The organism is Actinoplanes sp. NPDC048988 (genome assembly GCF_043197815.1).
In the GTDB taxonomy this organism is placed as follows: Bacteria; Actinomycetota; Actinomycetes; order Mycobacteriales; family Micromonosporaceae; genus Actinoplanes.
In genome coordinates this window covers 220,868-264,265 of sequence record NZ_JBICTW010000009.1, presented here as the reverse complement: position 1 = coordinate 264,265, position 43,398 = coordinate 220,868, and the positions used below count along the sequence as shown (strand labels likewise).

Annotated in this window: 41 protein-coding genes and 2 pseudogenes (1 of these 43 running past the window's edge); 14 read left to right on the top strand and 29 right to left on the bottom strand. The window is 71.7% G+C overall.

All coding sequences use genetic code 11. The features are described 5' to 3' along the window. Positions 1-158: 158 nt before the first annotated feature. From ACGFJ7_RS27525 to pknB, 4 genes are all read right to left on the bottom strand, one after another. Positions 159-1,595, bottom strand: a complete 1,437-nt coding sequence (locus ACGFJ7_RS27525) for an MFS transporter (protein WP_392644502.1) — start codon at positions 1,593-1,595, stop codon at positions 159-161. Between the two features lie 47 nt (positions 1,596-1,642). Next, positions 1,643-2,110, bottom strand: a complete 468-nt coding sequence (locus ACGFJ7_RS27520; RefSeq protein ID WP_360252836.1) for a MarR family winged helix-turn-helix transcriptional regulator — start codon at positions 2,108-2,110, stop codon at positions 1,643-1,645. Between the two features lie 148 nt (positions 2,111-2,258). After that, positions 2,259-3,125, bottom strand: a complete 867-nt coding sequence (locus tag ACGFJ7_RS27515; protein WP_360252833.1) for a deoxyribonuclease IV — start codon at positions 3,123-3,125, stop codon at positions 2,259-2,261. Continuing rightward, positions 3,116-5,056: a Stk1 family PASTA domain-containing Ser/Thr kinase gene (gene pknB, locus ACGFJ7_RS27510; RefSeq protein ID WP_360252830.1), complete on the bottom strand. Its 1,941-nt coding sequence runs from the start codon at positions 5,054-5,056 to the stop codon at positions 3,116-3,118. The genes ACGFJ7_RS27515 and pknB overlap by 10 nt, the downstream gene beginning before the upstream one ends. Positions 5,057-5,563: 507 nt before the next feature. Here pknB and ACGFJ7_RS27505 point away from each other — a divergent pair. The 3 genes and pseudogenes from ACGFJ7_RS27505 to ACGFJ7_RS27495 form a co-directional block, all read left to right on the top strand. Continuing rightward, positions 5,564-5,707 carry a hypothetical protein gene (locus ACGFJ7_RS27505; RefSeq protein WP_360252827.1) on the top strand — a complete coding sequence of 48 codons (144 nt, stop codon included), beginning with the start codon at positions 5,564-5,566 and terminating at the stop codon, positions 5,705-5,707. 272 nt (positions 5,708-5,979) lie between these two features. Beyond that, entirely contained in the window at positions 5,980-6,333 is a 354-nt protein-coding gene (locus ACGFJ7_RS27500) for an Rv2175c family DNA-binding protein (protein WP_360252824.1), read from the top strand. A 259-nt stretch (positions 6,334-6,592) separates the two neighbouring features. After that, positions 6,593-6,782 (top strand): annotated as a pseudogene (locus tag ACGFJ7_RS27495) (IS110 family transposase); the annotation flags it as partial. On the opposite strand, the gene ACGFJ7_RS27490 reads toward ACGFJ7_RS27495, so the two are convergent. Beyond that, positions 6,765-7,829: a polyprenyl synthetase family protein gene (locus ACGFJ7_RS27490; protein ID WP_360252821.1), complete on the bottom strand. Its 1,065-nt coding sequence runs from the start codon at positions 7,827-7,829 to the stop codon at positions 6,765-6,767. The pseudogene ACGFJ7_RS27495 and the gene ACGFJ7_RS27490 overlap by 18 nt on opposite strands. Positions 7,830-7,879: 50 nt before the next feature. Between ACGFJ7_RS27490 and metF the strand changes: the two genes are divergently transcribed. Both metF and ACGFJ7_RS27480 read left to right on the top strand, forming a co-directional pair. After that, a complete protein-coding gene (gene metF / locus ACGFJ7_RS27485; protein ID WP_360252818.1) occupies positions 7,880-8,797 on the top strand; it encodes a methylenetetrahydrofolate reductase [NAD(P)H] in 918 nt (305 codons plus the stop codon). Positions 8,798-8,799: 2 nt separating this feature from the next. After that, positions 8,800-9,444 carry a CDP-alcohol phosphatidyltransferase family protein gene (locus ACGFJ7_RS27480; RefSeq protein ID WP_392644499.1) on the top strand — a complete coding sequence of 215 codons (645 nt, stop codon included), beginning with the start codon at positions 8,800-8,802 and terminating at the stop codon, positions 9,442-9,444. A 70-nt stretch (positions 9,445-9,514) separates the two neighbouring features. Here ACGFJ7_RS27480 and ACGFJ7_RS27475 read toward each other — a convergent pair whose 3' ends face one another. From ACGFJ7_RS27475 to ACGFJ7_RS27460, 4 genes are all read right to left on the bottom strand, one after another. After that, a complete protein-coding gene (locus ACGFJ7_RS27475) occupies positions 9,515-11,041 on the bottom strand; it encodes a diguanylate cyclase (protein WP_392644497.1) in 1,527 nt (508 codons plus the stop codon). A 219-nt stretch (positions 11,042-11,260) separates the two neighbouring features. After that, positions 11,261-12,286, bottom strand: coding sequence for a threonine aldolase family protein (locus ACGFJ7_RS27470; RefSeq protein ID WP_392644495.1), 1,026 nt, complete (start codon positions 12,284-12,286; stop codon positions 11,261-11,263). After that, on the bottom strand, positions 12,279-13,685 hold the full coding sequence (locus tag ACGFJ7_RS27465) for a class II 3-deoxy-7-phosphoheptulonate synthase (RefSeq protein WP_360252806.1): 1,407 nt from the start codon (positions 13,683-13,685) through the stop codon (positions 12,279-12,281). Before ACGFJ7_RS27465 ends, ACGFJ7_RS27470 begins: the two co-directional genes overlap by 8 nt. Before the next feature lie 83 nt (positions 13,686-13,768). Beyond that, positions 13,769-15,247 (bottom strand): glycosyl hydrolase family 18 protein, encoded by a 1,479-nt coding sequence (locus ACGFJ7_RS27460; protein ID WP_392644493.1) that lies wholly within the window; start codon positions 15,245-15,247, stop codon positions 13,769-13,771. A 219-nt stretch (positions 15,248-15,466) separates the two neighbouring features. Here ACGFJ7_RS27460 and ACGFJ7_RS27455 point away from each other — a divergent pair, with 219 nt between their 5' ends. Continuing rightward, positions 15,467-16,144 (top strand): DUF429 domain-containing protein, encoded by a 678-nt coding sequence (locus tag ACGFJ7_RS27455; RefSeq protein ID WP_360252800.1) that lies wholly within the window; start codon positions 15,467-15,469, stop codon positions 16,142-16,144. Here ACGFJ7_RS27455 and proC read toward each other — a convergent pair. The 5 genes from proC to ACGFJ7_RS27430 form a co-directional block, all read right to left on the bottom strand. Continuing rightward, on the bottom strand, positions 16,141-16,956 hold the full coding sequence (gene proC, locus ACGFJ7_RS27450; RefSeq protein WP_360252797.1) for a pyrroline-5-carboxylate reductase: 816 nt from the start codon (positions 16,954-16,956) through the stop codon (positions 16,141-16,143). The genes ACGFJ7_RS27455 and proC overlap by 4 nt on opposite strands. A 61-nt stretch (positions 16,957-17,017) precedes the next feature. Further along, positions 17,018-18,046, bottom strand: coding sequence for a 6-phosphofructokinase (locus tag ACGFJ7_RS27445; RefSeq protein ID WP_360252794.1), 1,029 nt, complete (start codon positions 18,044-18,046; stop codon positions 17,018-17,020). 146 nt (positions 18,047-18,192) lie between these two features. Further along, entirely contained in the window at positions 18,193-18,690 is a 498-nt protein-coding gene (locus ACGFJ7_RS27440; protein ID WP_360252791.1) for a pyridoxamine 5'-phosphate oxidase family protein, read from the bottom strand. 29 nt (positions 18,691-18,719) lie between these two features. Continuing rightward, positions 18,720-19,208: a polyadenylate-specific 3'-exoribonuclease AS gene (locus ACGFJ7_RS27435; protein ID WP_360252788.1), complete on the bottom strand. Its 489-nt coding sequence runs from the start codon at positions 19,206-19,208 to the stop codon at positions 18,720-18,722. Positions 19,209-19,230: 22 nt separating this feature from the next. After that, entirely contained in the window at positions 19,231-20,085 is an 855-nt protein-coding gene (locus tag ACGFJ7_RS27430) for a phosphotransferase enzyme family protein (RefSeq protein WP_392644490.1), read from the bottom strand. Between the two features lie 298 nt (positions 20,086-20,383). Between ACGFJ7_RS27430 and ACGFJ7_RS27425 the strand changes: the two genes are divergently transcribed. Continuing rightward, positions 20,384-21,061 carry a Crp/Fnr family transcriptional regulator gene (locus tag ACGFJ7_RS27425; RefSeq protein WP_392644565.1) on the top strand — a complete coding sequence of 226 codons (678 nt, stop codon included), beginning with the start codon at positions 20,384-20,386 and terminating at the stop codon, positions 21,059-21,061. On the opposite strand, the gene ACGFJ7_RS27420 is transcribed toward ACGFJ7_RS27425, so the two are convergent. Continuing rightward, on the bottom strand, positions 21,015-21,740 hold the full coding sequence (locus ACGFJ7_RS27420; protein ID WP_392644488.1) for a lysophospholipid acyltransferase family protein: 726 nt from the start codon (positions 21,738-21,740) through the stop codon (positions 21,015-21,017). The two genes, ACGFJ7_RS27425 and ACGFJ7_RS27420, sit on opposite strands and share 47 nt — an antisense overlap. 139 nt (positions 21,741-21,879) lie before the next feature. Between ACGFJ7_RS27420 and ACGFJ7_RS27415 the strand changes: the two genes are divergently transcribed. After that, on the top strand, positions 21,880-22,680 hold the full coding sequence (locus ACGFJ7_RS27415; RefSeq protein WP_360252773.1) for a DUF308 domain-containing protein: 801 nt from the start codon (positions 21,880-21,882) through the stop codon (positions 22,678-22,680). Between the two features lie 47 nt (positions 22,681-22,727). Then, positions 22,728-24,197: a trehalose-6-phosphate synthase gene (locus tag ACGFJ7_RS27410; RefSeq protein ID WP_360252770.1), complete on the top strand. Its 1,470-nt coding sequence runs from the start codon at positions 22,728-22,730 to the stop codon at positions 24,195-24,197. Here ACGFJ7_RS27410 and ACGFJ7_RS27405 read toward each other — a convergent pair. Beyond that, a pseudogene (locus tag ACGFJ7_RS27405) lies at positions 24,086-24,544 on the bottom strand (alpha/beta hydrolase); the annotation flags it as partial. The gene ACGFJ7_RS27410 and the pseudogene ACGFJ7_RS27405 overlap by 112 nt on opposite strands. On the opposite strand from ACGFJ7_RS27405, the gene ACGFJ7_RS27400 reads away from it, so the two are divergent. Then, positions 24,425-25,147 carry a hypothetical protein gene (locus tag ACGFJ7_RS27400; protein ID WP_392644571.1) on the top strand — a complete coding sequence of 241 codons (723 nt, stop codon included), beginning with the start codon at positions 24,425-24,427 and terminating at the stop codon, positions 25,145-25,147. The pseudogene ACGFJ7_RS27405 and the gene ACGFJ7_RS27400 overlap by 120 nt on opposite strands. A gap of 320 nt (positions 25,148-25,467) precedes the next feature. Here the strand turns inward: ACGFJ7_RS27400 and ACGFJ7_RS27395 are convergent, their stop codons facing one another. From ACGFJ7_RS27395 to ACGFJ7_RS27385, 3 genes are read right to left on the bottom strand one after another with little or no spacing between them, the layout of a single operon-like run. Further along, positions 25,468-26,811, bottom strand: coding sequence for a flavin-containing monooxygenase (locus ACGFJ7_RS27395; RefSeq protein ID WP_392644486.1), 1,344 nt, complete (start codon positions 26,809-26,811; stop codon positions 25,468-25,470). A 27-nt stretch (positions 26,812-26,838) separates the two neighbouring features. Further along, positions 26,839-27,516 (bottom strand): endonuclease/exonuclease/phosphatase family protein, encoded by a 678-nt coding sequence (locus ACGFJ7_RS27390; RefSeq protein ID WP_392644484.1) that lies wholly within the window; start codon positions 27,514-27,516, stop codon positions 26,839-26,841. A 4-nt stretch (positions 27,517-27,520) separates the two neighbouring features. Next, the gene (locus ACGFJ7_RS27385; protein ID WP_360252761.1) at positions 27,521-28,471 is read right to left on the bottom strand and encodes an ROK family glucokinase; all 951 of its coding nucleotides are present in this window, start codon (positions 28,469-28,471) and stop codon (positions 27,521-27,523) included. Between the two features lie 728 nt (positions 28,472-29,199). On the opposite strand from ACGFJ7_RS27385, the gene ACGFJ7_RS27380 reads away from it, so the two are divergent. Next, positions 29,200-29,595: a hypothetical protein gene (locus ACGFJ7_RS27380; RefSeq protein WP_360252758.1), complete on the top strand. Its 396-nt coding sequence runs from the start codon at positions 29,200-29,202 to the stop codon at positions 29,593-29,595. A 735-nt stretch (positions 29,596-30,330) separates the two neighbouring features. On the opposite strand, the gene ACGFJ7_RS27375 is transcribed toward ACGFJ7_RS27380, so the two are convergent. After that, positions 30,331-30,783, bottom strand: coding sequence for an SRPBCC family protein (locus ACGFJ7_RS27375; protein ID WP_360252755.1), 453 nt, complete (start codon positions 30,781-30,783; stop codon positions 30,331-30,333). Positions 30,784-30,872: 89 nt separating this feature from the next. Between ACGFJ7_RS27375 and ACGFJ7_RS27370 the strand changes: the two genes are divergently transcribed. After that, on the top strand, positions 30,873-32,561 hold the full coding sequence (locus tag ACGFJ7_RS27370; protein WP_392644482.1) for a GAF domain-containing sensor histidine kinase: 1,689 nt from the start codon (positions 30,873-30,875) through the stop codon (positions 32,559-32,561). 7 nt (positions 32,562-32,568) lie between these two features. Beyond that, positions 32,569-33,237: a response regulator gene (locus ACGFJ7_RS27365; protein WP_020512124.1), complete on the top strand. Its 669-nt coding sequence runs from the start codon at positions 32,569-32,571 to the stop codon at positions 33,235-33,237. 148 nt (positions 33,238-33,385) lie between these two features. Here the strand turns inward: ACGFJ7_RS27365 and ACGFJ7_RS27360 are convergent, their stop codons facing one another. Both ACGFJ7_RS27360 and ACGFJ7_RS27355 read right to left on the bottom strand, forming a co-directional pair. Next, positions 33,386-33,799, bottom strand: coding sequence for a DUF4395 domain-containing protein (locus ACGFJ7_RS27360; protein ID WP_360252751.1), 414 nt, complete (start codon positions 33,797-33,799; stop codon positions 33,386-33,388). A gap of 64 nt (positions 33,800-33,863) precedes the next feature. Next, positions 33,864-34,373, bottom strand: coding sequence for a MarR family transcriptional regulator (locus ACGFJ7_RS27355; RefSeq protein WP_360252748.1), 510 nt, complete (start codon positions 34,371-34,373; stop codon positions 33,864-33,866). 113 nt (positions 34,374-34,486) lie between these two features. Here ACGFJ7_RS27355 and ACGFJ7_RS27350 point away from each other — a divergent pair, with 113 nt between their 5' ends. After that, the gene (locus tag ACGFJ7_RS27350) at positions 34,487-35,725 is read left to right on the top strand and encodes an MFS transporter (protein ID WP_360252745.1); all 1,239 of its coding nucleotides are present in this window, start codon (positions 34,487-34,489) and stop codon (positions 35,723-35,725) included. On the opposite strand, the gene ACGFJ7_RS27345 is transcribed toward ACGFJ7_RS27350, so the two are convergent. From ACGFJ7_RS27345 to ACGFJ7_RS27315, 7 genes are all read right to left on the bottom strand, one after another. Beyond that, the gene (locus ACGFJ7_RS27345) at positions 35,722-36,540 is read right to left on the bottom strand and encodes a sugar nucleotide-binding protein (RefSeq protein WP_392644479.1); all 819 of its coding nucleotides are present in this window, start codon (positions 36,538-36,540) and stop codon (positions 35,722-35,724) included. The two genes, ACGFJ7_RS27350 and ACGFJ7_RS27345, sit on opposite strands and share 4 nt — an antisense overlap. 7 nt (positions 36,541-36,547) lie before the next feature. Further along, positions 36,548-37,555, bottom strand: a complete 1,008-nt coding sequence (locus tag ACGFJ7_RS27340; protein WP_392644477.1) for a thioredoxin family protein — start codon at positions 37,553-37,555, stop codon at positions 36,548-36,550. A 35-nt stretch (positions 37,556-37,590) separates the two neighbouring features. Beyond that, positions 37,591-39,507, bottom strand: coding sequence for an ABC transporter ATP-binding protein (locus ACGFJ7_RS27335; RefSeq protein WP_392644475.1), 1,917 nt, complete (start codon positions 39,505-39,507; stop codon positions 37,591-37,593). 87 nt (positions 39,508-39,594) lie between these two features. Further along, positions 39,595-40,725 carry a glycosyltransferase family 4 protein gene (locus ACGFJ7_RS27330; RefSeq protein WP_392644473.1) on the bottom strand — a complete coding sequence of 377 codons (1,131 nt, stop codon included), beginning with the start codon at positions 40,723-40,725 and terminating at the stop codon, positions 39,595-39,597. Next, entirely contained in the window at positions 40,725-41,975 is a 1,251-nt protein-coding gene (locus tag ACGFJ7_RS27325; protein WP_360252730.1) for a M48 family metallopeptidase, read from the bottom strand. Before ACGFJ7_RS27325 ends, ACGFJ7_RS27330 begins: the two co-directional genes overlap by 1 nt. Positions 41,976-42,024: 49 nt before the next feature. Next, the gene (locus tag ACGFJ7_RS27320) at positions 42,025-42,246 is read right to left on the bottom strand and encodes a hypothetical protein (RefSeq protein ID WP_360252727.1); all 222 of its coding nucleotides are present in this window, start codon (positions 42,244-42,246) and stop codon (positions 42,025-42,027) included. A gap of 95 nt (positions 42,247-42,341) precedes the next feature. After that, positions 42,342-43,398, bottom strand: the 3' portion of a protein-coding gene (locus tag ACGFJ7_RS27315) for an NYN domain-containing protein (RefSeq protein WP_392644471.1). Its footprint extends 314 nt past the window's final position; 1,057 of the gene's 1,371 nt are visible here — the last part of the coding sequence; its start codon lies beyond the right edge, outside the window — the gene reads right to left on this strand; its stop codon occupies positions 42,342-42,344.

Genomic DNA, 43,398 nt, shown 5'->3' with positions numbered 1-43,398 from the left:
CACGCTCGGAAAGCGGGCGCGGAACCCACTCGGAAAGCGGGCGCGGAACCCACTCGGAAAGCGGGCGCGGAACCCACTCGGAAAGCGGGCGCGGAACCCACTCGGAAAGCGGGCGCGGAACCCGCTCGGAAAGCGAGCACCATCGAGGGAACCGCCAGTCAGGCCGTGGCGACGGCGACGGGTTCCGTGGGTGGGGCGGACGACCGGGGTGCGTGGCGCAGCAATGTCGCCGTGAGGATCAGGGCGGTCAGCACAAAACCCGCCGCCACCAGGAACGCCAAGGTGTAGCCGGCGTGCAGTTCGGCCGTGGGGGTCGGAGCGCTCGACGTCGATGCCCGGGCCGCCGCCACTGCCGCCAGCACGGACAGGCCCAGGGCGCCGCCCGTCTGCTGGGCCGTGTTGCTGAAGCCGGACACCATGCCTGTCTCGGACGGGGCCGCCCCTGCCATCGCCAGCATGACGATCGACGGGATGGTTACGCCGATGCCCAGGCCCATCACCGTCAGCGGCGGCAGCATGTCGATCAGGTATGTCGGCTGGGCCGGGATCCGGGACAGCAGGAGCAGGCCGGCCAGCAGCGTCGCCAGGCCGGCGATCAGGACCGGTCGTGGGCCGAAGCGGCCGGTCAGCCGGGCCGCCACGAACAGCGAGACCACGCCGATCACTATTGGTGTCGGCAGGAACGCCAAGCCGGTGCCGAGTGCGTCGTAGCCCATCACCTGCTGGACGAACAGCGCGTTCACGAACTGGAAGCCCATGCCGGTCGCGAAGACCAGCACCACCACCGCGTTCGCGCGGAGCAGCCATCCTCGCCCGAGCAGGCGGAGTGGGATCAGCGGCTGGGGTGCGGCGTGTTGGCGTACCAGGAAACCCGCAATGAGAATCAGGGCCGCCGCACCAGTCGCGGTGGCCGGTGTGAGGGCTTCCGGCGAGCCGGTACGGGTGATCGCGTACACGCCGAGGGCCAGACCCGCCGTGATCAGCGCCGCGCCGGGGAGGTCTAGGCCCGCGCCCAGGCCCAGCCCCGGCTCGCGGGGCAGGACGCCGCGGCCGAAGAACCAGACCGCGATGCCGATCGGCACGTTGATCAGGAAGATCACCGGCCAGCCCAGCGCGTCGGTGAGCACGCCGCCGACCACGAAGCCGAGGGCCGCCCCGCCGGCCTGGGTGAAGCTGTAGATGCCCAGCGCCCGGGCCTGGGGGCGCGGCGACGGGTAGAGCCGCACGATCATGCCGAGCACCACGGCCGCCGCGAACGCGCCGCCCGCGCCTTGCAGGAAGCGGCCCGCGATGAGCAGCCCGGCGCTGGTGGCGAGCCCGCAGAGGAGGCTGGCCAGCACGAAGACGCCCAGCCCGGCCAGGAACACCCGCCAGGCGCCGAGCAGGTCGCCGAGCCGGCCTGCCAGCAGCAGCAGACCGGCGAAGGCGAGCAGGTACGCGTTCACCACCCAGGAGACGCCGGCCGGCGAGAAGCCGAGTTCGCGCTGAATGTCCGGCAGGGCGACAGCCACGATCGTGCTGTCCAGAACGATCATCAACGACATCGCGCACAGGACCGCCAACGCGGCCGCGCGCCGAGGCACGGAACAGCTCATGGCCCGACCGTAACAGATGATCCGCTTCCGGACTATCTAGAAGCGACCTACCTTCCGCGTGCCCGCCGGACCGGCTGCGGGCCGGGATCGCGGGGAGAATCCGCCAACCGGCCGAGCGCCTCGACGAACGCGGCCCGCGTCGAAGCCGGCAGCCCGTCGAGGGCTTCGCCGTGCACCCGGTCGACGATCCGCTGGCCCTCCTCGGCCATGAGGCGCCCCTTGTCGGTGACCGAGATGATGCGGGCGCGGCGGTCGGTGGCCGAGGGCTTCCGTTCGGCCAGGCCGCGCTTCTCGAGGTCGTCGACCGTACTGACCATGGTCGTCTTGTCGAGGTCCGCCAGCGCCGCCAGCTGGATCTGGGTGCGCTCCTCCTCGAGCGCGTGCACGAGCACGCACTGCATGCGCGGCGTCAGATCGATTTCCGACAGGGCGGCGGCCAGCCGGTTGGAGAGCGCGTGACCGGCGACGTTCAGCAGGCCGGTGATGTCGCGCTCGGTGCGTTCGGGGGCGGACATCATCGCAGCATAACTCGAATCATCCGGAACGGGATGATCCCGGGCCGGGACGGTCGGCGGGCCTGCCCCCGTGTCGGCCCGCCGGCCGACCCGGCGGCTCCGATGTGGACAAGGTACGAGGGCCCCGCCGGGGCGGACAACCGAATATCTATGCGCTCGGGCGCAGCGATTTCAGCAGGGCGATGTCGGCCGCGTGGCCCTCGTGGTCGACCGTGGGGGTCTCCACGATCACCGGGACGTTCTCGGTGGCCGGGTGGGCCATCAGCTCGGCGAAGGCGGCCGTGCCGATCCGGCCGGCGCCGATGGTCTCGTGCCGGTCGCGGGTGGAGCCGCACTCGTCCTTCGAGTCGTTCGCGTGGATGAGCTGCAGACGCTCGCGGCCGACCGTGGCCACCAGCGCGTCCAGGGTCTCGGTCATGCCGCCGGGGGTGGCCAGGTCGTGACCGGCCGCCCACGCGTGGCAGGTGTCGAAGCAGACGCCGAGCCACTCGTGGTTGTCGACCGCGGCCAGGTAGCGGCCGAGATCCTGCACCTTGGAGGCGAGGCTGCGGCCGCCGCCGGCGCTCGGCTCGACGAGCAGCCGGGGCAGGCCCTCGGCGGCGGCCCGGTCGAGCAGCGGCAGCAGAGCCTCGTGAAGCTGATGGAACGCCTTGTCGCCGTGGGCCTCGTCGACCGCGCTGCCGGCGTGGAAGACCACGGCCGTCGCGCCGATCGCCCGGCCACGCTCCAGCGCGTGCGCGAGCACGCCCACCGAACGCTCGACGGTCAGCTCGGTCGGCGAGCCGAGGTTCACGAGCAGAGAGGCGTGGATGTACGCCGGGACGCCGCGCTCGCCGCAGCCGTCGCGGAACAGTGTGTCCTGTTTCGGGTCACCGGACGGGAGAGCCCAGCCCCGCGAATTGGAGACGTACACCTGAAGGGTCTCCGACCCGGCGGCGTCGACGTACGGGAGGGCGGCCTTGGCCAGCCCTCCCGACGTCTTGGTGTGTGAACCGATACGGCGGTTTAGAAGCACTGGATCCTTACTTCACTGCCGGGCGCGACCTGCGTGTTGCCGCCCGGCTGCTGACTGCGGACGAAGGCGTCGGCGTTGAAGTCGATATGGACGTTGAGGCCCATGCCCTTCAGCGTCGCCTCGGCCTGCCGGCAGGGCTGGTTGGTGAGGTCGGGCACGGTCACCAGCGGCGGGCCCTTGCTCACGTCGAGGGTCACCACGTCGTCGCGGGCGGCGCCGGTGCCCGGCTTGGGCGTCTGCGCGATCACCGTGTCGGCCGGCTCGTCGCTGTCCTTGTACCGCTCCTGTGCCTGCAGGCCCAACCCGGCCAGCTCGTTGCGGACGTCGTTGATGTTCTTGCCGACGAGCTCGGGCACCTGGATCGGCGCCTTGCCGTCGCTGGTCACCACCGTGACCGTGTCGCCGCGCTTGAGCTCGGTGCCGGCCTTGGGGTCGGACGAGATGACAGCACCCTCGGCGATGGTGTCGCTGTACTGGTGGCCGCCCTTTTTGATCTTCAGGCCGAGCTGCTCGAGTTCGCCCTGCGCGGCGGTCAATTCCAGGCCGGCCAGGTCCGGTACGGCGAACCGCTCCTTGCCCAGCGACAGCGTCAGCGTGATGGCGCCACCCCGGACGATCCGCTCACCGGCCGCCGGGTCCTGGTTGACGACGGTGTCCTTGGGGACGTTCTCGTTGTACTGCCCGTCGGCGTAGAACAGGTCGAAACCGTTCTGGTCCGCGTACAACTCGGCCTGGGCCTTCGTCATGTTGACCATGGCCGGCGCGTCGCCGTAGCGGCCCAGGAAGACCCACCACGTGCTGCCGACGATGACCAGCAGCATGACCGCGATGGCGGCCGACAGGAAGATCTTGCGCCGGTCGGGGCCGCTGCGCTTGCTCGACCGGGGAACGCGGCCGGCCGTGTACTCCTGGCCGCGCGGCGGCGGGCCGCTCTGACCCGGCAGCCGGGCCCAGGTCGGCCGGTCGGCCACGGCCGGCACCACCGTCGTCGCGTCGGCCATGGCGGCGCGGGAGGCGGGCACCTGGCGCAGCAGCGCGGTCTCGACATTGGCCGCGCCGAGATCGTCGCGGACGGTCTGCACCTCGGCCAGCAGCGCACCGGCGTCGGTCGGCCGGGCGCCCGGATCGCGCCGGGTGGCCCGGGCGGTCAGGTCGTCGAGCACCGAGGGCAGGCCCTTGACCACGCTCGACGGCGCCGGCACGTCGTTGTCGACGTGTTGCCAGGCGACGGCGACCGGGTCGTCGCCGTCGAACGGCACCCGCCCGGTGAGCATCTCGAAGAGCACGATGCCGGCCGAGTAGACGTCGGTCCGCGCGTCGGCGTGCCCGTCGGTGACCAGCTCGGGCGCCACGTAGGCGACAGTGGCCATGAGCTGGCCGGAGTCGTCGGCCGTGCTCGCCTCGACGGCGCGGGCCAGCCCGAAGTCGGCCACCTTGACGACGGCGTCGACCAGGTTGCCGACACCACCGCTCGGCGCCTCGGCGACCAGCACGTTCTCCGGCTTCACGTCGCGGTGCACGAGGCCGGCCCGGTGAGCGGCGGCGATCGCGGCGAGCATCTGCTCGAGGATCGCCAGCGCCTCCACCGGGTTGAGCCGGCGCCGCTGCGTGAGCAGGTCGCGCAGGGTGCGGCCCTGCACGTACTCCATGACCAGATAGGGCAGGCCCTGATGGCGGCCCTGGTCGTACACGGCGACGACGTTGGGGTGGGTGAGCCGGGCGATCGTCTTGGCCTCGTCGGTGAACCGGTCCACGAAGTGGACATTGGTCGCCTGCGACGGGTGAATGATCTTCAAAGCGACGGTGCGCTCGAGTCGTTCGTCGGTGGCCGTGTAGACGGTCGCCATGCCACCACGGGCCACCCGACCGGTGATCCGGTAGCGGCCGTCAATCGTCGTGCCGATCAACGTGTCGGCGACTGTGGTGTCCATCGGCGTGAAGTGTATGTGTCTTTCGCGTGGGGGCGGTCCAGGATGTCATAGCTGAGTCCAAACGGGTACTCGCGTGGACGCCAACCGAGACATTCACCCCGACAAAACCGGATTTAGTGGTTATGCCGTCGGTGGCGGCGCCCCCGCCAACTGGGGCTCGGCTCAACCGATTCGTCCGGAGTGGCGCTCGTCTCACTAGGTGTCGGCTCCGCGCCGCTCGACTCCGACGGCGTCGGTGAGGGAGACGCCGTCGGCCCCGTCGGCGTCGGAACCGGCGGCGGCGCACAGTGGCATTCCGTCTTCGTCGGCTTGACCGGCCGCGCCGAACTAATCGGATTTGCCGTATTTGCTGCCCGGCCCGGAACCGGAATCGCGCCCGGCGCGGGCGGCGCCGCAGCGACGAGGCCGCCGCCGGCGCCCGTGCCCAGCCTCGCGCCCGCGCCGAGGCCGGTCCCAGTACCGCTGAGACCGCTCGTGGCGGGCGGCACGACCGTACCCGGCGCCGGCGTGACGCCCCGAACCCCCGCCGCGTCCGGCGAAGGCACCGCCGCCGGCCCCACCCCGGCCCGGGCGGCCGCGGTGGCCACGGTGTCCGCCGCCGCCGGCCGCTCGGAGATCAGCGACCCCAGCCCGTTCACCACCCCCAGATAGGCCCCCGCCGCCCCGACCACCGTCAACGTCCCGAACGCGGTCACCGCCAGCGCCCGCCGCGGCCTCTTCCGCGGCGCCGGCTCGGACTCCGGCGGCACCACGCCGAACGTGCTCATGCCCGTACACGTCACGTCGGGCCCGCCCGCCGGCGGCTCGGCGGGCGCCCGGCCCATGTCGTAGCGCAGCGAACGCCACGCCCCGGCCATCTCCGTACGGGTCCTGCGCAGCAGGCTCATGAGGTTGTCTCTCCGCTCTTCTGGCACGCTGTAGGAGTGAGCGATTCCGTAACCGCCGGACCGGCCGAGTGGATCAACCTGCCGGACGTGTCCGCGAAGCTCGGTGTGTCGATCAGCAAGGTGCACCAGATGATTCGCGACGGGCAGCTGCTCGCGGTGAAGCGTGACAACGTCCGAGTGGTCCCCGCGGACCTCGTTGCCAACGACACCGTGCTCAAGCACCTCCCCGGCGTCCTGACCTTGCTGCGCGACTCCGGGTATAACGACGAAGAGGCCCTGCGGTGGCTCTACGAGCCCGACGACACCCTCGTGGACGGCAACGCGGCGAAAGCCCTGGGCGGTGACCGCGCCCGTGAGGTCAAGCGCCGGGCCCAGGCCATCGGTTTCTAGGACATAGAGGTACGGACACACCGGCGCACGCCGAAGAAGGGCCGCCCCGCTTCATCGCGGGGCCGGGCTCTCTGCGGCGTGCGCTTCAGCGTGCCCGCCAAGCCCTGTGCCGTCCCGGCCTCGAACCGCCCGCAGCCCCGCCCCGTTACCTTTCTGATCGTCCCCAGCCGAGGTTGTCGCCGGGCCGGGTGGCGTCGGCGAGACCGCGGACAGGGACCCGGCCACCCGAATCTTGGGCAGGTCTCTCCGTAACGCGGCTGCCGGCACCGCCCGCACCCTGCCGCACACGCTGCGCCGGGCCGACGCCGGCGAGGTCACCCGCATCAGCAACCGGATCCGCGGTCCTGGAACTGCTCTAGCGCTGCGGTGGCCCGGCCGGGCTGCGCAAGGCCGGCCGGTCGAAACTCACCGAGATCGTCAAGCCGCGGCTGTCAGACCGTGCGGCGGGTGGCGGCGTCGGCCAAGTGGCGCAGGACCTCGCGGGCCTCGTCGTTCAGTGGGGCCGCCTCCAGGGCGGTCAGGGACGCCGCCATGAGCTCGTCGATGCGCTGTTCGGTGGCCGCCAGGGCGCCCGAGTCGCGGATCAGGTCGCGCAGGCGTTCCACGCCGGCGTCGTTCAGGCCCTGATCGCCCAGGCCCTCGTCCAGTTCCGCCTGTCCCTTCTCGTCCAGGGCCGCGAACGCCGCCGCCACCAGGTACGTCCGCTTGCCCTCGCGCAGGTCGTCGCCGGCCGGCTTGCCCGTCTGGGCCGGGTCGCCGAACACGCCCAGCACGTCGTCGCGGAACTGGAAGGCCTCACCCAGCGGCAGGCCGAACGCCGTGTACGCCGCAGACACGTCCTCCCCCGCACCCGCCAGGGACGCACCCAGCAGCAGCGGGCGCTCGACCGTGTACTTGGCCGATTTGAAGCGGGCCACCTTCCCGGCCCGCTCGACCGACGTGTCCGCCGTGGCCTGGGTGAGCACGTCCAGGTACTGGCCGACCGTGACCTCCGTACGCATCTCGTCGAAGATCGGGCGGGCCCGGGTGATCTCGGCGACGCCGGCGCCCGAGGTCTGCAACATCTCGTCCGACCACACCAGGGACAGGTCGCCCAGCAGTACGGCCGCGCTGTCGCCGAAGGCGGCCGAGCCGCCCCGCCAGCCGGCCGCCGTGTGCAGGCTCTCGAAGCGGCGGTGCACCGACGGCTCGCCGCGCCGGGTGTCCGAGCGGTCCATCAGGTCGTCGTGGATCAGCGCGCTGGCCTGCACCAGCTCGAGCGCCGACACGGCGGCCACGATCTGGTCGGAGTCGGCCCCGCCGGCGCCGCGGTAACCCCAGTAGGCGAAGGCCGGGCGCAGCCTCTTGCCGCCGCCGAGCACGAAGTCCTCGAGCGCGGCCGACACGTCGGCCAGGGCCGGGTCGATCATCGTCAGGCGGTCGCGCTGGGCGGCCAGGAAGGCGGCCAGCGCCTTGTCGACGCGGGCGCGCAGGTCGGAGACATCGGTGGCAAGCACGTCCGAACGCTAGTCGAAGACTCCCCCGCTGCTGAAGGTAGAGTCGGGGTGTGGCTCTCGGACTGCCCTCGCGCCTGCCCGGCACCCCCGCGATCGGTGATTTGATCGCCGGGCCCGAGCCCACTTTCTCGTTCGAGTTCTTCCCGCCCAAGACCGCCGAGGGCGAGCGCCTGCTGTGGCGCGCCATCCGCGAGTTGGAGCCGCTGAAACCCGACTTCGTCTCGATCACGTACGGCGCGGGCGGCACCACCCGCGACACGACTGTCGCCGTCACCGAGCGGGTGGCCACCGAGACGACGTTGCTGCCCATGGCGCATCTGACCGCGGTCGACCATTCGGTGGCCGAGCTCCGCAACGTCATCGGCCGGCTGGCCGGCGCCGGCATCCGCAACGTGCTGGCCGTCCGCGGTGACCCGCCCGGCGATCCGATGGGCGAGTGGGTGCGCCATCCGGAGGGTGTGCTCTACGCGGAGGATCTGGTCCGCCTGGTCAAGGAGTCGGGTGATTTCAGCGTCGGGGTGGCCGCTTTCCCGTACAAGCACCCCCGCTCGGCCGACGTCGACTCCGACACCGCCCACTTCGTCCGCAAGTGCCGGGCCGGCGCCGACTTCGCGATCACCCAGATGTTCTTCGACGCCGACGACTACCTGCGCCTGCGCGACCGGGTGACCGCGTCCGGCGGCGACGTCCCGATCGTCCCCGGCGTGATGCCGGTGACCCGGATGGCCACGATCGAGCGCTCGTCTCAGCTGTCCGGCGCCCCGTTCCCGCCGGCCCTGCTGGCCCGCTTCGAGCGGGTGGCGCACGACGAGGCCGCCGTCCGCGCCCTCGGGGTCGAGCTGTGCGCCGAGATGTGCGCCCGGCTGCTGGCCGAGGGCGTGCCCGGCGTCCACTTCATCACCCTCAACCGGTCCACCGCCACTCGCGAGGTGTGGCAGCTGCTGGCCCCCGCGGCCGCAGCCGTCTGAGCGTGCTCTGGGAGGAGTACGCCGCGACCTGGTCCGGCTTGCACGGCGGTTTCGACCCGCGCCGGGCTTCTTTTCTCGTACGCGGGTGGGTGCGCCTCGCGTACGGCTGCGGCTCCTGGCTGACCCGCCGCCGCGTCGGCCCGATGGCCGTGACCACCGCCGGTCTGTTCCTGTGTCTGCTGGTACCGGCGGCCACCGTGCTGGGCCGCCCCGGCCTGCTCCTGGCGGCCGCTCTGGCCCTGCTGGCCGCCCTGGCCGACAGCATGGACGGCGCCGTCGCGGTGATCAGCGGCCGCACCACGAAGCTGGGTTACGTGTACGACTCGGTCGCCGACCGCCTGGGAGAGGCCGCCTGGCTGACCGCGTTCTGGCTGGCCGGCACCCCCGGCTGGCTGGTCGTCATCGCGGGCGCCCTGAGTTGGCTCCACGAGTACGCCCGAGCCCGGGCCTCAGCCGCCGGCATGTCCGAGATCGGCGCCGTGACGGTCGCCGAACGCCCCACCCGCGTCCTGGTAGCCATCTTCGGCCTGCTCGGCGCGGCGGTCCTGCCCGTCGCGGCCACGGCCGCCACCGGCGTCTGGCTGGCCTTGGCCGTGGTGGGCGCCGTCCAATTGGCGGTGGCTGTCCGGCGTGGCCTGGCCGGCTGAGCCGGACGGCCGGAGAGGGGCGGCGGCCGACGAGAGCCACGTGCCGCTGGCCCCGATTCGTTACCGGCACTCAGCAACGCACTTGATCACGGCCGCCCTTCTTGGCCGCGTAGAGGCGGGCGTCGGCGCGGGCCAGGACCGTGCGGGCGTCGTCATCGGGGCGCAGCGAGGTCAGGCCGATGCTGGTGGTGACCCGTAGGCCGGGGGCGATCTCGGACCAGTCGTGGGCGGCCACCGCGGCCCGTACCCGCTCGCAGGTCTTCAGCGCCCCCGCCGGATCCAGCGGCAGGTACAGCACGAACTCCTCGCCGCCGTGGCGGGCGGCGTGGCCGTCGGGGCCGGTCAGCGTGTGGAGCAGGTCGCCGACGTGGCGCAGGACGCAGTCGCCGGCCTCGTGGGAGAAGGTGTCGTTGACCTTCTTGAAGTGGTCCAGGTCGAGGAGGGCCACCGCCATCGGGGTGACGCCGGCCGCCAGCACGGCGGCCAGGTGCTCGTCGGAGCGGCGCCGGTTCCACAGGCCGGTCAGGGCGTCGCGTTCGGCCAGCTCGCGGAAGCGTTCCCGGTCGCGGCGGGCCTCGTCGATGGCGAAGCGGGCCTGGGTGACCGAGGTCAGCGCCTCGCTCTGCTCGGTGCGGCGCGCCGTCCACGCCTGATGGAACTCGACCATTTCGCGGTACGCGCTCTCGAAGTTGCCCAGATCGGCATGGCACGTGGCGAGCAGCCGCAGGGCGATCGCGTCCATCTCGGGCACGTCGTCGCGCCGGGTCAGCTCGCGGCAGCGCTCGAGCAGGGCCAGCGCGCCCGGCACGTCACCCTCGGCCCGGCGGATCTCGGCGAACGTGATCAGGCAGGCCGGTACGGCGTCGACGTCGGTGGACGGCGCGTGCGCCAGGGCGTCCTCGAGGACGCGGGTGGCCCGCCCGGTCTGCCCGTCGGCCATCAGTACCCGGGCCACGGTGTCGGCGCAGGAGGTGTTCATCGGGTGGCCGGCCTGGGCGCTGTGCTCCTCCATCCGCCGGGCCAGCCGCAACGCCATCGGCTGGTCGCCCTCGCGGTAGCAGGACCAGGCCCAGTTGTTCAGGTTGGCGATGATCAGATCGGGGTGCCCGAGCCGGTCGGCCAGCCGCTGCGCGACCCGGTACTCCTCGTGCGAGACCCGCCCCAGCCGCTGGTCGTTCACCTGCGCGGCCAGGATGACCGCGTGGTCGACCCGCAGGACCAGCGGATCGTCCTCGGTGAGCAGCCGGTCGGCCTCGTACGCGTGCTTGACCGCCTCGGCGTTGTCACCGAGCCGCCACAGCCCACCCGCGATGACCGCGTGCGCCTTCGCCACCACGAGCCGGTCGGCGGCCGCGCTCAGCTCGGCCTGCGCGTCCCGGACGCCCTGATTCTGCCGCCCACCCCGGTTGTCCAGGTCGGCCACCACGAGCCGGGCCAGCGCCGCGTACTCCCGGTCCCCGGCCGCCAGCGCCTCCCGCTCCAACACGAGCGCCCGCCCAGCCAGCCCGTCGTGACTCGCGTAGACCGCCCCGACCAGCGCGGTCAACTCCGCCTCGAACGCGTTCCGCGCCGGCCGGCGCACGGTGGCCTGACCCAATGCCCACCCCTAAGGTCGCAGTCGTGTGCCCCACCTTCGGCCGCACGACCGCCGACTTTAGGGGGTCGGGCCGAGGAAACCGACGGCGTCGCCGTAGTACATGCGCGCCTCGTCGAGATCATCGGCTGTGAACGGGGCCAGGTCGGCCGGGGTGGTGATGGCCGAGAGTCTGACATGGGCCCATGAGATCAGCCGGAACCTTCGGCCCCGGCCGAACTGTCAGGAGCCGGCGAGCAGGCCGCTCAGGACCTCGATGGCCTGGTCCACGCCGGCGTCGTCGACGTCGAGGTGGGTGATGACTCGGGCGATCTTCGGCAGCATGGCGGCGATCAGCACGTTCTGCTCGGCGGCGCGGGCGGCCAGGGTGGGCGCGTCCAGTGACGACTTCGAGAGATCCAGAAGGACCAGGTTCGTTCGTACGCGGGACGGGTCGACCACGCCGAACGGGGCCAGTGCCTCGGCGACGCGCTTGGCGCGGGCGTGGTCGTCGGCCAGGCGGGCGATGTGGTTGTCGAGGGCGTAGCGGCCGGCCGCGGCCAGGATGCCGACCTGGCGCATGCCGCCGCCCATCCGCTTGCGGATGACGCGGGCCTGGGCGATGCGCTCCCGGCTGCCGACGATCAGCGAGCCGACGGGGGCGCCGAGACCCTTGGACAGGCACACCGACAGGGTGTCGAAGCAGGCGCCGTAGTCAGCGAGGGAGACGCCGTCCGCGACGTGCGCGTGCCAGATCCGCGCGCCGTCGCAGTGAAGCCCGACGCCCGATTTCTCCGACAAATCCCTCAAGGCCCGCAAGGTCGCCAGAGGTACGGTCGTGCCGCCGCCCAGATTGTGCGTCTGCTCCACCGCGATCGCCCGCGTCGGCACCGAGGGGTAACCGGCGGGGCGGATCATCGCGGCGATCTGGTCGACGTCGAGATCGGCGCCGACCGACGGCCAGGTACGGGTGGAGATGCCACCCAGGGCGGCCGCGGCCCCCACCTCGTACGTGACGACATGCGCGTCCGCCCCGGCCAGCAGTTCGCCGCCCGGCGGAACGTGGAGCTGGAGCGCGATCTGGTTCGCCATCGACCCGCTCGGCGCGAACAGCGCCGCCTCGTGGCCGAACAGCGAGGCCACGTACGCCTCAAGGCTGTTGACCGTGGGGTCGTCGCCGAAGACGTCGTCGCCGACCTCGGCGCTGAACATCGCCTCCCGCATCCCGCGGGTCGGCTTGGTGACGGTGTCGGACCGTAGATCAACCACGAAGCATCTCCGCGACGAGGAACGCGAGCTCGAGGCTCTGCTGGGTGTTGAGGCGGGGGTCGCAGGCGGTCTCGTACCGGTCCGGCAGGTCGAGGTCCTCGATGCCCTGGGCGCCGCCCAGGCACTCGGTGACGTCCTCGCCGGTCAGCTCGATGTGGATGCCGCCCGGGTGGGTCGCCAGGCCCCGGTGGACCTCGAAGTAGCCGAGCACTTCGTCGACGATCCGGTCGAAGTGGCGGGTCTTGTAGCCGTTCGACGACTCGTGCGTGTTGCCGTGCATCGGGTCGCACTGCCAGACGACCTTGGCCCCGGCCGCCGTGACCTTCTCGACGATCGGCGGCAGCGCGTCGCGGACCTTGCCGTTGCCCATCCGGCTGATCAGGGTGAGCCGGCCCGGGATGTTGTCCGGGTTGAGCTTCTCGCACAGCTCGAGCGCCGTGTCGGGCGAGGTGCCGGGCCCGAGCTTGACGCCGATCGGGTTGGCGATCCGGCTGATGAAGTCGATGTGCGCGTGGTCGAGCTGGCGGGTCCGCTCGCCGACCCACAGGAAATGACCGCTGAGGCCGTACGCCCGTCCGTCGCTCACCCGGGTCAGCGCGCGGTCGTACTCGAGCGCCAGGGCCTCGTGCGAGCAGTACAGGCTGACCGTGCGCAGGGCCTCGTTGTCGGTCATGCCGCAGGCCCGGATGAAGTCGAGGGCCCGGTCGATCTCGCGGGCGATCGCCTCGTACCGCTCCCCCGCCGGCGACGCCCGGACGAAGTCCTTGTTCCAGTCGTGCAGGCCGTGCAGGTCGGCCAGGCCACCGGCCAGGTACGCCCGGAGCATGTTCATGGCGGCGGCCGAGTTGGCGTACGCGCGGATCATCCGCTGCGGGTCGGCCCGGCGCGCGGCCTCGTTCGCGTCGAGCGAGTTGATCAGGTCGCCGCGGTAGGCGGGCAGGCCGAGCGAGTCGGTCGCCGACGAGCGGGGCTTGGTGTACTGCCCGGCGACCCGGGCCACCTTGACGACCGGCATCGAGGCGCCGTACGTGAGGACGACCGCCATCTGCAGCAGCGTGCGCGCGTTGGCCAGCAGGTGGCTCTCGGTGTTGTCGGCGAACGTCTCGGCGCAGTCGCCGCCCTGGAGCAGGAACGCGCGGCCCTCGCAGACCTCGGCCAGTTTGACCCGCAGCTGGTCGACCTCGTACGGGGCGACGATCGACGGTACGACGTCGAGCACCTCGCAGACGGAGGCGACCTCGGCCGGGTCCTCCCACGGCGGCACCTGCACGCGGGGCAGGCCGCGCCAGACGTCGAGGCCGAGGGCCTCGTCCTCGGCGGAGTCGGTCGAGGGGCGGGAGGTCTGCAGAGCGGGGTTACCGACCCCCGGGTACGAAAGCTGGTGCCACTCACGGCGCATGACGGAAAGCCTACGAGTGAGGGGCACCGGGCTTGCGCCCGGTGCCCCTCTTCTCACCTGAGGAGATGAGCCTCTGCTACTGCTCAGAGGTTGTTCTTGATGGCCGAGATCAGCTCACCGTTGCTCGTGTCGCCCGAGAACTCCCAGAAGAACGCGCCGGCGAGACCCTGGTTCTTGGCGTAGGTCATCTTTCCGGCGATGGTCGACGGGGTGTCGTAGCTCCACCAGTTGCTGCCGCACTTGGCGTACGAGGTTCCGGCCACCGTGCCGGTGGGCGGGCAGCTGTTCTTGAGGACCTTGTAGTCCTCGATGCCGGCCTCGTAGGTGCCCGGCGCGGCGCCGGTCGCCGTGCCGCCCGGCGCGGCCTGGGTGACCCCGGTCCAGCCGCGGCCGTAGAAGCCGATGCCGAGCAGGATCTTGTTGGCCGGCACGCCCTTGCTCTTGAGCTTCTGGATCGCCGCGTCCGAGTAGAAGCCGGCCTGCGGGATGCCGGTGTACGAGGTGAGCGGCGAGTGCGGCGCGGTCGGGCCCTGCGCGGCGAAGGCGCCGAAGTAGTCGTAGGTCATCGGGAAGATCAGGTTCAGCTTCGCGATGCCCGACGCGTAGTCGGCCACGTCCAGCTTGCCGCCGTTGGAGCCGTCGGCCGTGATGGCCGAGGTGATCAGGAAGTTCGAGCCGAACTTGTTCCGCAGCGCGGTGATGACGTTGTTGTACGCCGCCGGGCCGCTCGCGTCGCAGCTCAGGCCGCAGGCGTTCGGGTACTCCCAGTCGATGTCGATGCCGTCGAAGACGTCCGACCAGCGCGGGTCCTTGATCAGGTTGTAGCAGGAGTTGGCGAACGCGGTCGGGTTCGCCGCGGCCTGGGTGAAGCCACCGGACCAGGTCCAGCCGCCGAACGACCAGATGATCTTGATGTTCGGGTACTGCTTCTTGAGCTTGCGCAGCTGGTTGAACGAGCCGCGGAGCGCTCCGGCGTCCCACGTGTCGGCCACGCCGTCGACGCTGTTGGCGGCGGTGTACGCCATGTCGTAGTCGGCGTAGGAGTCACCGATCGTGCACTGGCCGCCGGTGGTGTTGCCGAACGCGTACAGGATGTGCGACAGCTTCGCGGCCGAGCCCGAGGTGACCAGGTTCTTGACGAAGTACTGGCGCTGGTAGACGCCCCACTGCGCGAAGTAGCCGACCACGTTCTTGCCACTCGTCCCGGGCGGGGTCGTGGTGGGCGGGGTGGTCGGAGGAGTCGTGGGCGGGGTGGTCGGGGGTGTCGTCGGAGGGGTGGTGGGGGGTGTCGTCGGGGGCGTGGTGCCGCCACACGCGCCGTTGTCGATCCAGACGTCCCACTGTCCGCTGTGCGTGGCCGGGGACTCGTTCTGGGTCCACCACTTGGCGGTGTAGTTGTGTCCGCTCTGCGAAGCGACGTTGTCCTTGACGTACGTGGCGGTGGAGGACCAGGCGGGGGCACAGGCCGCAGCGGCCGACGCCATGGTGGCCGGGACCGTGGCGGTCGCCGCGACCACCACGATCGCCGACACCAGGGTGGCGCGACGGAGGGATTTCTGCACTTCTGACTCCTCGTCGAACGATTAGGAAACTTTCCTGAAAGTTCAGTGAAGGAGACGGTAGTCACAGATATTCACAGTCGTCAAGATGGGGTGAAGGGATTACGCAAAGGCTTAACTTTGCGGAGCGCACCGCTACGGGGTGCACATCCACGGACACAACACGTAGTCTTCCGTCATGACCATCTTCGACGTCGTAGCCCTCGAGCCCGCGCGCCGCCGATGACCGTCCGAGTTATCGGAGTCGATGCCTACGCTCTCGGCTGGGTCGGGGTCGAGCTCCGCGACGGGGCCTTCGGGCGGGCCGTTCTGGCCTCCACGCTCTACGAGATAGTCGCCGGCAGCTCCGGCGCGTCGGTGATCGGCGTGGACATCCCGCTCGGCATGCTCCCCGACACCTGGCGGGCGGCCGACACCCTCGCCGCCGACCAGCTCGGACCCCGCCGCGGCAGCGTCTTCCGGGTGCCGCCCCGGGCCGTCTGGCAGGAGTCCGACTTCGCCGCGGCCAACCGGCTCTGCCGGGAACTGACCGGCGCCGGCCTGAGCCGGCAGTCCTGGGCCTTGCGGCCCAAGCTGCTCGAGGCCAACGCGATCTGGGAACGTCATCCCGGCCTGCTCTTCGAGGCGCACCCCGAGGTCTCGTTCCGCACGATGGCGGGCGAGCCCCTTCAGTACGCCAAGAAGACGTGGACCGGCCAGGCCCGGCGCCGGGAACTGCTCGCCCGCAACGGGATCGTGCTGCCCGACGCGATCGGCCCGGCCGGGCAGGCCCCGCCCGACGACATCCTGGACGCGGCCGCCGTCGCCTGGTCGGCCCACCGCATGGCCACCGGGACCGCGCTGAGCCACCCCTCGCCCCCCGAGGAGAACAACGGCTCCAAGATCGCGATCTGGTACTAACTCGACATCTCGGTGGCGATCGCTCGCGCGCGGTCGCGGGCGGCCTCGAGGGCGGTGAGGAACGCGGCCCGTACGCCGTGGACCTCGAGCTCGCGCAGGGCCGCGGCGGTCGTGCCGGCGGGTGAGGTGACCGCCTCGCGCAGCTTCACCGGGTGCTCGTCGGAGTCGCGGAGCATGGCCGCCGACCCGACGGCGGTCTGCACGATCAGCTCGTGCGCCACCTGGCGGGGCAGCCCGAGCAGGATGCCGGCGTCGATCATGGCTTCGACCAGCAGGTAGAAGTACGCCGGGCCGGAGCCGGAGAGCGCTGTCACCGCGTCCTGCTGGGACTCGGGGACGCGCAGCGTCCGGCCGAGCGGCCGGAAGATCTCCTCGACGACCGTGAGGTGATCGACAGTCGCGTACGGCCCCGGCGAGATCGCGGTCATCGCCTCGTCGACCCGGGCCGGCGTGTTCGTCATGACCCGCACGATCGGGATGCCACCGGGCAGCCGGTCGGCGAAGAAGCTCGTGGGCAGCCCGGCGCAGAGCGAGACCACGAGGGTCTCCGGCGGCACCTTGGGCCCGAAGTCCTCGAGCAGCCGGCCCGCGTCCTGCGGCTTCACCGCGATCAGCAGCACCTCGGCCTGGGTCACCGCGGTCAGGTTGAGCACCGGGCGGATGCCGTAGCGCTCGGCCAGCTCGGCCGCCCGCTCCGGGCGGCGGGTCGTGGCCAGCACCTTCGGCGCCGGCCAGCCGGAGCGCAGGAGTCCGGAGAGGACCAGCTCACCGAGCTTGCCCGCGCCGATCACGGCCACCGTCTGCTTCGTCATACCCGCCCCTTGAAAGAAGAAAGAGGGCGGCCTCGCGGCCGCCCTCTGACAAAGCCGTAGCTCAGCTGCCGAAGAAGACCTCGGCCTCTTCGTACCGCGACAGCGGAACGGTCTTGAGCTCGCCGGTGCCCTCGATCAGCGGCACGCGCACGATGTCGGTGCCCCGCAGCGCCATCATCTTACCGAAGTCGCCCTCGTGGACGGCGTCGATCGCCTGCAGGCCGAACCGGGTCGCGAGCACCCGGTCGAACGCCGTCGGGGTGCCACCGCGCTGGATGTGACCGAGGACGACCGTACGGGCCTCCTTGCCGGTCTTCTCCTCCAGCTGCTCGGCCAGCCACTGGCCGATGCCGCCGAGGCGGACGTGGCCGAAGGAGTCGAGCTCCTTGCTCTGCAGCGACATCTGGCCGTCGAGCGGCTGGGCGCCCTCGGAGACGACGACGATCGGCGCGTACTCGACCTCGAAGCGCTTGGTCACGTACGTCGCGACCTGCTCGACGTCGAACGGGCGCTCGGGCAGCAGGATCACGTTGGCGCCACCGGCCAGGCCGGCGTGCAGGGCGATCCAGCCGGCGTGCCGGCCCATGACCTCGACGACCAGCGTGCGGTGGTGCGACTCGGCCGTGGTGTGCAGCCGGTCGATGGCCTCCATCGCGATGTTGACGGCGGTGTCGAAGCCGAAGGTGAAGTCGGTGGCGTTGAGGTCGTTGTCGATCGTCTTGGGCACGCCGACGACGTTGACGCCGAGGTCGTTCAGCTTGGTGGCGACGCCGAGGGTGTCCTCGCCGCCGATCGCCACCAGGGCGTCCACGCCCTGCTCGGCCAGGTTCGCCTTGATCTTCTCGACGCCGCCCTCGATCTTGAAGGGGTTGGTGCGCGAGGAGCCCAGGATGGTGCCGCCGCGCGGCAGGATGCCGCGGACCTCGGCGATGCCGAGCGGCTTCGTCAGGCCCTCGAGCGGGCCCTTCCAGCCGTCGCGGAACCCGACGAACTCGTGGCCGTAAGCGGCGACGCCCTTGCGGACCACCGCCCGGATCACCGCGTTGAGACCGGGGCAGTCGCCGCCGCCGGTGAGCACGCCGATACGCATGATTGCTCGTCCTCCCTGATTTCAGGTGCGAGGTTGCACAGGCCCGTCGAGCCCCAGGGAGCGAGTGATCGGCAGCGTTGCCGGGCCCGGGGCGGGCCGCAAGCCGAACTTTAGCGGTCCGGCTCACACCGCCCCGAAGCGCCCCGCTACAGCCTGACGGTTTCGTTCTCCCCCGCGTCCGGGGTCTTTCCGGTTACGGCCGCCTTGGCGTAGCCCAGCAGCGTCACGACCTTCGAACTGTGCGCCGCGGCCCAGTACTCGGCGGTCTCCGCATGCACCTTGACCAGCGTAAGCTCCGGCGTCTCGAGTCCGTCCGGGAACCAGGCTTTGAGCGCCGGATTCCAGAGCTCGCGGGCCTTCTCCGGGTCGTCGGTGCGGACCGCCGTACCCGACACCGAGATCCAGTTGTTCTGCTTCTGGTCACTGAAAGCGACGTTGACCTGCGGGTGCAGGGCGATCTGCTCGACCAGGTCGGACGTCGAATAGGTGAAGAACCAGAGGTCGCCGTCGAACTCGACGTCCTGGAGGGCCATCGGCCGGCTCACGTGCTTGCCGTCGGCGGTCATCGTGGCCAGCATGCAGATGCGGGCGTCGGCGACCATCTGCTTGACCTTGTCGCGCTGTTCCTGCTCGGTGTTCGTCATACCTCCGGCAATTCCCCGACGGGCGCGGCTCAACCACCCATGGCGCGCCAGCGGGCCAGGTTGTGCTTCGCGTCGACCAGGGCGTCGTGCCGGCCCGACATCGAGGGCAGGTGCGGGCGGCCCTTGTCGTCCCAGAGCTGGCGCAGGTCCTTGGTGAACCGGGGGATGTCGCGCGGCAGGGCCGGCATGGCGCCCCAGAGCTGCGCGAGCGCGACATGGTCGTAGGCGGCGAACCAGGCCCACAGCTCGATCTGCTCGTTGCGGCCCTCGACCGGCTCGGTCAGGAAGGCGTACAGGTCGTCGCGGATCCGCTCCCGGGAGCGCCACGCCTTGTCGGCGGGCGAGGGAAGCTTGTCGAGGACGTTGCGGCGCACCCAGGGGATGGCCTTGCTGTCGTCGAACTCCGTGCTGATCGCGTAGAACTCGCGACCGAACTCGTCGACCACGCCGATCGAGACGAGGTCGATGGTGAGCCCGTCCTCGATGAACTCGCAGTCATAAAAGTAGCGGTATGGCATCGGGGGACATCCTCCACCACGGTCACTGCCCCATGGCGTCGAGGGCCGCTTTTGCACTCCTCAGAGTCTCCGGAAGCCCGAGCCGCACCGCGCGATCGGCCTGGACGGCCCACCTCAACTTCAACAGAACGGGGAGTACGGCGTACAGCTCGTCCGCCCCGACCGGGCCGGCCGCGACATAGCCGTCGATCAGCTCGGCACCCTGACTCAGGCCGCCCGCGTACGCGACGGCGGCGGCCACGTCGTAGACGAGCGGGCCGAGGCCGCTGGCCCCGCAGTCGAGCAGCCCGGCCCGCCCGGTGCCCGGATCGACCACGAAGACGTCCGGGGCCGGGTCCCCGTGCAGCACCCCGTAGGTCAGCCGATCGGTGACCGTGACCCTGGTGACCGCGGTGACCGCGTCGAGGACCACGGCGCGCAGCCACGGCTCGCCGGCCAGGTGCGGGGCGTCCGGGTCGAGCAGCTGCCACGGCCGCAGGCCCGGATGGTGGAACCCCTGCAGGGCCCGGTGGGCGGCGCCCAGCCGGTCGCCCCAGAACTGCTGGTCGATCGGGTCGGCCCCGTCGAGGCGGCGGCCCGGCACCCGGCGCAGCACGGCGAAGGCGCCGTGCTCGGTCTGCGCGGTCAGGCCGCCGGACAGGGTCCGCACCGGCTCGCCGACGGCGATGTCGCGGCCGCGCAGATGCTCGGCGGCTGCCAGGCCGGCCTCCACCGGCTGGCGGCAGCCGGTCTCGGTGAGCCGGACGACGTACCTCTCGGATCCGGCCGTCACCTCCCATCCGTGTGACATGAGCACGTCCGGGAGGGCGGTGATCTCGGCGGGGACCAAATGCCACTGGGCCCGCAGCGTCGATTCAAGAAGCTCGTCATCCGGCACGGCGGGATTATCCGGGCACAGTCGGCAAACGCAACGGACATCCCGTCCTACCTCCCCGCCACCATCCTGAAGACGTTCAGGAAGCCCTCCCGGCGCTCACCGTTCGCAATTGAGAGGTTTACAGATAGCGACCGGCACGACATGATCCTATGAGGCGCTCGCGGGCACACGTGCGCAGAAATGGCGCCGGTGGGTGGCTCTGTGCTAAGAGTGATCGTTCGCGCCGGGGGGCGGCGCGTTCGGCCGCTCGCAACACACGCGGTCCCACCGGGGGAGGGATGACGCCGTGGACAATCGCATGCCGGACAACGGCGACGCGCTGACCGGCGTCGACATGTTCGCCGGACTCGAGCCGGACGTCCGTCAGCGAGTGATCGCGGCCGCCGTGCCACGGACGTACCGAAAAGGACAGATCCTCTTCGTCGAGAACGATCCCGGCGAGTCACTGATCATTCTGCGGCGCGGCGCGGTGGCGATCTTCCGCACCGCACCGACCGGTGAGCGGGCCGTCCTGACCGTGGTGCGGCCACCGGGCGTACTCGGCGAAGTGTCCCTGTTGGACGCCTCGACCCGCAGCACCTCGGCCGAGGCGATCGAGGACTGCCAGGCGCTGACCCTGTCCCGGGCCGCCTTCATGGACCTGGTGCACTCCAACCCGCGGATCCTCGACGCCGTCATGCGGTCGGTGGGCGCGCTGATCCGCCGGCTCACCGAGCAGAACACCGACCACGTCTTCCTCGACCTGCCCGGCCGGGTCGCCAAGACCCTGGTCCGGCTCGCGGGCGAGAGCCAGGCTCCGATGATCACGATCGAGCTCAACCAGAGTCAGCTGGCCGAGATGGCCGGCGGCTCCCGCCAGAGCGTCAACCAGGCCATCGGCTCCTTCGCCAGCCGCGGCTGGCTCCGCACCGAGGGCCGCCGCATCGTCGTCACCGACCTTCCGGCACTCCGGCGCCGCGCCGGGATGGTGAGCTAGGGGCCTCGATCGAGGTCTTCAGCGACGAGGCATACACGTCTACGTACTCGCGGCCGGAGAGGGCCATCAGCTCGTACATGATCTCGTCGGTGATGGCCCGTTCGACGAAACGGTCGCCCTTCGACTGGGCGTAGCGGGAGAAGTCGAGCGGGGCGCCGAAGCGCATCCGTACGCGCTGGACCTTGGGAATGAGCGTGCCGGTGGGCTGGATCTCGTCGGTGTTGAGGAGCGCGACCGGCACCACCACGGCGCCGCTCTCCAGGGCGAGCCGGGCCACCCCGGTCTTGCCCCGGTAGAGCCGGCCGTCGGGCGAGCGGGTGCCCTCCGGGTAGATGCCGGCGACGCCGCCCTCGCGCAGCACCCTCAGCAGGGTCTCGAGGGCCGCCTGGGCGGCCTTGCCACCGGAACGGTCGACCGGGATCGTCCCCGTGCCCGCGAAGAACTGCCGCATGAGCCAGCCCTTGATCCCCTTGCCGGTGAAGTATTCGGCTTTCGCGACGAAGGTCACCCTGCGATCCACCATGAGGGGTGTGAAGATCGAGTCGGAGAACGACAGGTGGTTGCAGGCCAGGATCACCGGGCCGTTCCGGGGCAGGTGGGACAGGCCGCGCACCTCGGGGCGGAAGAGCAACTTGAGAAGCGGTCCGAGAACCACGTACTTGAGCAGCCAGTAGAACACGGCGTCCTTTCCTGGACTTCCGGGACATCGAGGCGCAGAGGAAGCGTACGAAGCGGGACGGCGCGCCACAACGCACTCCCGCAACCGGTCCATGTCGTGTCACCATTCAAGGCACGGTCGGGCGAGGGAGTGTGCAGGAGTGACAGCGGGTGGTGCTCGCCGGGGACGGCGGGACAACGGACTCGACGCGGCCGACTACGCGGCCGCGGGCGACGTGGATCCGCGCGTCGGTGAACACCTTTTGGACGTGCTGGCAGCCGGCGGCATCGCCGCGTACCTGCAGCCGACGGCCGATCTCAACCCGATCCTGCGCGCCACCACCCTGCCCGCGCGGCCGACCGACCGGCTCTTCGTCGACCGGGCCCACCTCGACACGGCCCGCGAACATCTGCACAAGGTGACCGGCGGCGCGCTGCCCACCCCGCCCGAGGACCCGACGGCCGAGCCCGACATCGAGGCCGAGTGGGCCAAGATCGTGGCCGGCTTCCACACGACGGTCGATCCGACCGCGGCCCCCTGGCCCGAGGCCGAGGGCATCGACGCGCCGCCCAAGGAGCCGCCGCGTCTGGGCGGGCTCCAGTCGGCGGCCGACTTCTCCGGCGTCTCGCTCAACCGGCGGCGCACCGACAAGGTCGATCCGTCGGTGCTCGACGGCCTCGACGACCTGCCCGACAACCCGGACGACGATGACGAGGACGAGCGGTACACGCCGCCTCCTCCCCCGCCGCTGCCCAAGATCTCGAAGTACGCGGTGTTCGGCGTGCTCGGCGTGGTGGTCGGCTTCGTGCTCTTCCTTTTTCCGCGCCTGCTGCCGATCGACCGCGACTACGTGACGGTCCTCGGCTTCGCGGCGATCGTGTCCGGCGCCGTGATGCTGGTCTGGCGGCTGCGCTCCGGTGACGACGAGGACGACGACTACGACGACGGCGCTGTTGTATAGACCACCGTCGCTATAGATCACCGGTAGTCGTCCGGTAACCTTCGGTGATGCGCCAGAGCTCACTGGTCGTCGTCGCCAACCGTCTTCCGCTCGATGACAGCGCCGCCCCGGACGGGGCGTGCGAGTGGCGCCGAAGTCCCGGCGGCCTGGCCGGAGCGTTGCACGCGATCCTCCAGCAGACCCCGGCGACCTGGGTGGGCTGGGACGGAACGGTCGGCCAGGCCCGGCCGCCGGCCGATCTGGGCACCCTGCGGCTGCACCCGGTGGTCCTCGACGAGGACGAGACGCGCGGCTACTACGAGGGATTCGCCAACTCGACACTGTGGCCGCTCTACCACGACGCGGTCGAGCCGCCGGTCTTCGATCGGGGCTGGTGGGAGACGTACCGGGCGGTCAACCGCCGGTTCGCCGAGGCGGCGGCCGAGGTGGCCGAGCCCGGCGCCACGGTCTGGGTGCAGGACTATCACCTGCAGCTGGTGCCGCAACTGCTCCGGGAGCTACGGCCCGACCTGCTGATCGGATTCTTCCTGCACGTGCCGTTCCCGCCGCCGGAGTTGTTCATGCAGCTCCCCCGCCGGGTCGAGCTGCTGCGCGGAATGCTCGGGGCCGACCTGGTCGGCTTCCAGCGCCCGCAGGCGGCCCACAACGTGGCCCAGCTGGCGGCGAAACTGCTGGGGGCGGAGGGCGCGGACGACGCGATCGTCCTCGAGGACCGGGTGGTACGCACGGGAGCGTTCCCGGTGTCGATCGACGTGGCCGAGATGCGGTCGCTGTCGGCTCGCCCGTACGTCATCAATCAGGCCAAGAAGTTGCGGCACGACCTCGGGTCGCCGAAGAAGGTCCTGCTCAGCGTCGACCGCCTCGACTACACGAAAGGCATCGAGCATCGGCTGACGGCCTATTCGGAGTTGCTGCGCGACGGCCGGATCGAGGTCCGCGACACGGTGATGGTGCAGGTGGCGGTGCCGAGCCGGGAACGGGTGGAGACGTACCGGGCGCTGCGGGACCGGATCGAGCGCGAGGTGGGCCGGATCAACGGCGAGTACGGCCGGGTCGGCGAGCCGGCCATCCACTACCTGAACCAGCCGTTCGACCGGGCCGACCTGGCCGCCCTCTACCAGACGGCCGACGTCATGGTCGTGACGCCGCTGCGCGACGGCATGAACCTGGTCGCGAAGGAGTTCGTGGCGGCCCGCCGCGACGACACGGGCGCCCTGGTGCTGAGCGAGTTCGCGGGCGCGGCGGCCGAACTGGAGGACGCCTTCCAGGTCAACCCGCACGACGTGGACGGCTTGAAGGACACGCTGCTGCACGCGACGAGCGCGGCCCCGGCCGACCTGGCCCGCCGGATGGCCGCCATGCGCCAGTACCTGACCGTCCACGACATCCACGCCTGGGCCCAGGACTACCTGACGACACTCTCCTTGTCGAGCCAGTCGAGAACGGCCCCGATCGGCTCGGCGTCCAGCACCAGATCGTGGCGCAGCCCCGGAAAGAGCAACGGCGCCGCCCCGTAGAGCCCCGCCACCCGCTCGAGCCCTTTCATACCGACCACCCGATCGTCGGGGCTCCCGGCGACAAGCACCGGCGCCCGGCCCACCACCCGCGGCGCCACTTTGTCGCGCATCACCGGACAGATCAGAACCCCGGCTTTCGCCGGATAACGCCCCATGGCGTACGCGACCACGCGCGCACCCTCACCATGCCCGACCAGAACCACACGCGCCGGAAGCGAAGCCGCCACTTGAACGACATCATGCACATGCTCGCGCAGCCCACCCCCACCCCGAGGCACCAGAACATGCGCCGCGTAGCCGCGCTCCGCCGCCCGCCCCAGCCAGTGCTCAGCAACAGCCTCGGCCCCGGCCCGGCCGCCAAGCCTTCCCGCACCGACATCCCGACGGCCGGCCCGGGCTCCGCCGTCGCGCCCGGCGTCGCCCTCGCCGCCGCGCTCAACGCCAGCGCCCCGCTCGGCTGCCCCCACACCGCCGCGCCCAACACCAGCGCCCCGCTCGGCTGCCCCCACACCGCCGCGCCCAACACCAGCGCCCCGCCCTGCCTCGACCTCACCGCCACGCCCGACACCGGCGCCTCGCCCGGGCTCAGCCTCACCTCCACGCCCATGCTCAGACGCGCCGCCACGCCCACCCTCAACCTCACCGCTACGCCCAACTTCGGTGCCGCGCCCAGCCTCGACCTCACCGCTATGCCCGACATCGGTGCCGCGCCCAGCCTCGACCTCACCGCTACGCCCGACATCGGCGCCGCGCCCAGCCTCGACCTCACCGCTACGCCCGACATCGGCGCCGCGCCCAGCCTCGACCTCACCGCCGCGCCCAAGCTCAGCCACACCGCCGCGGCCAGCGCCGGCGCTCCGCTCGGCCGTGCCGCGGCGCCCGAGCAACACGCGGCTGCCCCAAAGCCAGCGCCTCCATTCACCGCCGGGTACAAAAAGGATATTTACTGATTTCTCGCCACGCGAATTGGCGGAATGCGCGGAGTAGGCGCAACGAGCGGAATCGACGCAGTAGGCGGAAGCGCAGGAGGCGAAATGGGCGCAGCGGGCGGAATGGTCAGCGTAGGCGGCGTAGGCGGAGTGGTCGGCGTGGGTGGAGTGGTCAGAGTAGGCGGAATGGTCGACGTGGGCGGAACTGTCGGAGTCGCCGAAGTGGGCGGGTGGGCGGTTCGAAGGCTCGGCGTCGGTGCGAGGGAAGCGCGACAAGACCTCGCGGGGGTGGGGCGCCACGGGGGAAGTCCAGTCCCGCAAGCGGATCGGGCCGAGCTCGATCATCGGGCGGGCTCCATTTCGCGCAGCAGGCCGTCTACGGCCCGGAGGTAGTCGAGGTGGTCCACCTCGAACCAGTGGCGTGGGGACGGCACCATCCGGCGGCGGGACCATGACGCCAGTGGGCGGGCCGATTCCTTCTGCTGTACGGCGGCCGCGCGGGCCGGGTCGTCGACGCGCAGGCGCAGCCAGCGGGCCACCGCCACGCTCTGCCAGTGGGCCAGCGGGAACAGGCCGGCGTCCGGTTGGAGCAGACCGACCACCGCCAGCGTCGCGTGCTTGCGGGCGAAGGCGTTCAGGTGCAGGTCGGGGCGGCCGGCCGGGTCGGTGTCGATCAGCTCGGGGTCGAGGAAGTCGAAGCGGGGGCGGTAGCCGGTCGCCGTGATCACCAGGTCGGGTTCGATCCGGGTGCCGTCGGCCAGCGCCACCGACTTGCCGTCGAAGGCCGTCACGTCCGGCACGGGGGTGATCCGGCCGTGGCCCAGGTAGTACGGGAGCTGGCTGTTGACGACCGGATGGCTTTCGTACGGCCGGTGGTCCGGCACCGGGAGGCCGTACCTCGTCAGATCGCCCGTCGTGAGGGCCAGGATGCGGCGGTGGAGCCACCGGCGTACGGGAAACGGGATCTTGAATCTCGACAGACGGTCGGTGATCTGGTCGGCCGGGCGCCCGAGGACGTATTTGGGTGTCAGCCAGTAGCCGCGCCGGGTGGAATGCCAGACCGTGGCCGCCTGCTGGGCCGCCTCGACCGCGATGTCGCAGCCGGTGTTACCGCCGCCGATCACCAGCACCCGCTTGCCGCGCAGCTGCGCCGGGTCCTTGTACGCGGCCGAGTGGATCACCTGCCCGCGGAAGTCACCCGGGATCTCGGGCTTCGCGGGCGACCAGTTGTGGCCGTTGGCGACGACCAGACCGGCGTACCGCTGAATCCTCTCCTCGGACCCGCCGCCGGTCGACCTGGTCGTCACGTCCCAGCGCCCGTCCCCGACGGGGACCGCCCGGACCACCTCGGTGCCGAACCAGACGTCGCCGGTCACCCCGAAATGCTCGGCGTAGCGCTCCAGATAGGACAGCACCTGACTGTGCCGCGGGTAGTCGGGCCACGTGTCGGGCATCGGGAAGTCGGGGAACTCGGTGAGCGGCCGCGACGAGATCAGATGGGTGCCCGCGGAGACCGGGCTGCGGTCGTGCCGCCAGTTCCAGGCGCCGCCGACACCCGTCTCCCGCTCGTAGCAGTCGACCTCGAAGCCCTGCTCACGCAGGTTTTTGACGGCGGCGAGGCCGCTGGCGCCGGCACCGACGACGCAGACGGCGTCTCGACGGTCGGCGATCTCGGTGTCCGGCACGGCCGAGATATTGCCAGACCGGTGGGCCTACCCGGAAGGCAGAACCAGGTCCGCGACGACCGGAAGATGATCACTCGCCCGGCGGGCCCGGTCGTTCTCGACGATCTCATACTTGTCGATGGCGATGTCGGGGCTGACGAAGAGCCCGTCGATACGCCGGGCCGGCACCGTGGCCGGGAAGGTGGGCCGGTTGTCGGCCGAGGTGACCAGACCGTCCTCGACCGTACGCCAGGCGCCGCCGCCCGGGCCCTCGTTCAGGTCGGCCGCCGCGATCAGCGGGCCGTCGACCGCGCCCAGCGCCTCTTTCCAGAGGGCGGCCTGAGCCGGCCGCTCGGCCGGATCGGTGGCCAGATGCGAGCCGGCGACGGTGAACGTGCCACCACGCACCGATCCGCGGGCGAAGACGGCGCCGCGCAGGTGCCGCCCCGGGGTGAGCGGATAACGCATCACCCACGTGTCGAGCACCCGCACCCGCAGGTTGACCAGCAGCAGGTTGCCCAGCGCGGGCAGGCCGCCGGCGGCCACCACCATGCCGAGGTCGTCGGCCAGGGCGGCGCAGCGGTGCCGCCACCGGAAGCGCCGGGGCGCCTCCTGCACGACCAGGACGTCCGGGGCAAGCTCGCGGACCAGGTCCACGAGGGCGCCCCGGTCGTCCTTCAGGCCGTGAACGTTGTAGCTGATGACGCGCAGCGCGGGCCCGGTCATGAGGTCAGGGACGCCGGGCCAGGTCGGCCGCGCCGACGACGCCGGCGGTGTTGCCGGTCTCGGCGGCGTGCAGCTCGGCCACCGGGAAGCGGCCGCGCTGCTTGAGCTGGTCCCGGTACGTGGTCTGGGTCGGCGTCATGAGCAGGTCACCCGCGTCGACGACGCCGCCGCCGACCACCAGGATCTGCGGGTCGAAGCTCTGCGCGAGGTCGGCCATGGCGACACCCAGCCAGTAGCCGATCTGCCCGAACGCGTCCCGGGCGACGCCGTCGCCGGCCCGCGCGGCCTCGGTGATCTGCCGCCCGGTGATGGCGAGCGGGTCGCCGCCGGCCAGTTCGAGCAGCTGGGCGGCGCGCTCGGGTTCCTGCCGGGCGCCGGCCCGGGCGAACCGGACGAGGGCGTTGCCGCTGGCGTACTGCTCGAGGCAGCCGAGCCGCCCGCACCCGCAGGGGTGGCCGTCGGGCACAGACTGGATGTGGCCGAGCTCGGCCGCGATGCCGTGGGCGCCGCGCCACAGCTTGCCGCCCAGCACGATGCCGCCGCCGATGCCGGTCCCCACGGTGATCATCACCATGGAGTCGTCCATGTGCCGGGCGACCCCATACCGGAACTCGGCCCAGGCGGCCACGTTGGCGTCGTTCTCGAGCACGGTGGGCAGGCCGACGGCCTTGCTCACGTAGTCGCGCAGCGGCTCGTCCCGCCAGGCCAGGTTCGGCGCGAACAGCACGGTCGAGCCGGCGGCGTCGATCCAGGCGGCGGCGCCGATGCCGATGGCGGTGGCGTCCGGATAGGCGGCGGCGAGCTCGGCGGCGACCTCGACGATCGTGTCCCGGGTGCCGGCCGGGTCCTCGGCGGGCGTGTCCCGGCGGTTCGAAGCCAACACGGTGCCGTGCTCGTCGACCACCCCACCGGCAACCTTGGTACCGCCGACGTCGACTCCGATGGTCAGCGTCACGCTGCCCGTCCCCTCTGTCCCATTACTCCGCGCCACCGTCCCGGGCGTCGCGGGTCCCACTGTCCGAGGACGCCTCCGCGCCCGCCTCATCATGATCCACCGTCGTGCTTGAAGCCACGTCGGCAACACCCGCATCCGCGGTGGCCGCGGCCCATACATCAAACCTTCGGGGTGTACGGGTTTCCCGCCCCACCCCACCCGCAGTGTCGCCGGTCTCCCCACGCCCCCGCTCACCGGCCCCACCGGCTCCCACGCCCGCGCCGGCCCTAGCGTCCGCGCCCCGCCCGGCAGCCCCCGCGTCCACGTCCGGCCCGGCAGCCCCCGCAACGTCCGCGCCCCGCCCGGCAGCCCTCGCGCCCACGTCCGGCCCGGCAGCCCCCGCGATGTCCGCGCCCCGCCCGGAAGCCTCCGCGAGCCGCGAGGCCTCGGCTTCCCGGCGCGCCCGCGCCTGCTCAGCGGCCTCGGCAACCCGGCGGGCAGCCTCGGCGGCCGCCCGCTGCGCCGCTTCCCGCCGCACTTTCAGCTCAGCCGCATGCTCAGCGGCCGCCGCAGCCGCACTAGCCGTCGTCGCCGCCGACCAGGCGTCACCACCCGAACCAGCCGCCGGCCCAGCACCCGCCGCGCCGCTCGAACCAGCCCCCAGCCCAGCACCCGCCGCGCCGCTCGAACCAGCCCCCAGCCCAGCACCCGCCGCGCCGCTCGAACCAGCCCCCAGCCCAGCACCCGCCGTGGTGGCCGCCGACCACGCGTCACCGCTCGAACCGGTCCTCGGCCCACCGCTCGCCGTGGTGGCCGCCGACCAGGCGTCGCCGGTCTTGTCGGCGTTCGTGGCGGCTGTCCAGGCCTGGCCCGGGGTGTTCCTGGCGTTTGCCGAACGAGTGGCCGAGGACCACGTCTGGTCGGCGTTGCCGGGGCGCGCCGTCTTGGAGGCGGGGCGAGCGGAAGGACGGCGCCGCTCCCCCGTCATCGCCGAAAAGGCGCGCATCAGGTGGGCCACGCCGGTGGCGAGGTCACCCGCGCCGCTCGCCAGGCGGGCGGCCGCCATCGGGCTCGGGTCCCGCGTCGCCGCGATCGCCTTGCACACTGGGCAAACACAGCATTCCGGGCTGCCGGTGGCCCAATGACCAGAGCCGGACGAGCGATTTGCCCCGCTTTGCGACGCCCGGGACCACCCGTCGCGCCGAGCGTCCCCGCTCGCGTCGCGATCGTCGCCGCCACCCGGGCCACCCAAACCGCCCAAGTCCCCGAGGCGGTCGCCCGCCGCGCGGATCATGGAAGCCAGCCCACTGCCCAGCCGGTCCCAGTCAGGCCCGCCACCGGAGCCACCAGACCAGCCGCCGAACCCACCAGACCAGCCGCCGGACCCGGTGGCCTCTCGGCCCGGCGAAGTGCCGCCGGAGGAATCGCCGCCTGCCGCGCCCCCAATCACGCCGCTCGGCGAATCGCCACCTGGCGCTCCCCCGAAAGCATCGCCGCCGGTCGCGCTACCCGCCGCACCGCCGGTCGCGCCGCTAGTCGCGCTACCCGCCGCACCGCCGCTAGCCACCGCACCGCCGTGGGTCGCGCTACCCGGCGCATCGCTGGACGAGCCAGCCGCCGCCCCGCCGTAGGTCGCGCTACCCGGCGCGGCGCTGGGCGAGCCAGCCGCCGCCTCGGCGCGGGTCGCGGCGCTTGGCTCGTCGCTGGGTGGGCCGCTCTGGGCGTCGTCGGCTGGGGAAGTGTTCGACGGGTTGCCGCCGGAGCTGCCTGGGCCGGTGAAGGGGGCGGTGGCGGTGGAGATCGCGGCGAGGACCGTGGCGACCAGGCGCTCGGCCTCCTCTCGGGCGGAACCGGACATGTCGCGCTCCTCGGTGGTGCTCTCAGCTCGGCGGGAGGCTCTCGACGCGGCGCTTGAGCTGCTTCAGTGCCGTGTCCATGATCATCTTTTCGGCCTTGCGGCGGAACATGCCGAGCATGCCGATGGAGAGCTCCACCTCAAGTGTGTACGTCACCGTGGTCGTGCCGTCGCCACCGTCGGCAAGGTCATAGGAGCCGCGCTGGGATTTCTGCGTCTTCGAGGGCCGGACCAGGTGCCACTCGATGCGGCTGAGGTCGTCGGCGTACGCGTACTCCAGGGTGTAGTCGTCGGCCATCACCCCGGCGTCGATCACGAACCGGACCGTGGCCGCGTACCCGTCCTCGTACTCCTCGAGGACCTCCACCGTCTTCATCGCCTCGGCCCACTCGGGGTAGCGCGGGAAGTCGCTGATCACCGCGGCCACGCGGTCGAGGGGCGCATGGACCTGGATCGACTGCGTCGAGGTGTCCGCCATGCACGGGAGGCTACCCGCTCGGTACGACATTCCCGGCGACGGCCCCGCGCCACGAGCCGGTCGCGGCCGGGGCGGCTACCATCCGTCAGGTGCCGGTCCTAGCCAGCGTCTCCGCGCGCGTCCAACCGCTTGCGGTGGCCGCGCGCATCGTCATGCTCGCGCTGGTCGCGGCGCTCACCCTGATCGCCACCGGCGAGGTCCGGCAGCTCGGCTGGATAGCCCTGCTCGTCGTGGCCGCGCTGCCCGCGTTCCTGGCCCCCGAGCACCGCCTGTTCGCGCCGCTCGGGCGGTTCGCCGAGGTCGCCATCACAGGTCTGGCCGCGGGCTCGATCGCCGCGGCGGCCGAGGCGCACGGCACTTTGGACGCGGGCTTCGGCGCCGAGGTCGTCCTGCCATACCTCACCGTTCCGCTCCTGACCGCCGCCCTGCGCCGCCGGCCGACCGAGGGCGCCGCCCTGCTCGGGGTGGCGGCCGTCGCGCTGGTCGTCGGCGGCACCCTGATCGGTGATGTCAGCCCGATCACCCAGCCCGGCTTCCTCGCCGCCGGCGGGCAGTGGCTGGTGCTCGGGGCGATCATCACGTTCGCGGCCGACACCATGCGCCAGCTGATGCAGCCCAGTGAGCCGACCCCGCAGCCGTACGCCGAAGCGACCCGCCTGCTGACCCAGCTGCGCAGCGTCGCCCGGTCGTTGCCGGGCGCCACCCTCGACCCCGGCGGCATCTCCGAGCACCTGCTCGAGGAGCTGCGGCTGATCACCCCGGCCGACCGCTCGGCGGTTCTGTCGGCCAGCGGCGGCGGCCGGCTCGTGGTGCTCGCGCAGACCGGCGCCGAGCGGGTCGACTGGGAGACGACGCTGGACGCCGACTCGGCCATCGCCGACGCCTGGGCCACCCAGCAGCCGATGACCGCGAACCGGTCGCAGGCTCGTTCCGGCCGCAAGGGCGACACCTCGTCGCTGGTCGTGCCGCTGGTGGCCGGGGTGCGGACGATCGGGCTCGTCATCCTCGAGACGGATGTCGCCAACGCGTACCCCTCAAGCGTCGTCAGTGAAGTCACCTGGGTGACCGACCCCGCCGCCCTGCGGCTGGAAGCCGCTTTGCTTTTCGACGACGTGCGGTCGCTGGCCACCAATGAGGAGCGTCAGCGGCTCGCCCGGGAGATCCACGACGGGGTCGCGCAGGAACTTGTCATGGTCGGATACGGCATTGACAACGCGCAGGCCACCCTCCCCGAGGGCGCCGACGAGACGGCCGAGGAGCTGCGCTCGCTCCGCGCCGAGGTGACCCGGGTGATCACCGAGCTGCGGCTGAGCCTGTTCGAACTGCGCTCCGAGGTGGACCGCAACGGCGGCCTGGCCGCCGCGATCGCCGAGTACGCCCGTACGTTGGGCACCTCGGCCGGTCTGCGGGTGCACTTCACTTTTGACGAATCGACGGCCCGGCTGCCCGCCGCGACCGAGGCCGAATTGCTGCGCATCGCCCAGGAGGCGATCACCAACGCGCGCAAGCACGCCGGAGCCTCTAATCTGTGGGTTACCTGCACCGTCGACCCCCCGTACGCCGAGATCGAGGTCTCCGACGACGGACGGGGCTTCGCGGACGACCGCCCGGACGGTCGTTATGGTCTGACCATCATGGCCGAGCGGGCGGAACGGATCCGGGGCCGACTCAAGATCACGCCGCGACACCCCAGCGGGACAACCGTTGCCGTAGTGCTCGGTTCTCCGGCCAGGCGCGATAGCGTGCGGGATAGCGTTTCCGCTCCAGAAGGGGAGTAACCCGAGCATGTCGACCAGTCCGGCGCCGACGACGCGCACCAAGGTCCTCCTTGTTGACGATCATGACTTGATTCGTAAGGGGCTGCGACACGCATTCGAGCGCGACCGTCAGTTCGAGGTCGTGGGTGAGGCGGCCACGGCCGCCGAGGCGGTCCGCCAGGCCGGCGCGTTGCAGCCGGACGTCGTGATCATGGACCTCCGCCTGCCCGACGGCAGCGGCCTCGAGGCCACCAAGGCCCTCCGTAAGAACAACGCCAACATGGGCATCGTGGTCCTCACCATGTACGCGGGTGACGACCAGCTCTTCGGCGCTCTCGAGGCGGGCGCGAGCGCGTTCGTCCCCAAGACGGCACCGGCCGACGAGGTCGTGGCGGCCGCCCGGCACGCGGCTTCGGCCCCGAGCGCGTTCACCGCGGCCGACCTGGCCGAGGCCATGAAGCGCCGGCTCGCCCCGTCCGGCCCGCAGCTGTCCCCGCGCGAGGGTCAGGTGCTGCGCCTGCTGGCCGACGGCATGAGCGTCGCCGGCATCGCCAAGCAGCTGTTCGTCTCCGAGTCGACGGCCAAGACCCACATTTCCAAGCTGTACGAGAAGCTGGGCGCGGCCAACCGCGCGCAGGCGCTGATGACGGCGCTGCGGCTGGGTCTGCTCGAGGCTCCGGACGCGCCGAAGTTCTGATCCCCGGTTTTTCCGTACGTATGCAGCCCGGTTCCCCCACCGGGCTTTATGCGTTTCTGGCCGTCACGCGCCCACGCGAATCAGACGTTTCTGGCCGTCACGCGCCCGCGCGGATCAGGCGTTTCTGGCCGTCACGCGCCCGCGCGGATCAGGCCTTTCTGGCCGTCATGCGGCGGAGGGCCAGGTAGGCCTCGCAGCCCAGGCAGAGGCCGAAGGCCGCGTTGAGGAAGGCCGCCAGCAGGCCGAAGGCGGTGAAGACGACGCCCAGCATGGTCACGCCGCTGAGGTAGCCGACACTCGCGACAGCCAAAAAGCTAAAACCGACTAATTGGGCAAATCGCACGGGCGCGACCGGCTCCCGCTCGGCCGGCGGCCCGATCCGGGGCAGGACCAGGGCCCGATAGACGTACGAGTAAGGGCCGCGCCGCGGATCGGCGGCGGTGACCGCGAAGATGATCGTCTGAACGAGCGCCAGCCAGCCCCACCCGGTCGCCAGCACGACGACGAGAACGATGCTGGTCAGTGTGGCCGCGAACCGCTGGCCCCGGGGATCGAGCTCCATGTCCCGAAGCTTCGCACCGGTACGGCCGTGCCGGCCCCGTGAGTGTCATCACCCACTATTTCGATCAACTTTCGAGGTCGAGCAGAACCTTCCGCAGGAGCCCGTTGAGCTGGATCAGTTCCTCGTGCGAGAGCGCGCCCAGCACCTTCTGATCACGGGCCATCCCCTCGAAGATGTACTTGTTCCACGCCGCCCGCCCGGACGCCGTCGGGCGGATGATCACCCGTCGCCGGTCGGTGTCGTCGTGCTGCCGGGTGACGAGTTCGGCCGCCACGAGCCGGTCGAGCCGGCTCGTCATGGCAGCCCGGGTCACGTTGGCCGCCTCGGCGAGCTGGGCCGGCGTGGCCTCCACCGGCCACGGCTGAACCATCAGCACGTGCAGCGTCTTGTAGTCCTCGAAAGTCAGCTCCTTGGACTCGGCGAACGCGGCCGAGTCGGCCCGGCGGATCTCACGCTGGATGTAGCTCATCCGCACCAGCGCCCCCTCGACCTCGGGAACGAACGCGGGCTCGTCCTTCCAGAAGGCCGCCCACCGTGCCACATGCTGGTCCACGCTGTCCCGCTCCTCCGCCATGCCGGCCATTCTGCCGCTCCGATCATGATCGTCCCGCCTCGGCCCGCGCTTCACCATCGTACGTCTAATTTTTTGATTGTGAATAGTTAGACGGTGAACTACTGTCTCGTCTCATGCGACGGATCAGTGATTTTCGGCTGCTGGTGAGCGGGCTGACGCTCTCCTGGATCGGCAACGGGTTTCAGACTGTGGCGCTCGCCGTCGCCGTCATCAAAGCCGGCGGCGGCCCCGGCGACCTCGGGCTGGTGATGGCCGCGTCGATCGTGGCCCGGCTGGCCTGCACCCTGTTCGGCGGCGTCTGGGCCGACCGGCTCCAGCCGCAGCGGGTCATGGTCGCCTCCGACCTGGTCCGGATGGCGGCCGCCGGCGCCATGGCCGTCATGTTCTTCAGCGGCGGCTACCACCTCGTGCTGCTCTGCGCCCTCGCCGCGATCTCCACCGGCGCCGCCAGCTTCTTCGATCCGGCCTTCGGGGCGCTGCGCCCGCTGCTCGTCCCGGTCGAGAAACGGCAGGCGGCGAACGCCACGATCAGCATGCTTCAGACCGGCAGCCAGGTCGCCGGTCCGGCGCTGGGCGGCGTCACCGTGGCCGCGTTCGGCGCGTCGGCCGGTTTCACCGTCAACGCGCTCAGCTTCCTCGCCTCGACGATCGCCGCCCTGCTGCTGCGGGTACGGGCCGAGCGGGGACCCCGCACCTCGATGCTCAGCGAACTGGGCGACGGCTGGCGGGAGATCCGTAAGCGGGACTGGCTGATGTTCGGGCTCTTCGGCGCGACCGTCTACCACATCGCCAACGGCATCATCCTGGTCCTGGTGCAGGTGGTCGCCATCGAGCGCCTGGGCGGCCCCTCCGCGGCCGGCTTCATCGCCGCCGCCGAAGGGCTGGGCGGTCTCATCGGCGCCGCGATCGCGTTGCGCTTCAAGCCGCGGCGGCTGCTCCGGGCGGGCTGGCTGACGCTGCTGCTGATGCCGCTCTGGGCTTTGGCGTACGTGTGGCCGGCCGAGCTCGTCGCCGTGATCGCGGGCGCGATCGTCGGCTACGCGGGCCTGATCTTCTTCGACGTCGCCTGGGAGACGGCCATCCAGGACCAGGTGCCGCAGCGCATGCTGGGCCGGGTCTCCTCCTGGGACTACCTGACCTCGTTCATCGCCATGCCGATCGGCAACGTGCTGGCCGGCCCGCTCGAGGCCAAGTACGGCACGTCACCGATCCTCACCGCCTGCGCGGCCGTCCTGTTCCTGTCGGCCGCCACCCAGTTCCTGGTGCCGGGCACCCGCCGCCTGACCCGCCCGCGGACCGAGCCGGCCCCGGCCGCGCCCACCCCGGAGCTGGCCGAGACGACCGGCGCCTAAACGGGCATGAACTCGCGGACGCCCCGGAGCCGGGTACGCAGCACGGACGCGGCGCGTTCGGTGATCAGCCGAACGTCAGCGGCCAGGCGAGCGCCCGACTCCGCGAGCGTGGCCGCGGGAATCAGCGACGGATCGAGACCTTCCCGGCGCGCGACGAGAACGCCCAGGTCGTACCGGCTGATCGCGTCGGGCCCGGACACGTTGAGCACGCCCCGGTAGTCGCTGGCGGCCAGCTCGAGCAGGGCCGCGGCGAGATCGTCGACGTGCACCGGCGTACGGATCATGTCGGTGAACAGCGCGCCCCGCGCTCGGCCGGCGATCAAATCGCGGGTCAGGTTCTCGTGCTGTCCGCGGCCGTCGCCCAGGATCACCGAGGTCCGCACCACGGCGGCGGCGGGATCGACGGCGGCGATCGCCGTCTCGGCCGCGGCCTTCGCGGCCCCGTACCGGTAGAGCGGGTCGGGCGGCGCGTCCTCGTCGTACTCGACCTCCCGCCCGGAGAACACCGCGTCACTGGAGACGTGCACCAGTCGGCTGCCCTGCGCCGCCGAGGCCGCCGCGACGTGGGCGGCGCCGTCGGCGATGACCCGCCAGTCGTCCCGCCCGGCGGCAGTGTGGATCACGACCGCGGGCCGAACCCGCCGAACGAGCTCGCGAACCGCCGAGGCGTCGCGAATGTCCAGTTGCTCCCCGGCATGCGCACCGGCGGCGTGCCGATAGGTGCCGACGACGGTCCAGCCCGCGCCGGCGGCGTGCTCGGCCACCCGCGATCCCAGGTGACCGGTGGCGCCGGTGATCAAAACCCGCTGATTCATGAGCCCATCAAAGTACCGCACCCAGAGCCGCGATCAACTGCGGTTTCCCCGGTACGCCGGTGGCACGCTTGGCGATGCGGCCTTCCCCGTCGAGCACGAGGAGGGTCGGGGTACGCCAGATGCCCAGAGCCCGCACGGCCTCGAGGTGGCTCTCCGCGTCGACCTCCACGTGCCGGACGCCCGGAACCATCGCGGCCACCTCGGAACTGACCCGGCGCACGGCCCGGCAGGGCGCACAGAACGCCGACGAGAACTGCAACAGCGTCGCCTTGGCCTCTTCCACCCCCAGCTCACGCATCAGCTCCGGCCCGAGCCGCACACCCTCCGCGCCGGCGCCACCTTCCTCGACAGTGCCCGGTTCCTCCCGCGCATCCGGCACCACGCGACGCCCCTGCTCACCGCCGGATCGCGCGCCGCCCGAGCCCGCACCGCCAGAGCCCGCCACGTCTAAGCCGGCACCTCCAGCGCCCGCACCGTCAGAGCCCGCACCGCCGGAGCCCGCCACGTCTGAGTCGGCACCTCCAGCGCCCGCACCGTCAGAGCCCGCACTGCCGGAGCCCGCACTGCCGGAGCCCGCACCATCGGAGCCTGTACCGCCAAAGGCGGCACCGCCGGAGTACGCACCGCCTGCCGACTGCTCGCGCTCAATATCCACTCCCCCAGTCTCCGCGAGGCTGAGCCAATCGGCACGCGCCCCCTCGACTTGGCCGGCGGTGGCGACGGGAGAGTCGACGGCTGGAGTGATCGCGGCGACTGTGGTTTCGGCGGCCGAGCTGGTGCCGCCGGCGGCGCGTGGGGCGAGGGCTGGAACGGTGGCGGCGCGTGGGGCGAGGGCTGGAACGGTGGCGGCATCGGCCGCGGTGGAGGCGGCAGCGGCGGCGGTGCGAGCTGCCGCGGTGTGGGCGGTAGCGGGAGCGACGTCGCGGAAGCGGCCCTCGGTGCGGCGGCGCCACAGGCCGACCGCTGTGCCGATCAGCAGCACGGCGCCTACGGCTACCAAGCCTATCGAATCCATAGGGCTAGCGTGCCATGGAACGGCTGCGGCGGCGATCAGGCCATTTGGTACGCGCTGGCCTGCAACGTGAACATCTGGGCGTAGATGCCGTCGGCTGCCATCAGTTCCTCGTGGTCGCCCTGCTCGACGATCGCGCCGTGGTCGAGGACGTAGATGTGGTCGGCCTCGCGCACGCTCGCCATCCGGTGGGTGATCAGGACGACCGTGCGGCCCTCGGCCAGCTCGCGCAGCCGCTGGTAGACGTCGTGCTCGGCCCGGGCGTCCAGGTTCGCCGTGGGCTCGTCGCAGATCAGCAGGGGCGCGTCGCGGAAGAACGCGCGGCTGACCGCGAGCCTCTGCCACTGGCCGCCCGACAGGTCGGCGCCGTCGATGAAGTGGCGGGACAGCAACGTCTCGTACTGCCGGGAAAGCTCCATCACGAACTCGTGGGCGTTGCCGGCACCGGCGGCCGCGTGGACCTCAGGCATCGAGGCGGGCCGGTCGTGGCGGCCGATCGTGATGTTGGCGCGGGCCGACAGCGGCCACCTCGTCGGCTCCTGCATGACCACAGCCACCTGCCGGCGTACCGAATCCGGGTCGAGCCTTTCCGCGTCGACGCCGTCCCAGAGGATCCGGCCCTGCTGCGGCCGGTGCAACCCGGCCAGCAGGGTCGCCAGCGTCGACTTGCCCGAGCCGTTCTCCCCCACCAGCGCGATCACCTCGCCGCGGCGCAGGGTCAGGCTGACCTCGCGTACGGCCGGATGGTCGGCGTCCGGATAGCTGAACGTGACCGCCTGCAGCGAGATCTCCTGGAAGGAGGGTGGCGCCTCGCCGCCGCCGGCCGGTTCCGCCCGCGAGCGCGACAGCTCGCAGAAGCCCTGGAAGTCGGCGAAGTAGAGCCCCTGGTCGAAGACCCGGTTGGCCGAGAAGGCGATCTCGCTGAGCTTGCCGATGCCCATGTTTATCGCGTACGCGGCCGCACCACCCACCGCCAGCTCCATGCGCCCGGTCCACAGCAGCCAGAGCAGCACCGCGTACGCGAAGGCCGTCGCGATCGCGCTCAGCATGGTGCCGACCAGGGTGGTGCGCACCTGCCGGGTGGCGATCCTGATCTCCTCGTTGGTCGAGATCGCCAGCAGCCGCCGCACTTCTTCGAGCAGGAACGACCGCAGCGTGAAGGCCCTGAGCTCGGGGGCCGGTTCGCGCGCCGCGAGCAGTTCGGCCAGCATCCGCTGCCGCCGCCACACCGCGATGAGCCGCAGCACCCGCCGGTAGCCGAGCCGGGCCGACCGCACCGCCGCCCACCCGATCGGCACGACGGCCAGCACCAGCAGCGGCAGCAGGACCGGGTGCAGCACCGCGAGCACGCCCGCCGCCGCGACCAGCCCGATCACGTTGGTCGCCAGCTCGATGACCCGGTCGACGAGTTGCTGGGCGGCCGAGATCCCCCGGTCGCGGGCCCGCTCCATGGCGTCCCGCCAGTCCGCGTCGTCGAACGTGGCCAGGTCGACCTGCGTGGTCAGGGTCAGCAGCCGCATCTCGGCCGCCTGGTAGACCTTCGGCGACAGCCGGCCGTTGGCGGCGGCCGCGGCCGAGGTCAGCGCCCCGCGCGCCGCGGCCGCCCCGACGACCAGGAGCAGCGAGGGCACGGCGGCGCGCACCCGGTCGGGCGTCGGCACGTCCTGCAGCAGCCCGTCGAAGACGCCGACCACGCTGATCAGGCCGACCGCGCTGGCCACGCCGCCCGCGATCTGCAGGACGGCGAGCGCCATGGTGGTCCGCGAGTCGGCCCGCCAGGCGAGCAGCGAGGCTTCCCGCAACAGTCGCGGCAGGCGTTTGAGCATCTGCCAGAAGGAGGTGTTCGCGGCCTCTTCGGTGCTGGTCAGCCAGTACGGAAGGGAGAGCTCACCATCTTCGAATTCCACCTGTACGTCGTCATCGGCTGTGCCCTGGCCGGAGTCGGCATCCCGCATCGAAGCTCCATCTCGGACGTCGCTAGACCTTTCCTACGCCCGCTCCCCGATCCGCGTCTGTCCGATCACGGACAGTGATCCATTCACTCATGGCTCCTCGTCCAGGAGGTGAGCCAGGCGGGCGGCCTGGGACTCCCAGCGCCACTCCTGTTCGGCCCAGGCGCGGCCGGCCCGGCCCATCTTGCGGGCCAGGGCCTCGTCGGTCAGCAGGTCGGTCAGGCGGGCGGCCAGGGCCGGCACGTCGCGGCCGCCGACCACGTAGCCCGTCTCGCCCTCGCGGACCGCGTCGGGAGCGCCGCCGGAGTCGCCGCCCACCACGGGCAGGCCGGTGGCCGAGGCCTCCAGGTAGACGATGCCCAGGCCTTCGACGTCGAGGCCGGCGGCTCGGGTGCGGCACGGCATGGCGTAGACGTCGCCGGCCGCGTAGTGGGCCGGAAGCTCGGACCACGGGACCGAGCCGGTGAAGACCACGCTTTTCGCCACGCCGAGGCCACTGGCCAGGCGTTCGAGCTTGGGACGGTACGGGCCACCGCTGACCAGCAGCAACGCCGCGTCCGGGACCCGGCGCAGCACCGCCGGAAGGGCCCGGATCAGCATGTCCTGGCCCTTGCGCGGGACCAGGCGGGAGACGCAGACGACGACCGGGCGGCCGGTCAGGCCGTGGCGGGCCCGGACCTCGCCGCCGTCGACGCCGGGGTGGAACGTGTCCACGTCGACGCCGGGGGCCAGGCGTTCCAGAGTGGTCAGCCCGTGCAGGGCCTTGTCGAGCCGGGAGCGCTGGTATTCGCCCAGGTACGTGATCACGTCGTTGCCGCGGGCTATGCGGCGCAGCAGCTGGCGGGCGCCGGGCAGAGCCGCCCAGCCGATCTCGTGGCCGTGGGTGATCGCCACCGCCCGTTCGATGCCCGCGTTACGCCGCAGGCCCTCGGCCAGCAGTCCCAGGGGGGCGGCGGCACCGAACCAGACGCGATCGCAGTCGTGTTCGCGGGCGAGCGCCGCGGCGCGCTTGGCGACGGCGGGGGTCGGCAGCAGGATGCCGGTCTTCTCGCGGATCACCTCGAAGGGCTGCTCGGCGTCGAATTTCTCGGCGCCCCGCCAGGTCGAGGCGTACACGACCAGGGAGCCGGCCGGGCGGCGGACCGCCAGGTTGTGGATGAACTGCTGGATGCCGCCGGGGCGGGGCGGGAAGTCGTTGGTGATCAGCAGGGTGCGGGACATCAGCGCTCACCCCGGGCGTACGCGCGGGCCGCGGCCATGCGCTCCACGGTGGACGGGTGTGAGGCGAACAATGTGTGCTCCCAGGCCGGCGGATCGGGGTCGGACAGGTTGACCGTGCCGAGGCGGCGCTGCATCGCCTCGAAGGTGGCCGGGTCGCCGGTCAGGTCGAGCGCGTGGGTGTCGGCCCGGGCCTCGATCCGGCGGCTGACGAACGCCTGCGCCGGACCGGCGGCCAGCCCGGCCAGGGTGACCAGGGCGAGCAGCAGGGCGATGGCGCGGGGCTCGCCGATCGTGTCGACGCCGGCCCGGCCGAGCAGCCACTGCCAGGAGCCGAGCAGGTAGAGCGCGATCACCGCGGCGGCCGTGCCCAGCGCGCCCAGGAGGGTGCCGGTCAGCACGTCACCGTCCTTGGCGTGGCCGAGCTCGTGCGCCGTCACCGAGACCACCTCGTCCGGTGTGGCCTCGGTCAGCATCGTGTCGTAGACGACGATGCGCCGGGTCGGCCCGATGCCCGAGACGTAGGCGTTCACGGCCTTCGTACGCCGCGACGCGTCGGCCACGAGAACGTCCTTCACGGGTACGCCGTCGCGCTCGGCCAGTTGCATGAGCGAGGCGCGCAGCGGGCCGTCGGCCATCGGGGTGAACTTGTTGAAGACGGGCTCCACCAGCACCGGCAGCACGAAGGACAGCAGCACGACCAGGCCGGCCGCGCCGACCGCCCCGATCGCCCACCACCAGCGCGGCGCGAAGTGGGTCACCGTGTAGAACCCGGCCAGCGCCAGCCCGCCGATCACCGCGCCGACCGCCCACGACTTGAGCAGGTCGACCGCCCACGCGCCCCAGGACTGGGTCGAGATCGCGTACTCGACGAGGATCGACCGCCGCCACGCGGCGAACGGCAGCGTCACCACCTCGGCCACCAGCACCACGGCGAAGCCGCCGAGCACGGCCTGGGCCAGCCAGTGGCCGCCGAACGGCCGTCCCGCCTGCGTCACGATCCACGCGCCGAGCGGCGTGAGCCCGAGCACCAGGGCGACGATCAGGCCGATCGCCATCGACCCGTAGGAGCCGGGACGGAGCGCGGCGTGAAATGCCCGGGAACGCTCGATCTGATCGGCGGGAAAAGACCCGAGCGCCGCCACTTGATCAGGCCGGGGGGACGGCGACCGGTGCCACGGGATCGTCAGGGCGGCGACGACCGCCAGGCCGGCGAGCAGCGCCAGAAGGGCGAGGAAAGCCCAGAGCCGCATCGCGTGACCTCCCTGACGAAAGAAAAGCCCATCTTAGAGAGACGAACGATCACGCCACGTGACGGCCTCGCGGGTAGAGCGGCACGACCACCGGTGGGTCCGGCGTCTCGATCAGCTCGACCTCGAAGCCGGCCAGCTCGAACACCTCGATCGCCCGGAGCTCGCCCGGTGTCAGGTCCTCGATGCCGTCGGGGGTGTTGGCCAGCGCGGAGACCAGACAGCCGGAGCACTCGCCGGGGGCCCGGTCGCAGCGACCGCAGTCGATGATCATCACTCCTCCTCCCCTGTGGCGGCCGGGGGAAGGACGACCACCATCAGTGACCATCACGGTACGAGGGGGGTATGACAAAAACGGGAAAGCGCAGGTCAGGACCGCGAAAGCCGCCGTAGCAGAGAGTCCGCGCCCATCGGGTACGCCCCGTGGCGGCGCACGCCGTCGGCCACCTCACGGTCGGACGAGATGACCACTAGCGGCCGCCCCGACGGCTCGGCCCGCACCAGCTGGCGGATCAGCTCGTCGGCGGTGTCGCCCTTGCGCGAGAACAGCACCCGGACCCCGCGCGGGGACGGCGGCAGCCCGTGCACCCGCTCGGCGCCGTCGAACACGACGGTCACCTCGTCGCCGGTCTGGGCCGCGATGCCGCCGAGGCCGGTGATCAGGCGTTTGCGCTGCTGCTCGAGCGACATCTCGGCGAAGCCGCGCTTGGTCACGTTGTAGCCGTCGACGATCAGGTGGGCCCGGGGCAGGGCGAGCAGCTGGTCGAGCCGGCCCGGGTCGTCGGTGTCCTGGGCGCGGGCCCGCGAGCGCTCGGGCGAACCGGGCAGCTCGGCCGCGGTGTCGGCCACGAAGTCGGCCGGCAGCTTGTCGGCCGGGTTGAGCGCCAGCTCGCGGCGCAGACCGGAGGCGGCCTGCCCGATCGTCTCGAGCAGCAGCCACAGCCGCGCGTCGTCGACCGCCCGGGCATCCTTGGCGCTCTGTTTGCCGGTGGCCGCGGCCGCCTCGGCCTCGGCCAGGCGGGTCTTGAGCCGGCGCACCTCGGCGTCGTGGTCGGCCGCCGTGCGGGCGATGCGGCCTTTCTCGGTGGCCAGCAGGTCGGTGGCCCGCTTGGTGGCGGCCTGAGCCTCGCGCAGGGCCTTGGCCGTCGACCGGGCCTCCTCGCGCAGCTGCCCCATCTCCTCGCGGACCCGGGCCAGCTCGTCGCGGAGCTTGTCGGCCTCGACCTTGGCCACCGTGCGGTCGTGCTCGGCCCGGACGGCCCGCTGCTCGGCCTCGCGCAGCTGGGTGGCGACGGCGGCGCTGTCGGCCTCGGCGGTCACCGCGTGACCGGCCTGGTCGATCAGCTCACGCCAGCCCTCGGGGCGGGCCAGGTAGGCCAGGGCGGCCACCTCGACCGGGTCGGCGGCGGCCGGCGCCATGCCGCTC

Excerpts from the sequence above, each read along its gene's own strand:
- ACGFJ7_RS27465 (WP_360252806.1), bottom strand. The coding sequence starts at position 13,685 with ATGCGCCGTGAGTGGCACCAGCTTTCGTACCCGGGGGTCGGTAACCCC.
- ACGFJ7_RS27410 (WP_360252770.1), top strand. The coding sequence starts at position 22,728 with ATGCGCCAGAGCTCACTGGTCGTCGTCGCCAACCGTCTTCCGCTCGAT.
- ACGFJ7_RS27425 (WP_392644565.1), top strand. The coding sequence starts at position 20,384 with ATGCCGGACAACGGCGACGCGCTGACCGGCGTCGACATGTTCGCCGGA.
- ACGFJ7_RS27525 (WP_392644502.1), bottom strand. The coding sequence starts at position 1,595 with ATGAGCTGTTCCGTGCCTCGGCGCGCGGCCGCGTTGGCGGTCCTGTGC.
- ACGFJ7_RS27445 (WP_360252794.1), bottom strand. The coding sequence starts at position 18,046 with ATGCGTATCGGCGTGCTCACCGGCGGCGGCGACTGCCCCGGTCTCAAC.
- ACGFJ7_RS27455 (WP_360252800.1), top strand. The coding sequence starts at position 15,467 with ATGACCGTCCGAGTTATCGGAGTCGATGCCTACGCTCTCGGCTGGGTC.
- ACGFJ7_RS27440 (WP_360252791.1), bottom strand. The coding sequence starts at position 18,690 with ATGACGAACACCGAGCAGGAACAGCGCGACAAGGTCAAGCAGATGGTC.
- ACGFJ7_RS27320 (WP_360252727.1), bottom strand. The coding sequence starts at position 42,246 with ATGATCATCGACTGCGGTCGCTGCGACCGGGCCCCCGGCGAGTGCTCC.
- ACGFJ7_RS27325 (WP_360252730.1), bottom strand. The coding sequence starts at position 41,975 with ATGCGGCTCTGGGCTTTCCTCGCCCTTCTGGCGCTGCTCGCCGGCCTG.
- ACGFJ7_RS27350 (WP_360252745.1), top strand. The coding sequence starts at position 34,487 with ATGCGACGGATCAGTGATTTTCGGCTGCTGGTGAGCGGGCTGACGCTC.
- ACGFJ7_RS27435 (WP_360252788.1), bottom strand. The coding sequence starts at position 19,208 with ATGCCATACCGCTACTTTTATGACTGCGAGTTCATCGAGGACGGGCTC.
- ACGFJ7_RS27345 (WP_392644479.1), bottom strand. The coding sequence starts at position 36,540 with ATGAATCAGCGGGTTTTGATCACCGGCGCCACCGGTCACCTGGGATCG.
- ACGFJ7_RS27355 (WP_360252748.1), bottom strand. The coding sequence starts at position 34,373 with ATGGCGGAGGAGCGGGACAGCGTGGACCAGCATGTGGCACGGTGGGCG.
- proC (WP_360252797.1), bottom strand. The coding sequence starts at position 16,956 with ATGACGAAGCAGACGGTGGCCGTGATCGGCGCGGGCAAGCTCGGTGAG.
- ACGFJ7_RS27330 (WP_392644473.1), bottom strand. The coding sequence starts at position 40,725 with ATGTCCCGCACCCTGCTGATCACCAACGACTTCCCGCCCCGCCCCGGC.
- pknB (WP_360252830.1), bottom strand. The coding sequence starts at position 5,056 with ATGGACACCACAGTCGCCGACACGTTGATCGGCACGACGATTGACGGC.
- ACGFJ7_RS27335 (WP_392644475.1), bottom strand. The coding sequence starts at position 39,507 with ATGCGGGATGCCGACTCCGGCCAGGGCACAGCCGATGACGACGTACAG.
- ACGFJ7_RS27340 (WP_392644477.1), bottom strand. The coding sequence starts at position 37,555 with ATGGATTCGATAGGCTTGGTAGCCGTAGGCGCCGTGCTGCTGATCGGC.
- ACGFJ7_RS27520 (WP_360252836.1), bottom strand. The coding sequence starts at position 2,110 with ATGTCCGCCCCCGAACGCACCGAGCGCGACATCACCGGCCTGCTGAAC.
- ACGFJ7_RS27365 (WP_020512124.1), top strand. The coding sequence starts at position 32,569 with ATGTCGACCAGTCCGGCGCCGACGACGCGCACCAAGGTCCTCCTTGTT.
- ACGFJ7_RS27390 (WP_392644484.1), bottom strand. The coding sequence starts at position 27,516 with ATGACCGGGCCCGCGCTGCGCGTCATCAGCTACAACGTTCACGGCCTG.
- ACGFJ7_RS27375 (WP_360252755.1), bottom strand. The coding sequence starts at position 30,783 with ATGGCGGACACCTCGACGCAGTCGATCCAGGTCCATGCGCCCCTCGAC.
- ACGFJ7_RS27360 (WP_360252751.1), bottom strand. The coding sequence starts at position 33,799 with ATGGAGCTCGATCCCCGGGGCCAGCGGTTCGCGGCCACACTGACCAGC.